Here is a 51031-nt window from a genome sequence, read left to right as displayed (position 1 = left end):
TCAACTTAGAGTAAATAAAGCGACTTGACAATGAAAAAATGTCGGTTAGAATTTTGGGGGGATTTGGATTTTATCTCGCTAAAAACCTCTCTAGCTACATCAAAAATATCCATTATTTTGTCCCCTTTTACCATAGAATCCTTGTTTTATTATAGCTTCTTCTATCAAAGAAGCGCGTAAATTAAGACTAGAATTTGTGCCTAAAAAACCAGCCTTACCCAATCAATACTTTGCAATGCCTTGCTTACTCTAGCCTTATCTTTTAAAATCACTATGCCATATCCCCTTCTATGCGGCAGAGATTCAAAATCTTTATACAGCTTCATGCTCGGCTTATTTTGAGAGTGAAAACAAGTGCTAGGCAAATACGCATTGCAAATGAGAGCATTTTTTATTCCTTGTGCTACTTGGAGTGCCACCATCGCTAAGGGAATAGACCTTAATATATTCCTTACAAGTTTTTTTTAGATTCCATATTAAATTACATAGATTCTAAAGTGATGACCAAGGGTCAAGAATAAGTTAAAAAGAGATATATCTGTGTCTGCACTTGCTTGTAGGTTGTAACCACATAAATGCAAACTACAATAGTAAGAGAGAGCCTTACTATATGTAAGGTAAGAGCGTATATTAGATAAGATTCTGTTACTTAGCTTTAATTACACCAACGATAGCAACTGATGGCTTCTCAATCACGCTAACACCAGCAATCTCTGGTAAATCACGCACAAGGATCGCATGTCCAACATCAAGACCACTCACATCAAGTGTATAATCATTTGGTAAAACCGCCGCATCGCATTTTACTGCAACTCTTTTGCGTGAGAATACAAGCACACCTTTGTTTTTCAAGCCAATAGGTGAGCCTGTAACTTTCACTGGCACTTTATATTTTGCCACACAACCCTTTGTTGCAAACATCATATCCACATGTAAAATATCACTTGTTACTGGGTCTTTTTGATACTCTTGCACAACAACATCATATACATTGCCATCGATTTTCACAGGAAAAATAAGTGTTTGCTTCGCACGCATGTATTTGATAAAATCATTGCGTTTAAACGCACAATGTATATTTTCCTTGCCTTTACCATAGATATTAGCAACTAGATAACCATCTCGCTTCAATGCTTTCGCATTTGTTTTGCCAATACTATCTCTAAGTTTGCCTTCTAACATAAATGTCCTTTTTGATAAAATAAAAGCTGACATTCTAGCATTTAATGCTAAATTTGTAAAGCATAACACCATAAAATATAGTAAAATCTTAGAATCTGTTGAGCTAATATGCAACATTACACAGCATAGATTCTTTTATGCAATACAAAATAAAAATATTTATCATTTTTATTTATTCTTGTGTTACTATGTAAAAATATTTTAAATTTTAGGAGATTTACATGAGTGTTACAAGTATTATAGAGCATATGAATAACCATCATTCAGCAGAATTGCTAGGCTTAGTAAAGCTTTATGGTGGCTTTGAGGCAAAGGTGGCAACACTAAGCGGGGTGAATGAATATGGCATGAAAATACAAGCAGATGGCAAAGAAGTCTTTGCGCCATTTCCTGCGAAAACTGAAGAGAAAGACTATAAAGATGCCATTATTAAACTTTGCATGGCAATCAGCAAAAAAGACGATCAGGTTGCAAGTGAGATAGAATCTTTTAAAGAAGAGTTTAATACGATTTTGCTTACTTCATTATCAAAGGATAATAAACCGCATATTAGCTACTCGCCGCTACTAAGATATGATGGAGAGTATTATTTATATGTGAGCGAAGTCGCAGCACATTGTCAAAATTTACGCACAAATCCTAATGCAGTCCAAGTTATGTTTATAGAAGATGAAAGCAAAACAAAAAGTATTTTAGCAAGAAAGCGTTTGACTTATGATGTAAGCGTAGAGTTTATGCCTAGAGATAGCCTATTTGATAAAGTGTATGATAGCTTTGAATCTCGTGTAGGAAAAGGTGGTGGTGTAGCCCAAGTCCGCTCGATGCAGGATTTTCATTTGGTAAAGATATGCTTCAAAGAAGGTCGCTTTGTAAAAGGCTTTGGTCAAGCATATAATATTGATTCTCATGGCAAGATAGGACATATCGGTGGTAATGGCGGTATGCCACATGCAATGCCACATAAGCATAAGTAAGGCTAACTTTTTAAACACTTGCTTTAAATGAAGTTATGTAGGATATTAGACACAATATCTTATTAACTCATATTTTCTCTCAAAAGATTCTATATGATTGTTATAGAATCTTTAAATGCTTTATTTATTCTAGAGTTTAGTATAAAGTCATATTTCACTTATTTTATCTTTATTAACACTTGTTTATAACTTTAAGTTTATATGTGATACACAAACGCAAAGAATCTTTTAACATTGTAAAAAAGTTACATTTTTAGCTATATCTCCCATATCTCTTATTTTTGCAAAAAATAGCCGTTTTTAGATAGTTTTTTGTAATATTATGTCTTAAAAAGTAACATAATTTTATGATTTAGGGCATTGCAGAATCCTTTTATTGCAAAATATAATTCCGTGTTTATTATAAAAAAAGTAATGTAGCAATTATTTTTGTATTTTTTTGCTTTTTATGTTACATTATAAATACATTTACTTACATATCTGGTTGTGAAAGTAAATATTCTGTGATATAAGGAGTTAGCATGGGTAAGGCAGTCGCTTCAAAAGAGGAAGTGAGAGCAAGATTCTATAAATTTGTGTCATTTCGCAATAAGTTTTCGCTTTATCTTTCTTTGATTATTCTTGTTTGTTATTACGCATTTATTGCTAGTGTTGGATTTTTCCCAGAAATTCTTGGATACAGGTTAGGTCCTAGTGCGATCAGTTTAGGCATTATCTTAGGTGTGTTTATCATTGTTTTATCGATTGTAAGCACAGGGATTTATACGCTATTTGCAAATAAATATTTTGATAAAGAGCAAGCTGAGGTGCTAGAAGAGATGGATCGTGTAGGTTTGGTTAAAGAAATGCAAAATGAGAAATAGTTGTGTTATGGAGTTTAGATTTTGTGCTTTAGATTCTAGATTCTCGCCTTTATGGGTGCATTTTACAAGATTTTAGATTTTAGTGATTGTTATATTGCAATGAAATCTAAAGGATTAGATTCTAATAGCTTAAGATAGCAAAATACTAAAGTTTTAGAATCTAGCCTCATTTAGATAAGCATAGAATTTAGAGTGTAAGTGAAAAATTTAGATTCTATAACATTGTCATATTGAGCGTAGCGAAATATCTAGCATAGAATCTCAACAAGATATTTCGTGCTTACGCACTCAATATGACAAGAATAGATTCTAAGTTTCAATACAGAATCTAATCGCAATAAAAGCGATGAAAGACATACAGAATCTAGCTCTATAAAGCAAAGCAGCTTTTAATAAGGAGAAAGTTATGAGTAAAAAAGGCATTTTATTTGGAATCATATTTAGCTATGGTTTATTTATGCAGTGTGTAGCAGCAGGTATTGATGTAGGTAATGTAGAAAAAGCCCCAATAAACTACATTGCTATCAGCATGTTTGTAGCATTTGTATTAGCAACGCTTGGCATTACTTATTATTCAAGTAAAAAATCACAATCAGCACAATCTTTCTATACCGCTGGTGGTAACATTACCGGTATGCAAAATGGCATCGCAATCGCTGGTGATTATATGAGTGCAGCAAGCTTTTTAGGTATTGTTGGACTTGTGTTTGTGAATGGCTTTGATGGACTGATTTATTCTATTGGATTCTTAGTTGGTTGGCCTATTGTGCTATTTCTAATCGCTGAAAAGTTTAGAAATCTTGGTAAATACACTTTCGCAGATATTATCGCCTATCGTTTAGAATCTAAAAAGGTGAGAACAATCTCAGCAATCTCTGCTTTAAGCGTTATCGTATTTTACTTAATCGCTCAAATGGTGGGGGCTGGTGGGCTTATACAAGTGCTTTTTGGTCTGCCTTATAGCACAGCTGTAATATTAGTTGGAATCTTAATGATATGCTATGTTACCTTCGGGGGAATGCACGCTACAACATGGGTGCAAATCATTAAAGCATGTTTGTTACTTGGTGGTGCAAGTTTTATGGCTATTATGGTTTTATATCTCACTGGCTTTAACTTGCAACATTATTTTGAAATGGCAATACAAAATCATGCAAAAGGTGAAGCCATAATGTCGCCCGGGACATTTCTACCTGATCCTGTATCTGCTATCTCTCTTGGTTTAGCATTAATGTTTGGGACTGCTGGATTACCACATATTCTTATGCGATTTTTCACGGTTAAAGACGCAAAAGAAGCAAGAAAGTCAGTCTTCTTTGCTACCGGACTTATAGGCTATTTTTATATACTTACCTTTATCATTGGGTTTGGAGCTATTGCTTTATTAATCGGGAATCCAGAATTTATCGTTGATGGTAAATTCAGTGTTGCTGCAAACATGGAAGCCGTCGCATTGTCTAAAGTGCTAGGTGGTAATGTGCTTTATGGTTTCATTTCAGCGGTGGCATTTGCTACAATTTTGGCAGTTGTAGCGGGACTTGCTATTTCAGGGGCAAGTGCGATTAGCCACGATTTATTTGTAAATGTTATAAAAGATGGTAAATGCGATCCAAAGCTTGAAATGCGCGTTACAAAAGCTTCGACTATTGGACTTGGCGTGTTGGCTATACTGCTTGGGATTGTGTTTCAAGGGCAAAATGTAGCCTTTACCGTTGGACTTGCATTTGCTATTGCTGCAAGTGTGAATTTTCCTATTATCTTGCTTTGCATTTATTGGAAAAATCTCACAACAAATGGTGTGCTTTATGGTGGTTTAATCGGGCTTTTATCAGTGTTATTACTCGTGCTATTTAGCCCTAGCGTATGGGTTGATGTCTTGCATTTTGAAGAGGCAATTTTCCCATATAAGCACCCTGCTATCTTTAGTATGCCTATCGCATTTTTATCAATCATTATTATCTCTAAGTTAGATTCTAGCGAGAGGTCAATCATTGATAAGCAAGGCTTTAAAGCACAAGACTTTAGAGCTCAAACAGGCATTGGTATAAGTGAAGCTGTGGCACATTAGAATCTGTTAGTCTAAATTTTACAACATAAGATTCTAAACCAAACTTACCTGTAAAGATTCTTTACTAACTAGCTATATTTCTATCTAAAGAAGAGTTGAAAAATAGCTAGTTTTTTGCTACACTTGTGCGGAATTATCTCATAATCTACTTATCATAAACTCGCCATATAAGGATTATAATGTTGCTTGATATTTCCACCTCAACACCCCTTGCAAACTATAAGATTCTAAGCAATTCTATCACACCACGACCCATTGCATGGATAAGCACAAAGAGTAATGCCGACATAATAAACCTTGCACCATTTAGCTTTTTTGCACCGCTTTGTGCTACACCCATGATATTTGGTATAAGCATTATGAATAAGAGTAATGGCGATATGAAAGATACCTTGCTGAATGCAAAACTCACAAAAAAGGCGACAATATGCACGGTGCAGCCCGACTTCTTAGAATCAATGCAGCAAACAAGCACAGAATTGCCTTATAATATAAGTGAAGCATCAACCTATAAAATTCCAACAATAGAGATTGCAAAGGATTATCCGCCATGTGTTGATGGTGTGAAAGTCGCATTTTTCTGTGATTTTAAGGATATTTTGCAGTTTAGCCAAACTTGTTCTACTTTGATTTTACAAGCACAAAAAGTTTTTATTCATGATGAATTATATAGCGAATCTCTAAACTTTTCCCTGCAAAATGTTGGTCGCTGTGGCAAGGGATTTATATAAAACTATATATTAAAATATTGCTTGTTGCAAATAAATACACCTTAAACCCTTGTGTCAAATATAGAGGTTTTCTCGCATTGTTTCTGTATCCTAGATCTTAATATAAATTTAAAATATTGCATATAAATCATTCTGTGTTAAAGATTTTCTAGGTATTGAAACAATGGAATATTGTGGTAAAAATGTCATCATACAAACTACACAATAACTAAAAATATGACTATAAACACAGCGTATCGCAATTTCAATAGTCAATGTATCGCACATATATTTCATTCTAAATTTTGCAGTTTTTATGTTTTTATTATACATAAATGAGTAAAATACCAAAATATTTTTTAATAGAAGGATAGCAATGACAATTGAAATGGGCGATCTTAAAAAAGGTTTGAAAATCGAAATCGATGGAATCCCTTATAGAATCACAGAGTATCAGCATGTAAAGCCGGGTAAAGGTCCTGCGTTTGTGCGTGTGAAAATCAAAAGTTTTTTAGATGGCAAGGTAATTGAAAAAACTTTTCATGCAGGTGATAAATGTGAAACGCCAAATATTATTGAAAAAGGTATGCAATATCTCTATCATGATGGTGAGCTGTATCAATTTATGGATAATGAAACTTATGAGCAGGTGGGTTTGAGTGAAGAGCAAGTTGGCGATAGTGCAAAATGGCTTTTAGATAGCATGAATGTGAGTGTATTGCTTTATAATGACAAGGCAATATCGGTTAATGTCCCACAAATAGTTGAGCTAAAGATAGTAGAAACTCCGCCAAATTTTAAAGGCGATACTTCAAGTGCGGGTAAAAAACCAGCGACTTTAGAGACAGGTGCGGTGGTGCAGATTCCATTCCATGTATTAGAGGGTGAGACAATAAGAGTGAATACAGAGACAGGTGAGTATATAGAAAAGGTTAAATAGGTTATGAATCTCTCACTAGATACTTTGCTTCCTTTGTTGCAACGAGATTTTTTTATGCGAGTTGTGCTTGCAAGTGTGGAGGTTATACGCCTTTTACATACGCAAGATTCAATATTGCATGAGAGTTTTGGCGTTGGTGCGGGTGGCGATCGTAGTAGTGGGGCGGATTTACTTGCAGAATCTATATTTTCTAAGTTTTTGTTGCCACATTATCATATTGATTCTGAAGAAAGCGGATTATTAAAAGGCGATAGTAATGCAAAAGGCACAATTGTGCTAGACCCGCTTGATGGCAGTAGTAACTTTAAGTCAAATATTCCATATTTTGGTGCGAGTGTAGCCTTGTGTGATGAGAATGGTAGAGTGCGTGAGGCTTGTGTGGTGAATTATATCTCATGTGAGATAGCCTATCTTAATGATGATTTATTAGCTCTTACAAAAATGCCTTGTATTTTTAGTTTGCAGACTTTTATTGCAGATTTGCAACCAGAATATATTGTATATGCAAGCACTGCAAAAAAGCCAACTTCTATGCACTCATGCTATATACCATGTAATTTTACAAGGCTTTTGCAAAATAGCAATACCGCAAAAAAAGATGTCTTTATAGCAAATGCGTGTGATGCGATTAGAGAATCTGCACAATATCTTCCAGCATTTGATACAAACTTTTTACATGCAATGTTTGCTAGTCAAATACTAATCTTTAGACCGCAAAAAGTTATCACAGAAAAGCTTGAATGTGGCATATTTGAAAAGGCTATGCAGCATGCTAAATGGGCGTCTTTTTTAGCAGAAAGCGGTTTGAAATTCCGCAGTCTTGGGGCTATTGCCCTAAGTCTTGCATTTAGCTTTCGCTATTTGTTTGTGCTTTTGCCAACGCAGGTTAGAAAATATGATGGTATGGCAGGATTCTATCTAGCTCAAAATCAAATCATTTGTGGCAATTTAGAATCTTATCATAAGGCTATACCAGCACTAAAGGAATGCAAGGAAGTGATTTCTCATATTTTAATTACAACAGATTTAGATATTGTTGATAAATTTAAAGGAAGGTAAAATGGGTTTTTCAGATTTTTTTAAAAACTTTAAACGAGAAGATTCTAGAGATAGAAAAGATGCAGCCCAACACTGGACAAAATGTCCCAGCTGCGGTGCGGTTATGTATAATAAAGAAGTGATTGAGAGTTCTTATGTATGTTCAAAATGTTCCCATCATTTTAGAATCAACGCACAAGATAGACTGAATCTTATTTGTGATTCTGATACTTTTATTGAATATGACAATGATTTAGCTCCAAACGATCCGCTTGCATTTGTGGATAAAAAAAGCTATACAAAAAGAATTGAAGAGGGCTTTGCAAAGACAAAGAGAAAAAGTGCGGTTATATCAGGGGAAGCCCTTATACATGGCAAAGAAGCACAGATTGTAATCTTTGATTTTTCATTTATGGGTGGTAGCTTAGGCAGTGTTGAGGGTGAAAAGATTGTAAGGGCAATCAATCGTGCTATTAGCAAAAAGCAAGGCTTAATCATTGTATCTACAAGTGGTGGAGCTAGAATGCAAGAATCTACCTATTCACTCATGCAAATGGCAAAAACTTCAGCGGCATTAGGCAAACTTGCTGAAGCAAAACTACCTTATATCTCTGTGCTAACTGACCCTACTTTCGGGGGTGTTTCAGCGTCATTTGCATTTTTAGGGGATATAATCATTGCAGAACCGGGTGCTATGATAGGCTTTGCAGGGGCAAGAGTTATTAAGCAAACAATTGGCACAGATTTACCAGAGGGCTTTCAAACTGCAGAGTTTTTGCTTGAACATGGATTAATAGATATGATTGTATCGCGTAAAGATTTGAAGCATACTTTAAGCGATCTTATTAAAATGCTTGTGCCTTATGAAAATACATATATATACAATTCATAAAAATGAAATGCTAGGGGATATAATGCAGTATTATAGCAAGGCTTGCAAGGGATTTGGTGCGACACTAAGCTTTTTTAATCTCTTTAACAAAAAGATTCAAGAAGCACAAAAGCAAGATTCTAATATCGCAAAGCAAAGCTATACAATGGCATTTTCTAAATACCTTGATAAGCAAAGCGTTTTACTTGATGCAGAGGGAGAAAAACTTACTTCAATAGGATTTAGTCGCATGATAGAATCTTATAGCACACAAAGTGGCATTATAAAATTTTTTATTGCAGGGGCATTTGGCTTTGAAAAAGAAGTATTAGAACAGCATAAAACAATCAGTCTAAGCACACTAACTTTTAGCCATGAAATCGCAAAAATTGTGCTTGTAGAACAGATTTATCGCTCACTGAGTATTATCAATAAACACCCATACCATAAGCTTTAGTAAGGAAAAAGAATGCGTGATGAAGATTTGTTATCATTGAGACAAACATTAGAAAAACGATTAGAATATTTAGATGGATTAAGCTTAAACTTACATAAAAGCTTACAAGAGATGAGTGCGTTAAAACTCAATGAAAATGCAGATATTATCTCTACACAATCACAACTGCGATTTGATGATTCCATGTTAGAACGCAATCAAAAAGAGATGAAAGAAATCAGTGCGTCTCTTGCGAAGTTTGATGATGGAATCTATGGCATTTGTGAAATGTGTGAAGATGAAATTGGCATTGAGAGATTGCAGGCAAAACCGCATGCAAGATTCTGTATTAATTGTCGCGAGATTTATGAAAAAAGCGAAAAGCAAAAGGAGAGAACATGAAGATTCGATATTTTTTTAGTTTTGCATTATTGTTTTTAGTGCTTGTTGGTGCTTATACATTCTATATTAGCACAGATTATTATACACTTCAAAATACGCTTTTAGTGGAGTTTAGTATAACTTTGCCTGTTGCATTATGGATATGTTTGCCTGCAGTATTTTTATTTGTGCTTGCCTTGCTTTTTATGGGCTTTGCATCACTTGTGCAAAAATTTAAAAGCATGACTTTGCATAGAGATATTGAGAAGCTTTTCACACAGATTCAAGAACAAATGTTAGGGAATCCTGTAAGAGAGAGAGTATTTTCAAACACAGAGTTAAAGACACTTTCAAAGACTTTGCAGAGATTTATTTTATTGCCCGATACAAAATCACATAGCACAAACTATGAAAAGATAGATTCTATATTTAATAGCTTTAAAGAAATAGAAGATGGCAAAAATGATCCTAAAATACGCTTAAATCCAAGCCACCCACTCTATAATCTCAATGCAAAAAATGCGATTAAAGATGATTCTCAAAAAGCATTTGATACACTGAAACAAGACTTTAATAAAGATTTTATGGGGCAGAATCTTTATACACAAAACAGCACACAAGCAATTTATGATAAGGCATGGGAAGTTTTACTGAATGGGCAACAAAAAGTCTTGCAGAAGGCATTGAATCTAGATAAAAATCATCTCACATACACTACACTTCTAGGGCTTGTGAAAACATGTGCGAAAGGTAATATTAGCATACAAAAAGATGTGATAATACAAACATGCAAAAAGGTAAGCATGAATGAGAGAGAATATCTAGGATTAGCCATTGCTATATGTGAATTATTACGACAAGATAATATTAATTTCTGGCTTAGTGTCTTTGAAACTTTAAGCAAAGAAGTAGAACAAAGCGTATTAGCCTACTTTTATATCTTGCTTGAGGTCGGCAAAACAAGCGAGGCAATGGATTTAAAACAGCAATATCCAAAAGATGACTTCCTGCCTGTGAGTGCATTTAGCACATTAAAAGAAAAAGGCTATCCATTACTTGTATTCTTTGACCCGCTTTTATATCGAGCAAGAAAGCAAGAAAAAGTGCCAACAGAAAATGTAGCTATGAAGCAAATAGATTATGTGAATCATTAGAATCTAGTCGTATGTTTTTTGTAGAGTTCAAGTGCATTTTTATTAAACAAAATTTGCTAGAATACAAGCGATAATAATTATTTGTTATCGTTTAATATTTTTTTAAGGAGACATTATGTTAGTAACAAGAAAAGCCCCAGATTTTACTGCTCCAGCTGTATTAGCAAATGGTAGCATTGTAAATGATTTTGAATTAAGTAAAAATTTAGGCAAAAATGGTGCAGTCCTATTTTTCTGGCCCAAAGACTTTACTTTTGTATGCCCTAGTGAAATCATCGCTATGGATAAGAGAGTGAAAGCTTTTAATGAACGCGGTGTGAATGTAATCGGTGTATCTATTGACTCTGATGTTGTGCATTTTGCATGGAGAAACACACCGGTAAATGAGGGTGGTATAGGACAAGTTAGCTTCCCTATGGTATCTGATATTACAAAGCAGATTTCAAGAGATTATGATGTGCTATTTGGCGGTGCGGTTGCATTACGCGGTAGCTTTATCATTGATGAGAATCAAATCGTGCGACATGCAACAATCAATGACTTGCCACTTGGTAGAAATATGGACGAATATTTGCGTTTAGTTGATGCGATTTTATTCCATAAAGAACACGGCGAAGTATGTCCTGCTGGCTGGCAAAAAGGTGATAAAGGTATGAAAGCTACAACTGAAGGTGTTAAAGAATATCTTTCACAAAATAGCGCTAAACTTTAATCTAAGCATTTTTCAAACCATTCCCATCTAAGCAGAATGGCTCAAGTCTATCACAAGATTTGAGTCTTTTGTCTTTCTCACAATACATATATTTATCCCTATCGTAAGTTTTTCTCGTCTATTTTTGATATACTTTCTCTTTAGAATCTTATATTAGGATTAGTCTATATTTAAACCATCTTAAAGGAAATACAAATGAATATTGTTATCCCTATGGCTGGGCTTGGTTCTCGCTTTGCAAAGGCTGGATTTATAAATCCAAAACCGCTCATTGATGTAATGGGTAAGCCAATGATTGTGCGTGTTTTAGAGAATCTTTATTATCCAAATGCAAACTATATTCTCATCGCACGAAATGAATATCTAGCAAAGACACAACAGGTTATACAAGAGTTACTGCCCAATATGAATGTAAAACTTATTGGTATAGATAAGCTTACAGAAGGCAGTGTTTGCACGATTTTATATGCACATAGATATGTGAATAACGATACACCACTACTCATTGCAAACACCGATCAAATCATAGAGCACAATATCGCTGATTTTATTAATGATTGTAAGCAAAGAGAGCTTTGTGGCTCTATACTCACTTTTGAGGACAAAGAGAAAAATCCAAAATGGTCATTTGCAAAAATACAAAATAATTTAGTTGTAGAAGTGAAAGAAAAAGTAACTATCTCCACACATGCTACCGTTGGGATTTATCTTTTTATGCGCGGAAAGTTGTTTGTTGATGGTGCGATTGATATGATTATAGCAAATGAACGCGTTAATAATGAGTTTTATACTTGTCCTGTTTATAATTACGCAATAAAATCTGGTGCAAAAATCGGAATCTATAATATAGAATCTAACGCCATGCATGGTATTGGCACACCCGAAGATCTAGCCTTGTATGAAGAGTATTGTAAAAATAAGATGCCTTGAGATACAATGCATATTTATATTCAATACCTTAAACTTTGCTGACAGATTCATTAGCCTAGGTATAGCGAAGTTGCCTTTCATACTGCTTGGTTTTATCATTTTTTTAAATAGATTCTATATTATGTTTATGCTATAACTTCTTTTGTTATACAATACATAATCTTAAATTATGGAGATTCTATGCAAAACACACAACAACTAAAACTTCTAGCTGTCATTGGTAATCCCATCAAGCATTCATTATCGCCACTTATGCATAATTATGCCTTGCAAAAGTTAGGGCTAAACTCATTTTATACGCGCTTTTGTCTTCCACAAGATATAGATTCTAGCCATTTGGCTGATTTTATTCTATCGAGTGATTTAGCAGGTGTGAATGTTACTCTGCCTTTTAAAGAGACATGTTTTAGGGCATTAGATAGCATTCAAGGTATTGCAAATGAGATTTGTGCAGTCAATACAATTGTGCGTAAAGATTATAAGTTAATAGGATACAACACTGATGCAGAGGGATTTTACCATGCGATAAAAAGTCATAATCCAAAGCATGTTTTATTGCTTGGTGCAGGTGGCAGTGCAAGAAGTATTGCGACCATTTTATTTAGAAATAATATCAATCTTACAATTGCTAATCGCAGCACAGAGAAACTCGCATATTTTAGCCAATTTGGCGAAACTCTAAGTTTTGCTGATTTAGGGGGCAAGACAGAGTGCTATGATATTATAGTGAATGCAACAAGTGCTAGTGTTAAGGGTGTGTTGCCCATGCAAGAAGAGATTTTAATTCCCTTATTGCAGCAAAGCAGGCTTGCCTATGATTTAATGTATCAAGCTGGCGATACGCCATTTTGTGCTTTAGCAAAGCGTTATACACAAGCCCTAGATGGTAAAGCAATGCTTGTGTATCAAGGTGCTCTAGCTCTAATGTATTTTCATGATATGGAGATACAAGACATGCAATTTATGCATATAGCAAAGATTATGGCGGAAGCCTTGAAAGTGAGTTTATAATAGAGCTTAAATGAGAATCTTTACCTTTTATATTGATAGGACTAAGAGAGATAAAATAAATATCCATGAAATATACAATATTTATATTAAAACGCTACAATGTAACACCGCTTTATTTTGAGTAAATATGCGGTTGTAATTTATGTTAATTTAAGGAGCATATTATGGGACAATATATTGAGTTAAATCAAAGTAATTTTGCAGAAGTAACACAAAATGGCATTTCTCTTGTGGATTTTTGGGCGCCTTGGTGTGGTCCATGCCGCATGTTAGCACCAGTCATTGATGAATTAGCAGCAGATTTTGCTGGTCGTGCAAATATTTGTAAAGTCAATACAGATGAAGAGGAAGCGTTGAGCGCACAATTTGGAATCCGCAGTATTCCAACCATTATATTTATGAAAAATGGTGAGATAGTAGATCAAGTCATTGGTGCTACTACAAAGGCAGTCCTTGCGGATAAACTTAACGCTTTGTTGTAATATCGTAACATACAGGAAGATTCCATGATAGATTTAGCAATCATTGGTGGCGGTCCTGCGGGACTATCTGCAGGTCTGTATGCTACACGAGGTGGTATAAAAGATGTGGTGCTATATGAAAAGGGAATGCCGGGCGGACAGATTACGGGTAGCAGTGAGATTGAAAACTATCCGGGTGTGAGAGAGATAAAGTCGGGGCTTGACTTTATGGAGCCATGGCAGGAGCAATGCTTTCGTTTCGGTTTGAAACATGCGATGTCAGAAGTCATACGCGTTGAGAAGCATGGCGATATTTTTCATATTATCCATAATCAAGGTAAAGGTGAAGAGACACAGGAAGCAAGAAGTGTGATTATCACAACAGGTGGTCGCCCCAAAAAGTCAAATATTAAAGGCGAGCAAGAGTTTTGGGGTAAGGGTGTTAGCACATGTGCTACTTGCGATGCGTTTTTTTATAAGAAACGAGAGGTTGCTGTGCTTGGTGGTGGAGATACCGCATTAGAAGAAGCGATATATCTTACAAAGTTTGCTTCAAAAGTGCATCTTATCCATAGAAGAGATGGCTTTAGAGCCGCACCGGTAACGGTTCAACACGCAAAAAGCAATGAGTTAATAAATTTCCTAACCCCCTATGTCGTTACAGAAATTTGTGGCGATGAAAATGGTGTAAGCGGTCTAACGATTAAGAATCTTAATACAAATAAGGAAGAGAAGCTAGAAGTGCCGGTCATATTTGAGTTTGTTGGCTATGAAGTCAATAATCAAATATTAAAACAGGAAGATGGCTCATTTCTTTGCGAAGTAGATTCCTATGGTTCTGTGGTAGTGGATCTAAAAATGCACACAAATGTGGCAGGTCTATTTGCCGCAGGTGATATACGCATAGATGCACCAAAGCAGGTTGTATGTGCTGCTGGAGATGGCGCACAAGCTGCACTTGAAGCTATTGCATATTTAGAGCAAAAACATTAAAAGCACAAAATATTAAAAGGCAAAAATATTAAAAAGGTAGGCTATGCTAGAAATTGGTATCTTTGGGGCAACAGGTAGAGTAGGTAAATTATTAATTGATGAGATTCTAGAATCTAAAAAAGCTAGTCTGGCAAGTGTGTATGTGCGGAATGAATTGCAATATAACATTCCATCAAATACGCTTGTTACAAGCAGTATGGCTGATTTTTTAGAATCAAGTCAAGTCATCATTGATTTCTCAAGTGCAGAGGCAACTGGGAATCTGCTAGAGTATGCAAAGACACACCCCACACCACTTGTAATCGGCACAACAGGTTTGCAACCATCACACATTGAGCTTTTAAATGAATGTAGCAAAGCTATGCCTATTCTATACGCGACAAATATGAGTGAAGGTGTGGCTATGCTAAATAAGCTTGTTGCCCTGCTGAGTGTGCAACTTCGCAACTATGATATTGAAATCACAGAGATTCATCATCGCTATAAAAAGGACGCGCCATCAGGCACAGCCCTAACTCTCGCACAAACTGCAGCAAGTGCTAGAAACCTAGATGAAAATGCCCTTAAGTTTGGCAGGGAGGGCATAGCATTGCGTAATAAAGATGAAATCGGCGTGCTAAGTCTTCGTGGTGGCGATGTTGTCGGTCGGCATGTCGTTGGATTCTATGCTGATGGTGAGTATATCGAGCTAACGCATAATGCAACTTCAAGGGCTACCTTTGCAAAAGGTGCTTTGCATGCAGCCCTTTGGCTTGTTAGACAGCAAAATGGGCTTTATAGTATGCAAGATATTTTTGAGTTTTAATACGGAGTGATTATGCAGATAAAAGATTCTCATACTATAAATGGTATCACATACTTTACCCCCCCCCCCCCATTGTATCAAACACACTAGACACAGACACTAGCGACACTTCTAAATCTAGCTTAAATGCAGAATCTAATGCAAACTTTCACTTCCCAAGTGAAGGTATGGATATGCTATATCTAGCTGAAAATAAGCATTTTTGGCATATTGCAAGACGAGAGTTTATCTATCAAGAGATAAGTCGCATTTTGGCTTCTTTGTATCCGCAAGATAATGGCAAAAGCACAAAGATTCTAGATGTAGGGGCTGGCACAGGAAGTGTTACAAGGCATTTTTTATCGCAAGGTTTTAATAATATTGCATTAGGTGAAATCCACCCGCAAGGCTTAGAATACGCTAAAACCTATGGCATAAAGGATTTATATTGTATGGACTTGCTTGATGTGCCTTTTGCAGATGAGTTTGACTGCATTTTTGCCTTTGATGTGTTAGAACACATTGATGATGATTTAGTAGCGTTAAAAAATATGAAAAGTATGCTAAAAAATAATACAAAAAGCCTTTTAGCTCTAAGTGTCCCAGCACATAAATGGCTGTGGAATGCCCACGATGTGAGCGTGCATCATAAGCGGCGATATACTAAAAATGAGCTTGTCGCTCTTATGCAGCAAAGTGGCTTTGAGATTGTATGTGCGAAGTATTTTTTCATTTCTATTACGCCATTGCTTTGGGTTAGGGCATTGCTGCATTCTGCACCATATCCAACGCAAGATTCTCATATTGCAAAATCTCAAGCAAGTCAGCAAAATAACACATTAGATTCTCATACAGAATCTAGCGAAAAATCTAGCACAAACACAGAATCTGTGGCAGAATCTCACAAAGAAGAATTACGCGATACGCCACCGCCCGCACTTATCAATAAAGCATTACTAGGAATCTGTCGGCTAGAAAATAAGATTCAGAAACTTCTCCCACAAAATCTTAGCGCCCCATTTGGTGGCTCACTGCTTGTAGTGGGGAGAAGTATAATTTAATGCGGGTTAAAATAATAATTTAATATTTTTTAACCCTAAAAGCAGGAACATTATTTATCATAAAAAGTTAAAGACACAAAAAGCAAATTTGTATGATTTTATTAATGATTTCAAAATATTTATAGAGTTAAAATTTATTTTGTAAATACATGTTGAGTATTGCTTTTGTGCTATGTGTTGTATGCAATTTTAACATAGATAAATTCTCATTTTTTCAGTATAATTCAAACTTTTTATATCACTTATTTGGTTATTATATGTTTAAGATTCAAAGTGCTATTTATGAGACTTTTATAAAAGAAGCCCCCGAGTATATACAATGCAGTTTGCAAGATTTAATCGCTTGTGATATTTTGCAAACACAAATCAAATCAGCTATAAGCACAAATCACACAAACAAAGATAATAGCTATATCCAATTGCTACTTAATCTTTCAAAAGATTCTAATATTTGTCATACTGAGTCTTTAGGCGAAGTATCCAAAAATCTAGAATCTACAAAAGATTCTAAAAAAGATTTTTCGACTTTGTCTCAATATGACAAGATTCTAGATTCTAAAATAACGCACCCTAAACCCTGCACCCACCCAGATTTGGTAGAGAATCTAGAATCTAGTAAGTCTCCAAAACATTTAACAGAAATCCTAACTCATGTAAAGATTTCATCTCTCAATCAAACTCTCACAAATCACACGAAAAATAAAAATACACCACAAATTTTAATCTGCTCTAGCGAAGAGATTCTATTAGCAAAAGAAGCCCTATGTGCTACCTTAAATCTAATTTCCATGCAGAAAACAAAAAAGGAAGTAAAAGAAAGCACACTTCCAATTGTCCTGCCAGATATTAGACTTAGCCCATTTGATAGCACGCAAAGTTTTTATGAAGAGTTTCATGAGCTTTTTGCAAAGCTTGCCCTATGGTATGAGAATGATTGCAAACAGATTCTAATAAGCCCACCACATACACTCATGGCATTCATGCCAAGCAAAGAGTTATTACACAGCTTTTGTGTGCGAAAGAGTGAAAATATCGTTGTGAAAGATTTTATAGCAAAACTCATTCATTATGGCTACGAGCATGTAGAGATTGTTGAGATGCAGGGCGAGTTTTCACATCGCGGAGACATAATTGATATTTTTATCCCTAGCTTTGAGTTTCCTGTGAGAATAAGCCTATTTGACACAGAGATTGAAGAGATTAATTTTTTCAATCATGAGACACAATTAAGTCAAAATGAAATGATAGAGAATTTAAAGATATACCCCGCTATCTTTAGTCTCGATGAATCCCAGCACACACTCTTAGAATCTCGTATAAAAGAGTTAGATAATACGCTAGAGTGTAGTATAAACTCACTTGGTTTTTGGTTTTTAAAGGACATTGGCGGACTTGATTTTCTAAAAACTTATAGCCATGTTTTCACACCAAAGGCATTAAGCGAGTATCTTTTAAACCTTGAGTTTGTCATGCCAGAAGTATTGCCAGAAACTAATACAGAGTTTTATATCTTACAAGATTCTATAAATTTTAGAGACCTTGAGCCGCTAAAGCTATCACAAATACATAATACACTAAAGCTAAATAGCAATAAAGATATAACAATATTTAGCCCTACAAATGCCATGCTAAAAAGCTATAATCTAGAATCTTTATCGATAAAAACAAAGCAAATAATCACCCCCTTTTATCTTAATATTACTTCTAATGAAAAGCTATTTTTAAGCCTGCAAAAACCACAAATAATGCGTAAAAGAAAGGTAAAGCTAGAGCTAGACGCGCTAAAAGTTGGCGCTTATGTCGTGCATAGTGAATATGGCATTGGAATCTTTGAAGCTATAAAGCAAGTAAGCATTATGGGCGGTTTGAAAGACTTTATAAGCATTATTTATGCAAATGATGATAGACTGCTTTTGCCTGTTGAAAATCTCAATATGATAGAGCAATATAGTGCGTATGATTCAGTTGTAAGGATAGATAAACTTGGGAAATCAAGCTTTTTGAAACTAAAAGATTCTATAAAAGAAAAGCTATTTGCCATCGCTAATGAAATTATTAGATTACAAGCTCAAAGAACTCTAGCTAAAGGCGTAAAAATAGAGCTTGAGACACCAGACCAAATCACCGCATTTAATACCTTTGAATCTAGCAGGGGCTTTACACTCACACAAGACCAAACCCATGCGATACAAGAAAGCCTTAAAGACTTAAAAAGTGGCATGATTATGGATAGATTGTTAAATGGCGATGTAGGCTTTGGTAAAACAGAGGTTGCTATGAGTCTTTGCTTTGCTAGTGCATTGAATGATTTTAATAGCATTGTGCTAGTGCCTACAACCCTGCTTTGCAATCAGCATTTTGAAAGCTTTAAAGAAAGACTGCATAATACAAAATTGCCTAATGGTAAGATTCTCTATATTGCAAAAATAGATAGATTCACAACCGCAACACAAAAAAGGGCTATACAAGAAAACTTTAAAGATAATATACAGATTATAGTCGGCACGCATTCACTCTTTAACCTTGAGATAGAGAATCTTGGGCTAATGGTGATTGATGAAGAACATAAATTTGGCGTGAAACAAAAAGAGCTTTTAAAGCAAAAAAGCCTTACAACACATATTCTATCCATGTCTGCAACGCCAATCCCTCGCACACTTAACATGGCTTATTCTAAACTAAAATCAATCAGTGAGCTAAAAACACCACCATTTTTTAAACAAGAGAGTAAAACTTTTGTAAAAGTAAAGCAAGATTCTCTCATAAAAGAAGTGATTTTGCGAGAGTTAAGAAGAGGTGGGCAAGTCTTTTATATCTTTAACAACATAGCAAAGATTACCACAATACAAAGCTATTTGCATGATTTATTACCACAGCTTAGAATCTTAATATTACATTCTCAAATAAATCCAAAAGACACAGAAAAAGGCATGCTTGCATTCTTAAAAAAAGAGTATGATTTACTGCTTTGCACCTCCATTGTAGAATCTGGCATTCATCTCCCAAATGCAAATACGATTATAATCGATGATGCACATAATTTTGGCATAGCAGACTTGCACCAGCTAAGAGGCAGAGTGGGCAGGGGCAAACATGTCGGCTTTTGCTATCTTTTAACAAATGAAAATATCACGCAAGATGCAGCAAAAAGACTACTTTCTTTAGAGAAAAACTCATATCTTGGAAGTGGTGCAGCCCTTGCATATCATGACTTAGAGATTAGAGGCGGTGGAAATCTGCTTGGCGAGGCACAAAGCGGACATATCAAGCAAGTAGGCTTTGGCATGTATGTGCGTATGTTAGAAGATACCTTGCAAAGCCTTTTGCAAAACGAGCAGCAAGAACAAAAGGTAGATATTAAGCTATCAGTTTCAGCATTTTTAAATGAGAGTTTAGTCTCAAGTGAGCGTATGCGACTTGATTTATATCGCCGTTTATCACAGGTTAAGAGTGAGTTTGAAGTGCGTGAGATTGAGGGCGAGATAGAGCAGAGATTTGGCAGGCTTGATATATATAGTTTGCAGTTTTTAGAGATTATTATTATTAAAACACTAGCTTTGCAGCTTGGCATTAAAGCGATCAGCAACGCAGGATATAATATAAGCCTTATAGGACATGATGACACTAGAATCACACTTCAATCCCCAACAAAAGATGATGATGATATTTTAAATACGATTAAAACAAAACTAAAAGAACTTTTAGGAATGTTGAAGAAATAGAGTGATTGTAATATATAATGAATTGCAAAATTATCCCCAATGCTTTAGAGATTCTAAATAGCTTTCAGTTAGAGTTGGTAAGTAAAATATAGAATCTGATCTAGCAAACATTGTAAAGCAAATAGTTGCAAAATTCATTTACCACAAGACTAAAACACACATTTTAAAATAAATACTCTAAGATTCAAACCCTTATGTATCAAGCAAGACTATACGCTATTTACTTCTTCGCTAGACATTCTTGCTGTAAGATTCCATACTTTTTTACAATAAACTTTTAATTTTGACCTTACATTAACTCTTACTAGAGCGAGTCATAACGCTATCAATTAAGCCATATTTTTGTGCTTCATCTGCACTCATGTAGAAATCTCTTTCACAATCTTGTGTGATTTTTTTCACACTTTGACCTGTGTTTGCAGCTAGAATATCATTAATGATAGTTTTTAGTCTTAGAATCTCTTTTGCCTGTATCTCAATATCTGTTGCCTGTCCCCTAGCCCCACCTAAAGGCTGGTGTATCATAATCCTTGCGTGTGGCAGGGCGTAGCGTTTGCCTTTTGTGCCACAGCTTAATAGAAATGCACCCATAGATGCTGCCTGTCCAACGCATATAGTGCAAATATCTGGCTTAATATAATTCATCGTATCATAAATGCTAAACCCACTTGTAACGCTACCACCGGGTGAGTTAATATACAAAAACACATCTTTTTGCGGATCTTCTGCTTCTAAAAAAAGTAGCTGGGCTACAATCGAGCTTGATACAGAATCATCAATCTCACCGCTTAACATGATGATTCTATCCTTTAGCAGCCTAGAATAAATATCATAGCTTCTCTCCCCCCTACCTGTCTTTTCAATAACATAAGGAATGTAATTCATATCTTTACCTCTCTTTAGATTCTAAATAAAGTCGTTATTATAGCTAAAAACACACTAAATCAAACAATTAAGCTTTTAGCTCTTTAAAACTCTCATTGGCTTTTTCAATAACTTCATCAATGATTACTTCATTAAAAGGCTTACACATAAAGCTTGTCTCAAATTGAGATGGTGCGAAATTCACACCTTTTTCAAGCATTTTTGCATGGAATCTTGCGTAAAATTCTGTATTAGACTTTGCCGCACTATCCCAATCTCTCACTTCATTTTCTGCGAAAAAGAAGCCCATCATACTGCCTCTAACACAAGTTTGCAAGGCAATATCATATTTTTTTGCAGCAGATTCTAAGCCTTTTGCTAATCTATTTGCTAGAGATTCTAATCTCTCATAAAGCCCTTTATCCTGCTTAATGATAGCTAGTGTAGCAAGTCCAGCACTAACAGCGATTGGATTCCCACTTAGTGTGCCTGCTTGATACACACCACCAATGGGTGAGAGCATATCCATAATATCAGCCCTACCGCCAAATGCAGCAAGCGGCATACCACCACCTATAACCTTACCATAAGTGCTTAAATCCCCCTTTACGCCATAAAACGCATAAGACCCTTGCAAACTCGCCCTAAATCCACTCATCACTTCATCAATGATTAGCACAATATTCTCTTTATCACAAAGCTTTCGCAAACCTTGTAAAAATTCCTTCGTCGAGGGCACAAGTCCCATATTACCAGCAATAGGCTCTATGATAATACAGCCTACATTGCCACTTAACTTTATACACTCTTTTACAGAATCTAAATCATTATATTTTGCTACAAGCGTATGTTTTGCAATATCTTGTATAACGCCTTTTGAGCTAGTCTCGCCAAAGGTTGCAAGCCCACTCCCACTTTTTACCAACAGACTATCACTATGCCCATGATAGCAGCCCTCAAACTTGATAATATCATCTCTCCCGCTAAATGCCCTAGCAAGTCGCAAGGCACTCATAGTCGCTTCTGTCCCACTATTTACAAAGCGAATCTTTTCTACACCCTCACATACACCAATGATCTCTTTAGCAAGATTTGTCTCTAACTCCGTTGGTGCGCCATAGCTTAAGCCCTTTGCTACCGCTTCTTGCACAGCTTTTACCACGAAACTATCACTATGTCCTAAGATAAGTGGTCCATAGCTTTGCACAAAGTCAATGTAGCTGTTATTATCCTCATCAATGATATATGCCCCTTTTCCTTCTTTAATAAATCGCGGTGTGCCACCCACACTGCCAAACGCACGCACAGGGGAATTCACCCCACCGGGTATTACTTGCTTTGCCTCATTAAACGCATTGATACTATGTAAAATCGTTTGCATATCTTTATCCTTATATTATCTTACCACTTGTGTGAATCTTGTTTATTAGAACGCCCATCTTAAATCAGCCTTTAATCCAAACACATCACACATATAAAAGTGTGATTATAACAAAAATCTAATATTTTATAGAATCTTTCAAGCTATTTAGAGATCCTAACTTTTAACGCATTAAAGCTTAGATTCTAAATTTTGTGCCTGATTGGATTGTTTGAATGCAGTCAATAATTTTTGAAAGCTTTCATTGATTTTCGTATGCGATAAGAGCATTTCTTTTAAAACCTCGTTGTTTTGTGTTTCTTCAAAGATGCTGAGCGAAAACTCTTTATAAATATTGTTGAGTTTTGCATTTTCTTTGGCGATAGCTTTTTTGATAGAAGCGGCGTATTTTTCTTTTAAACTTTTAATGTATGGTGTTTCCATTTTCAATCTTTCATTTGATGTTTTATCAAAAATATATCAAATAATATCATATAAATAACAATATATAACATAAAATACTTGACTGATTTGGTATTTTTTGTGATAATTCGGTTTTTAAGAGAATGCAGGATAGGAAAAAAGGTGCAAAATGTATTACATTTCACAACCTTTTTTCCGCAAATTTAACAATTTGTCCTGCGTCTAGCGAGGCTCTTCAGTTTCAATTTCGCTTTGCGAGAATTGAAAAAGTCCTAGCAAATTTATGCAAGGATTCTATTAGAAAGTCGCCCAATCTCTTTTGGAGTAATCCAAGATGGGCGAGGAGTTTTGTTGCTGAACGCTTTTGGTGTTTATCAACAAAAAAATTAGACACACCAAAGGAAAAAAATCAAAGGAAGTAAGCAATGGCAGATAAAAATACAATGATGTCCTTTAGGCTTTCAGCACAGAATGCAGATACGCTTACCAACCTTGCCAAAGAATTGCATATCTCCAAATCAAGTATAGTCAATGATTTACTTGATAATCATTTACAAAATACAAAACACCAAAAGAAGCTCAAGTTTCTCTTAGATGATAATGTTCATTCATATAAAACAATTAAAGTTACACTTACCAAGAATCAATATGACACACTCAAATTCACAGCGCGAAATTCTATTACTAACTCTGTGCCAAAGCTTATTAAGCTCCACGCACTTAATATGATTTATGATTCTAAAATTCTAAATAGCAAAGAATTAGAAGCTCTAGCACTCACTCGCACAGAACTTAATAAGATTGGTGTCAATATCAATCAAATTGCGAGAACTCTTAATACTCAACAAGAAGCAAAAATAGATACAAGATTGCTTAAGATTTTGGAAAATCTCCAAGAGGCACTTACGCTCCTTAGAAACGATATTAAAATTATTTGCCATACCTCACAAGGATTATTGAAATGAGTAGCACTTCACATTTTTATAAACATTTTGATGATGATGGGTTGGAGTGGAAAGCTAAAAAAATCAAAAATGTGCGTATTGAACACGCAAGAATTAACCAAATCAACAAGGCAAGAGCCAAATCAACACCGCTCATCTCTCATAAGCAAATTGCTGGTAACAATCCAGCAAAAGCAAAACTTCTAAGAAAAGAAAAATTGGCAAATAATGGCTATGAAGTGATATTTAAAATCACTTCAAGTGCAAAAAAACACTAAGCAGTTATCTGCACATCTTAATTATATTTCAAGGCAGGGGATTTTAGAGTTATTAGATTCTGATTTAAATTTATATACCGATCATTCTCAATTAGCAGACTGCCTTGAAAATTATCAAAATGGATATGTGATTCCAAATGAAAATGAAAACAAAAAAGAGCGAAGAGAAACTTATAATATGGTCTTTTCAATGCGTGATTATGATGATTGCGATGCAGTTTCTCTTAAAAATGCCGCTTTTGAAACAATTAAAATCTCTACCCCAATGCTCACTTTGTTCTTGCTTTTCATAATGATACGGACAATCCACATTGCCATATTTGTCTTAAGGCTACAAATAATGATGGAGGTCGCATTGATATTAAAAAAGCTGACTGCACCACAATCCGCAAAACCTTTGCAGAGAATCTTAATAAACGAGGAGTCTATGCACTTGCCACCAGAAAACAAGATAGCATTCGTGGGAGACAACTTGCCAACAATATCACAGAATCTTTAGAGCCAAAAACATTGCACGAATATAATGCTAAACCACATTATTACAAGATATTAGATTTTGGTGAAGCTCCATACAATGATGATAATCTCAATGATATGAACTATTTTGTGCGTTATTATACACGCAAGGGCAATGTAACAATTTGGGGACAGAATCTACGCCAAATAGTAGAAGAATCCAAATTGCAAAAGGGTGAGTATGCAAGAATTTCTAAAGTTGGTTATGAGTTGCGTCCTTATCAATTTGACAAAACAATTAAGGGAAAAATTTATACCATTAGCACAGCTCGTAAAGTTGCCAAATGGGATATTTCTATAATGAATCGTGCAGAAAAAGCCTTTACTAAGCTCCCAAAAGTAAAGATAACAACAACTATGAAGCCAAAAGAAGTAGATTCTATAAGTAGCACAAAACGCTACACCAAACAAGAATGGGCTGCTTACTATGCAAACAAGAAAGCAAAATCAACACAAAGGAACATCAATGAACCAAGAATATATACAAGAGAGCAGTGGGCAAGATACAACGCAGGGCGTGGAGACCCTAAAGCAAAACTCCACCCAACAAGAAATGCCACTATACACATCTCCAACGCTCCTGCTCTTAGAAATCCACCCAAATCCTATGCCGATATGTGCGGAATGTCCCAAGGCAATGTGGCACTTAGCCAAGAATATGGAAGAAAGGACAATAAGGTGCTTTTGCCAAGTAATGCACAGCATAGTTTATCAAGCTCCACAAATACAAGGACAGAATCCAAAGAGCGAAACGATAATAGAGAATTGCGATGGACAATTGGCAGCGATACAGGAATTAGTAGAGAGTGATCAAACTTAATCATTATATATTCGTTGAATAGTTTCTGCTGTGGCTGCGCCTTGGGCTTTTATTGTGTTTGGGCAACTTAATTTTATGCTTGATAATTTCCACGATAGCTTCAAAAAGCCTGCGTAATCCCTTGGCAGTAGGGAATGTCAAGAGTGCTACAAATATAATTCCTAGAGCATAAAAAAGTTTTTTATAAATCAAATGAACAAGTGAAATAACTTGACTATATTCATCATCAGTCGCCACGAATAGAAACAATAGCAACAAAACCCAAAGATAAAACCACAAACCACCAAAAAACAAACCCATTAGTTGCGAATAAATTTTGTTTAATCTCTTTGTATTTTTCAAAGAGTGTTCCGCATCATCACATTCCTCTTTAAGCTTGGCAGTAGAAAGATTCTCTTCTGCTGATGAAAATTCTTTTTCTTTTCCCTCACTTGCATCATAAGTAGGCATACTATCTTGAGCTGCATTCTTGCGAAGACTTTTCTCAAGACTTTCCGCTTTGTCCTCTTGTTCCATCAATCATATCCCAAGAAATCAAATCTATGCGCCATAGCCGCATAAGATACTTGAAAGAAATCTGCTATTTCATACAGAGAAAATCCTTGTTCATAAAGCTCCTTTACTCTATCTTGTGGCATTAAGAGATTGGCGGCAAAAAAATTAGCCTCTATCTCTTTAATACTAAAACCCAGAGATGATAAATTATTTCTATATGAGATATGTTTCTTTTCCTCTTTTTCTGCAAATATATTCCCCTTGTAGTGCAACACATAATGTCCAATCTCGTGTGCAATAGAGAATCTTTGCCTCCTTATCCCATCGCTTTCAGCTATATAAATCTTTGCTTCTTGAGCCTTAAGCATACCTGATACATCATCTCTGCTGAAAGTCGTTTTAAATACTTGCAAACCGAGATTGTGAGCAATACTGAGCACTTTTACAGGATACTGCTTGTTACTATAAAATTCTAACACATCCGCCGCAAGATTAGATATTTGCTCCTTAGTGTATCGTGCCTCTGACATCACTCCCTGTCCTTAATTGAAGTTGCTTATAGCTTAGCTATTATGGACTATAACGACAATCCTACCATAAAAACTGCAAAAATTGCCCTATATATATACTTTAAAAGTATTTAAAATTAAAATATTGTAAATTTCTTGATTATTTGAAAGACAAGACAGAATCTTAACGCTCCAAATATTTGTCTTTTTTCTTGGCCCTCTCGTTTAGTTTGAGATTCAATAGTCCTGTTTGCTTTTTTGGCGGTTATTTCTAGTGCTTTAATACTTTCTAAATACTCTTTTTCCACAGGACTTGGTGTTTTAGCTTGAAAATTTCTATATTCAATCTCCGCCTTTTCTCTAGCACGCTGTGTAGAGATGACCCCAGCATTCTCTAGCACCTCTCTCCCAGCACCACGAAGTATGCTGTCTAAATGCTCTATGTGGTCTTTCATAGTCTTTTTTCATTAGATTCTGCCTTTAATTCTGCTAAATCAAAATATACACTGGCAAGATTATTTAGTGTCTTTAATTCTTTACTATCTAGATAGTTTTTAGCAATTGTAGTGTCTGTCAAAGTAGGAAAATCACCCTTAAAGGTTTGCAACCCCATAAAATCTTTTTCGCTATCTGCCCTGTCGTATATGATTTCTGCGGCAGTATGTCCTTGAGCAGCAAAGTGAAGTTTGTTTTGCACGACTTTAAAAAACTGCATAGAAGTCTCGCTCTTAGGGTCATAATCTATGCTTGTAGCATATAAATCAAGCACTTGCCTATATAGAACTTTTTCACTTGAGCGAATATCTTTAATGCGTTCTAGTAGCTCTTTGAAGTAGCTTTTGTGAGGGTTACCGCTATTTTAAGTCGTTCATCATCAAGCACAAAGCCTTTAACAATGTATTCCCTAAGGTTTTTTGTAGCCCATTGACGAAATGCTGTGGCAAGTTTAGAATTGACACGACGGCCAACAGCTATGATGGCGTCTAGGTTATATGTCTGTGTTAGATAATTTTTGCCATCATTGGCAGTTACCGAGAATTTCTCGGTAACTGAATCCTTATCTAACTCTCCACTCTCAAAAATATTCTTTAAATGCAAAGATATGTTATCGGTAGAGCAGTCAAAAGTTCTGCCATTTGCCTTTGTGTAAGCCAAATGGTCTCATCTTGCAGAGTTACTTTTACACTCGGTTTATCTCCATTGTTATAGACAATGATCTGCCCTTATTTTCGTTTTCATTCATTTTTCAAACCCTTTTGCATCTAGCCACGCATTGAGTGCTTGAGTGAAAATATAATTCTGTGTCTCAATTCTTTTGGCATTTTCACTATTTTGATAGCGTTTCAATCGCTCTATCAACTCTATTGGCAATAAAACACTAAAGACTTTATTATCTTTATTTTTGGATTCTGCTTTGCGTTTTAATTTTGGAGTAGAATCTATCTTTGTAGCTCTGCCACCATTCTCAAATTCACTCTCACTTATTGTGTTTTACCCAGCAGCGGCTGTGTTGCTTGTTTTTTAAATCCACCCATTGTTAATCCTTATTTAAAAATCAAAATATTGTAAGTATTTTACAATAAAATTATTTACAATATTTTAAAAGTATTTATAATGTTTTCCCAAACGCGACAATTTCCGCACACAAGGCATTAAATTCATCTCTTGCTTTTGTGTCATCAAATTCATCTAGACTTTTGCCATCAATTACCGCTCTCTTGTATGCTCTACGCTCATAAATGAGAGTTTCTAGCACAGCCACATCTTCTAGCTCTTTTTCCTTGATAGCAGATTCTACAAATTCTTTTAGCTCTGCTATTTCTTTGCTTAAAAAAGGATTGGGGCTAATTTTATTAAGTAGAATCAAGCAATGCAACTTCGGGTTATTTTCCTTTGCTAGATTAAAAACCTCCAACATTCTATCTAGCACGACTACATCATATTGGCTAGGAATCGTGGGGATAATAAGCAGATCTGCCTTATTCATTGCAATACACATTTCCTTGCTATTAGCCCCAGCAGTATCAATAAACACACAATCATTCTTGTTTTCTTGCAAAGTGATTTCATCTTTAAGTGAGCTACCAATCTTACTTACATTTGAAAAGAGTGGCTTTAATTCGCTATCGCTCCTATGTTGCTGAAAATCTCACTGCTTCGCTGTGGATCTGCATCAATCAGTGTTACTCTATCGCCCTCTTTGGCAAGATAGCAAGCAAGATTTACTGCTATTGTCATTTTTCCACTACCTGTTTCACCGCAGATGATGACATTCTTACCATAGCTTACAGCTCTGCTAATAAAGCTTTCATACTCGTGATTTTCATAAATTCAGTAGCTCATTGTCTTTTTGACCAAGTGTGTATGTGATTGGCTCTATCTCACTAAAAAGCCCCTGTTTAGAAAAATCACTCATCACAAATATTGTGCGGCTAGGCTTTCTAATAGTGATTGAAATATGATCGTTTTCTTTGTTTTTTCGCATTCTAAGTTTTTCTTGCTTACTGATACTAATGCCAAACTCTGCCTCTAGTTGTTTTGGACTTAGCACATTTGGGTTGCTTGGCTCTATTTTACGCATTGCGTGTTACCCTTTGTCTTTCTACCCATTCTACAATTTCGCTTCGCTTGTATCTAATACCTGCACCAGCGATTTTATAATAAGGCAAAGGATTTGATTCTTGGACTTTTTTGTAACCTACATGTCTTCTTATACGCTCTTGCTGAACTACGCTAAGACCAATCCACTCTTCTAGCTGTTTTGGTGAGATAAACTCAGACATTTGTGTATTCATTTTGTATCCTTTTGTGTTTTATTGTTATTAACAATAATTAACATATTATAGTAAGAGAGTAAATGAGAGTTTTAAATTTGTTCTATTTTGTTACAATTTGCCTATCAATACGCACTAAAAAGGTTTTTTATGAAATCAGAGCATAAAAAAAATGAAAAATTACGGAATCTGCGACTCTCTTTAGGTCTCTCTCAAAAGAAATTTGCCGAAAAATTAGGGCTTACAAGATCTCTGATTGCTGCTTATGAGACTGAGAAAAATCCCATTTCAAATAATGTGTTATTGCGAGTGAGTGAAATTTTTGGTATTAAAAATGAATATTTTGAATCTGAAATGACACCACAAGAAGCATTTGAAAAATATAGTATTAACCCTGCTGACATACTCAAGATAAATCCATTTGATGATATGGTTTGTTGCGTATATGAGAGTTTAGAAGATTATGCAGGCAGGAATCCTTTAGTTAAGGCAAATTTAAAAATTCAATTTCTTTCCTTATTGTTTGCGGCAAATACAGATGGAAATTATCACTTTATAAAGCTTAATAACTCCACAAATGAGCCTTTTGCAAAAAACGGAGATATTCTTATTGTAGAAAGGCAGGGTAGAGCGGTTAATGGAGATTTTATTGTTGCAAAATTCCAAGAAAGTTATATCATTTTTCAATATTTTGTTGTTGGGATTGATGAAGCACTTTTTAAGGGGAGCAATAATATAGAAATCAAATTGAAAGGCAATGAAAGAGAACAGATAGAGATATTGGGCATTATTAAGCAAAAAATTTCTACTTCAATATAAAAAGTGCAAGAATCCATACATACAGCAATCTTGTATTTTTTTTATTGCTTTTAGATATAAAAAAATAATCCATAAGGCTTAAGCATTAAAAAGTGCTAAAATATCACAAAATAGGTGCTTGGAAAAGAAAAAAGCGAGATTTACACTTTATATTGTGCTTAAAAAATCCATTAAATTTCAGCATTTTAACACACTTGAAATGCGTTGCACAGGTGCTTTAAGATATAAATTTGCTCTCTACACATACATTTTGAGTAAAAAGTGTGCTGATTGATGTTTGGCAAATATCATTATATGTGCAAGTTTTACAACTTTTGATTTTGATAAAATATTGCTTCAAATGGCGTATTTTAGGCATAAAGAATTTAAAAAAAGAAACTAGATTTTAAAATCACACAAATTATTCAAATAATCCCCATACCACTGCATTAAAACTTCTTGCTGTTTGAGTGTGCTTTTCTCTCGCTCATAGGCATATTGTATAGCGTTGTTTGTTTTATGGGCAAGGGCAGATTCAATGGCATTATTTCCAACACCAAGCTTCAACAACTCCACTTCATTGATAGAACATATTGTCCTGAATGTCGCCCTAAATCCGTGTGTAGTTACTTTGCCATTCCATTTGCCTTTATTTAACCGCCTTAGAGCTTTGCTTAATGTATCCCTATGAATATGTCCATCTTTACTGATAGTGGGGAATACAAAAGGGCTTTCTAATATACCAAAGTCTGCTTTTTGCAATTCTAAGATTCTTAAAGCATAAGAGCTAAGAGCAATATTAAATGGCTCTCGCATTTTCATTTCTTTTGCAGGAATACACCAAAGCCTAGATTCTAATTTTATATGCTCCCATTTGGCACTTGCAGTATTTGCGGGGCGATTTACGCAGAGAATTTGCAAATATAAAGCTCTTTTGACTTGTATGTCCATATCTGCCACGCTTAAATCTTGTAAAAATTCCCTTATGTCGCTTTCTTTAGTGAGTGCTGCAAGGCGTGTGTCTATGTCGTGTTCTATATTAAAGCGTTTGAGATTAGGAAATTCTTTTTCTAGCCCTATGGTTGGGTCATATTCTATATACCTATCTTTTAAGGCAGGAGCTAGGATAGCACGGAGAGCATTTTTTGCTCGTCTTATGGTTTCTAGTCTTGGGGTTTGTGGATTAGATTCATCAAAGGTGGTATTAAATGCGGATAGAATCACTGAATATTTAATCTCTTTAGCGTCTAAGTTTGCAAAATGTGGCAATAGATGATTTTTACAAATAGATTCTGTGGCTTTAATCGTGCTTTCTGCCTGCCCCTTTTTACGCTTTTGAGCAATAAAAGCTTCATAAAGATTCTTAAAGAGATACTTTTGTGTATTAAGCTCCCCACCACTTTCAACAATCTTTAACTTCTCACACGCTTCTTTTCTAGCTTCAGCCACGCTATAAATACCTTGTCTAAAGCGATTTAATGGTATATGCTTTTCTCTACCATTGTTGCAAATCCTAAGTGCAAAGCCTTTAACACTGCTTGGATTCACAAACAAGATAAGCTCACTAGGATTGCCTACCACAACACGATACCTTTTGTTTTTCGGCTCCAACCCTCTTATGTCTTTGTCAAATAGAATCTTTCTAGCTATGCGACTCATTATTTAGCCTTTATTGTAAGATTTTATGAAAGTATAACAAGTCCCCCTTAAAAGTTCCCAAACTAAACAAAAACAAATGATAGTCAACTGAAAAGATAAGAGCCTTAAATAGCGGTATTTGGCAGTTATTTGAAAACAAATGAAAATGAAAGAAAAGTAATCGTGGCAGAGGGGAAGGGATTCGAACCCTCGAAAGCTTGCACTTTACACGCGTTCCAGGCGTGCTCCTTCAACCACTCGGACACCCCTCTATAAATAAAAAGATTGTGTGCAAGACATGCAATTATAGCAAAAAATTACTCTTTTGCACACTACGCTAACACTTTAATGTGAGATATTAATACCTGATAATAAATCTAGTGCCCTAGGGCTTACTTCCGTATTATAGATATTTGTAACACCCTCTATCCTTGAAAGCAAGGTATTTTTCATTGCTACATTTGAGCTAAATGCCCCACCTATATGAAGCGTTGTAATACGCACTCCACCTAGTCTAATATCCTCTTGTTTATTATTAATAACAGGTCTAACGCCCCATGCACTATGGGCTACAATAGCCCTTTGTGAGCCTTTGATATTGACATGTCCTAGATAAAGCATAATATGCCCCTTTAGCCAAATGATACTTGCAAAGGGCTTTGCATTTGCGATAATATACTCTTCTTTTTCACTCTCTGTCATTTTAGATAGATTCACAAATTGCCCTTTAAATTGTGCTTGTGCGGCGGAATTGCGTGGTAAAAAGATTCCAAATGACGCAAAGCTATCACGCGTAAAAGCACTGCAATCCCTATTGCCAAGCAAGCCGCCCCAACCATACTTCTGCCCTAGCATAGTATGAATGAGTGATGACATTTTTTCTTCACTAAAAGGCATGGGAAAATCTGAAAATAGATTAGGATCAAACTCCACTTCACGAATTTGTGCGTAATTATCTATATCCTTGTAAAAGGTTATGAGTGTGTCATGTCGTTTATTGTAGGGGAAAATCTGTCCTACACGCGCATCAAGCACCCATTGATTCTGATAAGATAAGGGGATAAAATCCTTATTTGGAATCTTATAGGATTCAAAGCTAAGGATTCTTTTACGCATACTATCACTCACTAGTCCAACACTACGCGTATCAATCCAGCCATATACAAAAGGTCCTTGTATATGCGCATATCGCCCATCACTACTAAAGTGAGAAATCATTACAGGTGTGCCTTCAAATATAAAGCTATTTTGCCATCTATCAAATGGAAAATCATCTTTGTTTTTATAACGCGGCTTATGCGTTGGCACGGCTCTCACAGAAGTAGCCTGCACGATTATTCCAGCTTGTGGTTTGCGTAAAAATTCGCCTAGATTCATATTGCTTAGAATCTCTTCAAACTCATCAAGTGTATTAGGCAGAAGATTCTCACCAACGCCAAGCAATGTTTTTATCCTTTGCTCGAGTGAAGCCATCTTTGCTTTATATTCTTTCTCTAGCTTCGCGTAATTTTTCGCATTTTTCTTTGGCGGCTTTTTCTTTAGCTCTTCTAGCTCTTTATGATAATTTAGAGCATTTTGCAGTGATGGCACGATATAAAATACAGAATCTTTATTGCTACTGATTTTATTTATATCCCACACAGCATAAAACTTTGCTAGATATTCTTCTTTGTTTGCTACATTAAGATTTTGTATTTGAAATGGCATAGATTCTGTTGGATTAAATTTTTGCGAATTATCTGTGCCAGAAAGTATATTAACATTAATGCCTTCTTGTGCTTTAAGATTTAGCAAACATACATATATTACAATAAGAATCTTGACAAAAGTTTTCATAGCAACTCTTCTAAATGTTGTAATCCAATAGTAACTTTTTGTATCACACCATTTTCATAACTCACAATAAGCGGTCGCTTTATCACGCTTAGATTCTGCAACACAACTTCAGGCGTTATATCCTTTATGCCTTGTTCTTTTAGCTTTTTGTAGGTCGTGCCTTTAGTGTTTATGAGATTCTCTAAGCTTATACATTCAAGTATAGCCTTTAAAGATTCTAAGTCCAACCTCTCTTTTTTAAAATCATGAAATCTGTATGCTATATCATTTTCATCTAAAAAGGCAAATGCTTTTTTCATGCTATTGCAATTTTTAATGCCATATACTATTAACTCCATTGTATCCCTTGTATGCGAAATTAATCATATAAAGCAAAAAGCTTACCACTTATTCATATTAATTCTATGCAAAAGTATAAAAAGCATTTTTATTTTCCATCATCGCTGTGTTTATTTCTGTTTGTATCAATAAACTACAATATAAAACACAAATGATACTTTTTTATACATGCTTATAATTTTGAGTAAAAAAGTATTTCATTTTTACAGAAAAAATGCTTTTTTATATATTATATAGCTAACTCGTGTCTTTAGCAACTTAATTTAGAAAATGTCGAAATAGATGAAATTCATAGTTCTAAATAGTTTAGCTAAGACAGGATATTTTACATTAAAGGTATTTTAATGAATGGTATGAGTAAGATTCTATGGATAGCCATAGCAGTCATTGGGGCATGCTGTTTTGGTGTGCTAGCATTGCATAATGGCGAAAAGATTTCTGCACTTTATCTTGTTGTCGCTGCAATTTGTATCTATTCTATTGCTTATCGCTTTTATAGTGCTTTTATAGCAAATAAAGTATTAGGACTTGATAGCACAAGGGCTACACCCGCAGTCTTAAACAATGATGGGCAAAACTTTGTTCCCACACATAAAGTCGTTTTATTTGGACATCATTTTGCCGCCATTGCTGGGGCTGGACCACTTGTAGGACCTATCCTTGCTGCACAAATGGGCTATTTGCCATCTATGATATGGATTTTAGTAGGCGGTTGTTTGGCTGGGGCAGTGCATGATTTTGTCGTGCTGTTTATCTCATCTCGTCGCAATGGTAGATCACTAGGTGAAATGATAAAAGAAGAAATGGGTAATACTATTGGTAGCTTTGCTATGCTTGCTATTTTTGGAATCATGCTTATTATCATCGCTATTCTTGCAATGGTTGTGGTAAAAGCCTTAGCAGATTCTCCATGGGGGACTTTTACCATTGCTATGACTATACCTATTGCTATGTTTATGGGTATATATATGAGATTCTTGCGTCCGGGTTGTGTAGGTGAGGCTAGTATCATAGGCTTTGTATTGCTTATGTTTGCGCTTTATTATGGACAAATTGTCGCACAAGATCCTGTTTTATCAAGCTATTTTCATTTTAAAGAAACAACTCTTGCTTTAATCATTATGGGATATGGCTTTGTCGCTGCGGTTTTACCTGTATGGCTACTTCTTGCACCACGGGATTATTTAAGCACATTTTTAAAGATTGGGGTTATCGTAATTATGGCGGTAGCTATCCTTATTGTTGCCCCTGATTTGCAAATGCCAAAATTCACACAATACACTGATGGCACTGGTCCTGTGTTTGCTGGTAAGCTTTTCCCATTCCTATTCATTACTATTGCATGTGGTGCTATAAGTGGATTCCATGCTTTAATCAGCTCTGGGACTACGCCAAAAATGCTTGAGAATGAAACACATGCTAGAATGGTAGGCTATGGCTCTATGCTTATGGAATCTGCTGTTGCGATTATGGCTTTAATTGCTGCGTGTATCTTACAGCCGGGCTTATATTTTGCTATCAATTCCCCTGCTATTGCCATTGGGACAGATGTTGTGAGTGTAGCGCAGACTATATCTAGCTGGGGCTTTGTAGTAAATCCACAAGACATTACAGATCTTGCAAAAAATATCGGTGAAAATACTATATTAAGCCGCACAGGTGGTGCGCCAACCTTTGCAATAGGACTTGCTACTATCATTTCTCAAGTGCCACTTTTTTCAGCGGCTTCCATGTCGTTTTGGTATCACTTTGCCATTTTGTTTGAAGCACTCTTTATTCTTACCGCTGTTGATGCGGGGACACGCACATGTCGCTTTATGGTGCAAGATATTTTAGGTAATATATATAAGCCTTTAGGGAATCTAGATTCTATTCCTGCTGGTTTAATTGCTACTGGACTTTGTGTAGCCGGTTGGGGATACTTTCTCTATCAAGGGGCTATTGATCCAAAAGGTGGCATTTATACGCTATGGCCACTCTTTGGTGTAAGTAATCAAATGTTAGCTGCTATGGCATTACTACTTGTAATGGCAATCCTTTTCAAAATGGGAAGAGGCAGATATGCTTGGGTTGTAGCTATGCCTGTAACATTTGTGCTTATTGCCACGCTTTATGCTGGGGTGCAAAAGGTGCTTCCTGCAAATGGTGAAAAGATACATGATGCAGTAAGCCATGTAGCCTTCGTACAGAATACAAACGCAAAAATAGCCGCCCTAGAGCAAACAAATAAAGACTTAAAAGATGGAAAGGCTAACCCTACGCTTAACATGGAAGGCAAAAGTTTGCAAGAATTGCGTGAAATGGAAATAGCAAAGAATGAGCAAGATATAGCAGGTATGAAACAAGGGGTAATCAATAACTCTATTAATGCGGTATTGTGTATATTCTTTATGTGTGTAACCCTGCTTGTGCTTATCCAAGCCTTAAGGATTGCAAGGCAGTCTAGTAGCGGACAGCTTAGCTATCCATTACGAGAAGAACCTTATGTAGCGATGAAGTAGATATTCTTATAACTTAATTGTTGCGGTATTAGAATCTAAGTAGATTCTAATACGCAAGATATGGTTTGTGCTATTTCTTGCGTATTTTCATGTGGAAAGGTATATGGTATTTTTGCCATAAAGTTTCCAAAAAAAAAATGGTAGATCCCATAATGCAGCCATTAATGCAACAAACATAAAAACTCTTGAATTCCACAACCAATATTCATAATTAAATATTTTTGCAAATCCCAATATTATCCACAACTAAATTAAAGTTTTAAAACACCAAGTCTATACAAATACGACTATATGTGGGCAGCACATAAATAATTTGTAAGTCTAATATTTTTTGCATGATATAAATTAAAACTATTTGTCCGAAAGATAAAGTGATTGACAAGATTATAGATCTTAAAGGCAGTCTATTAAACAAGTTTTAGAAGTTGGGTGATTTTATTCTGCAATGTTTTTCTTTTTTAGCTATGTTATAAAGATTACAGCAAACCACTATAGAATCTAAACAGGATTCTATAGGAATTCAAGCCAATAATAAGGTATTGTTACCCATAAAAAACGCCTTAGAATTTTTTCGTATTTACATCTTTTAATATATCGTTTGCGATTTCATTGACATTTACACTGATTGTTTCGGCTTGTTGGGCTATGCTTACATTATTGTGCGTTGTTGCTTCAAGTTGTGAAAGTGTTGTGTTGATTTGTGCGATACCTGAAGTTTGCTCCCTTATAGATTCCACCATGTCATTGATTGACTGCACTAAGATATTTGTATTTGCTTCAATTTCACCTAAAGACTTTTGGGTTCTCTCTGCTAACTTTCTTACCTCATCGGCAACGACTGCAAAGCCCCTGCCATGCTCCCCAGCTCTTGCGGCTTCAATAGCGGCATTCAACGCTAAAAGATTGATTTGGTCTGCGATGTCGCGGATAATTTCTGCCACATTTTTAATATCTTCACTTTGAGATATGACTTCACCTGTTTTGCCACTTACATTTTGCATAGATGATGTGATCTCTTCTACTGCAGTGGCAGTTTGCTCAAGGCTTGTTGCTTGTAAATTAGAAGATTCTGTAAGTTTTAATACAGAATCTTCAAGGGTTTTACACTCATTTGTAAGATTTCTTGCAAATCCAGCAGAAGTTGCAAGCATTTCCTTAATCTCTGCTCCAAGCGTATTTGCCGCTTTTTCCACCGTGCCACTTGCATTTGCTATTTCAGTAGTAAAGTCTAAATTAGTATAAGAATCAAAGACTCTCTGAATCTCATTCATATCCTTTCCTATCTTTTCTTCTAGGACAGAAAGCATTTGATTTAGCACATTTTTAAGCTCTTGTAATTGTGGATTATGAGAATCTTCAGTGATTCTAGCGGTAAAATGCCCCTGCTCTATTTCTTTAGCAGTTTGCACTGCTTCTCTTACAAGCAGTGAATCTTTATCCAACCCCAATTGCGTTCGCTTCACATTTTCTGTAAAGACTTTTGCCATGCTACCAATCTCATCATGTGCCTTTACAACAAGCGCTCGTGGCTGTTTGCCCTCGTGATTAATATATTTAAAAAAGTCTTCAAGGTATTCATTTAGACTACGCAATCTATCAACAATTTGAAATTTTGCAAAAAGACTTAGCACAACTAAGAGAATGACTTGCACAACGACTGAAAAGATAATAGTTTGTGTCCGCAATGCGTAATAATCTGCTAAGACATCACTGCGAGGTGTGAGTGTAACGATATGCCAATGCACATCTTTGAATAATGACACATCGACATCAGCATGTGCTGCAAAAGTCTCTTGTCCGCTTGTATCAATCATTGCTGCTGTAATCTCTTCGTTTTGCATTACACGCGTTACAAGTGGTGCTAAATGCGGTTGCATTTTAGCTAAATCCTGCAATTTTGCCCCAACAATCTTTGTGTTATTTGCGGCAATGATTGTGCCATCGTGTATAGCAAGCACTTTTGCTTCGTTTGGATATACGCTATTTTTTGTTGCCAATAAATCCGCTGAAATTAGGTTAATATCAATCATGCCTCCAAGCACACCTACAAGATCCCCCTCATAATTTAACACGGGAAATACAAAGATTGTAGTCCTTACTTCCTTATTATCAACAGAGATTGTCCTTAGTGTGCTAAATCGGCTTGTCTTTGTATTCAATGCCTCTTGTATCGCCGGTAAATCAAGGATAGCCTTATTTGCCTGCAATGCCTTGCCATTGCTATCTGCTATTACCATCATATCTTTACCAACACGAAATTGTGCGGGCAGTGCCGAATAATCTTTATCTTTTAGGTATAAAAAACCATACATTGTATTTTTATTTTCTTGTGTTAAATCGACAATTTGTTTTACTATCGTTTGATATGAAGAGAGTCGGTTATTTGCAAGATTGTGCGTTAATGTGCTGCCATATATGCTGAATGAATGTAAGTTTGAATTAAGCTCACTTAGAATCTTGCCCGAGTTGTATTTTGCGGAAAGCAACATGCCATTTTGAGCATTCTCAATTTCTCTATGTTTCATTTGAATCAAAACTGCATAGCATAAAGCAGTTATCGTAATGATTGTGGTTGTTGCGATAACATATCGCAATTTTGAGCTAAGAGACATACCTTTACGCATATTTTTAGAACTCCTTTACCATTTATTAAAAAAGGCTAATATTATACAAAAATTCTGTGTTGTTTTTAACTTTATTGTTATTTTTATATGTGTATGACTTAAATGTGTAATGTTTTGAAAAGGGAGTTATATAGAAATGAAAGAAAAAATTATGACAAGTGGCTTTATTAGCGTTATTGGTCGCACAAATGCTGGTAAATCAACGCTGCTCAATAATCTTGTAAAAAGCCCCATTGCCCTAGTATCAAAAAAGATAAATGCTACTCGCAAACGAATGGATATTATTGTGCCTTTTGAAGATAGCGATTATAACTCACAATTAATCTTTATTGATACCCCCGGCTTACATGAGAGTAAAAAGCTACTGAATGAATACATGCTGCAAGAAGCAAAAAAGGCAGTTGGAGATTCTGATTTAAGTGTGTTTGTCGCTGTTGCTAGTCCTAAAAAAAGCGAGATTTTACATTACAAAAACTTTTTAGACCAACATGATAAAAAGCATATTGTTTTACTCAATAAAATAGATACTTTAAATAAAAATGAACTCTTAGAATGTCTAGAATCTTACAAGCAATATCAAAACAAAAATCTAGGCATTATCCCCATAAAGGCAAAGGAGCTTAACTCTCAAACAATACATTCAATCTTATCGCTACTAGCAAAAAATTTGCCCATTCACCCACATTTTTATGATAATGACATGATAAGCACAACTATCATGCGTGATATTTACAAGGAAGCGATAAGAGAAGCTGTATTTGAGAGATTTAGCGATGAGATTCCCTATGAAAGTGATGTAAAGATTCTAAAAATTACCCAAAAGCCTACAATCTTATACATAAAAGCACAAATTATTGTCGCAAAAGATTCTCAAAAAGCAATGATTATAGGTAAAAATGGCGAAACCATTAAGTCATTAGGTAGTATCGCAAGAAAAAAATGCGAATACCTTGCCGAACAAAAAATATTTTTAGAACTCATTGTAAAAACTATAAAAGGCTGGAATACAAGCAAAGACACACTTAAACAAATAGGTTATGATTTTATGGAATAGAATCTAGATTTATAGAGTCCTGTTTGCATAAATTTATGCTACACTTAAGGCAAAGTTTCTAAAGATAAAGGGGTTAGAATGCGTATAATAGTGTTTTCATGTATAATGTTTTCATGTTTTATTATGGGTTGTGCTAAGAAAGAAGTAATAAAAGCACCACCACCTGAAGCAAAGGATACAAAGAGAATAGAATCCTACAATAAGCTTGATAATCTAAAAGAGGGTGTATGGCGTGTAGATGAGTGGAAAGAAACAGCAAAAAAGATATGCCAAGATTCAAAAGAGAGAGACTGCTCTGTCTTAGCTGAAATTTATCATGATAGATTCTATGGTTATGGTTCTAGGGGAGATAGACAAAAAGCTATACAAATGCTTGTAAAAAGTTGTTCTCTTAATGATAGCAAAAGTTGCTTAAAGCTGTCATCTCTTGCAGATCAGTCAGATTATCCAGTAGGAGAGAGTGAGACATTTTTCAAAAAGGCACACGATCTTGGGCTGAAAGGCTGTAATGCAAATTATGCGCTAGATTGCCATGTTTTAGCCTTGCTTTATTTTGAGGGGCATGGCGAATTTGAGAGAGATAGGGCAAAGTCAAAGGAATACGCACATAAAGCATGTGATATGAAACATGCTGGCTCTTGCATTTTCATCGGTATTAATGGCGATACACACGAGGAAGTGCTCGAAGCACACAAGAGGGCTTGTGCCTTAGGTATTAAAGCAATGTGTAAGTAGATTTTTGGAATCTTTTTGCAATTTCGCCTTGTTGTTGCTTTAGATTTTGTTATATGTTTTGTTTTTTTATTGTGTGTATAGTGAAAGTTCTAAACTTAATATAAATTTAAATGGTTATTTTCGCTGCATACAATGAACTAAAAGTTGCATGAAGATCTAAGCTTTATTCCATATCTCAAACTTTCCTGCTATCAAAAATATAGAATCTATGTTTTAAAATATGCAAATTTACAAAACAAGCTATAATGTATCTCATGATTAATAGCAAAAAAAGGGGAGTAAATGCGATTTAAAGTTATGCTTTTTAGATATATATTTTGCGTGATACTCTCTTTTAATATAGCTTTTGCGTATAAATGCTATGAGAGTTATTGTGCTCATTTTGGTATAGGCTCTGGGGTGGCTTATGCAAATTTCAAAGCCGGTGGTATGCCTGATTTTAATAATATTGGTGGCTATCTATCTGCTTTTACAAACTACTATTCAAAGCGTTTAGCATTTAATTATGACTTGCAAGTTGGCTTATTTAATGTAGCACAAAGCGGCTATATACAAGGCTTAAATAATATAAATTCGCAAGATCGCATGGGTGGCTTTGTGCTTATGGACCTTAATGCGGGGCTTAATCTCGGCTCTTTAGAAAAGCCCATTTTACTCACACTATCCCTGCCTGTAAATATGTATAATCTCGGCTGGAATGTAGCCCAAAGGCTATCAAGTGAAGCTATTTTTCTAGGCTTTAATCTCTATTCTAACACAAAGCTTACAGAACGCTTTATGCTTTCCTATCAGCTAGGATATAGCTATTGTGTAAGTGGTCGCTATCGCATAGATTCTTATGCAAATATTGCTACACTAAAGGGCGGACATCGCTTACTTTTTAACCTTAATCTACTCTATAAAAGAGAGAATGCAGAATCTAGCTTTACCAACAAAGACAAAGCAGACTTTTATGCGTCTTTGAAAGGCATTTATTACATGCTAGAGCCATCAAATACAATACATATAAATAATACTCCATTGCATTATAATGCGAGTAATAATTTCATGCTTACTTTAGAGTTTGGTGTGAGTTTTGGCATACCACCTATGGAGTAGCAAGGACTTTACGCGTAAATCGCCCTATTAATAAACTTTGCTATAATTTCGCCTTAGATACTTAAAGATTCACACAAAGCATAACACATAGGATAAAAAATGGCAGAAGAAGAGAAAACCCACGCCCCCTCCCAACGCAAAATACAAAAGGCAAGAGAAGAGGGCAGTGTCGCAAAAAGCCCTGATTTAGTCGGGCTTGTAGGTTTAGTCGTAGGATTAATGCTGCTTTTTATCATATTTCCATTTTGGGTGAAAATCTTTAAAGGCTTGTATGTCGAATGCACGAAGCTTTTTTTAGTGGATTTTAATATGCACACAATTTTTGCCATCACGCTTACTATACTAAAAGTCGCCGCATTATGTGCTATGCCCTTTTTCTTTGCTCTCATGGTCGCTGGTATCATCGGCAATGTCGCACAATTTGGCTTTTTACTAAGCTTTAAAATCATAAAACCAAAGGTTGATAAAATAAACCCCATAAAAGGTGCAAAGAATCTATTCTCACTCAAAAAATTGCTTGATGGATTCATTATTACATTAAAAGTATTTATCGCATTTGCAGTGGGATTTTTCATATTTGTAGGCTTCTTAGATGAAGTGGCAAATATCTCTATGAGTCCGCTAAAAGAGCAGCTAACATGGTTTTATCAAAAGGCTCTCATTCTCATTGGTGCATTGCTATTTTTATTCTTAGTTATGGGGATACTAGACTTTTTAATCAAGCGGTATCAATACATCAAAAGTTTGCGTATGAGTAAGCAGGAGCTAAAAGATGAGTTTAAACAACAAGAAGGGAATCAAGAAGTAAAAGCAAAAATCCGTCAAATCATGATGAAAAATGCTATGAATAAAATGATGAGTGCAATCCCTAGTGCCAATGTGGTGGTAACAAACCCCACGCATTACGCAGTGGCTTTGCGTTTCAATAGTGAGACAGAATCTGCCCCTGTTGTCGTGGCAAAAGGCATAGATCATCTTGCAGTAAGGATTAAGGGCATTGCAAGGGAACATGAGATTCTAATCATTGAAAATCCACCTTTAGCAAGGGAGCTTTACAGACTTGTCGATGTGGATAGAATGATCCCCGGAGAAATGTTTGAAGCGGTTGTGGAGCTATTCCAGCAAGTAGCTAAACTTGAGGCAGAAAGAGGCAGAGTCCCAGACTTTATGAAACGCGCAGAAGATAAAAAGCAAAAAGTGATACAGCATAAAGAGTAAGAGTATAGAAGCAATAAAATGTGGCGTTTATAAGAGAGTTTTAGAATCTAGGCTTTTACTTTTGTATAGATTCTATATTTCTCATAAGTGTTTTTATAAATGCCATTCATAGTAGAACGGAAAGTTTTATAGATAACTTTTTAATTGAATTTGCTAGAGTTGTTGTAAAAAGACTAAGGGCTTTATAAATTTAGAGAACTTGCAATGTAAGAATGGATTAAAAAACATAATAAGAGTTTGTAGGCATATACATTCCATAAAGGCTTTTATATTAAGTATAAAGTGTTTGTTTGTCAATATGAATCCTTTTTGTATTTTAAGTCTATGCAATATCTACAATATAGAATCTTAATGGCATTTAAACTAAAGAGACATAAAAGCAAATATAAGCAAAAAAACAGAATAAAAGAAGATTAAAGCAAGAATAAATTTATAAGCTAACAAGGCTTGATATTTTACACAAGCAAGGAAAGATGACCTTGCTTTGCTTACCCCTTATCTCTAATGCTTTGTTTTTAAAGCAGCAGAGATTCAAAGGGGATTATCATAAAAGATAGATTAGAAAATATAGCTATAACCTACTGAAGTTGTAAATAATTTTACATTGAGTGCGTCAAAAGCATTGTCAGGAACTTTTACGCCATTAACTTCTGTAATATCCATACTTAAAGTTGGGATTTTAAAGCCAAGCTCAAATCTATGGTGATTGTTTGCTGTAAGGCTTAAGCCAACATTAATAGGCAAAAGGAAACCACCTGCTTTGAGATTTGTCGTTGTTGTTCCGGGATTAGTTGTTGTTACATTACTGGCCATACCATAGCCAAGACCAATACCCACAAATGCACCAAAGCTGATAGAATCTGTTTGTATAAGATTCACAAGCAAGTCGGCATTCAGTGTGATTACATGTGCAGAACTAAAAATATTCCTTGTATCATTCACATTGTCTGTAACACTACTTGCACTCATAGGGTTAAAAACAAAAGTATATCCAGTATCAAGACCCACAAATAATCCACTACCATTCCCACTATCACCACCAATTCCATCATCAGCAAAAGCTACCATAGGCATAAGAGATAATGCCGCTACACATGCTATTTTTTTAAAATGTTTGTTCATAAAGAACTCCTTACAATTATTAAAAATTCCCTAAAAATTCAAGTTAGGTTCTTGCAAGTCTAGTGACTTTTCAAAAAAAAGGATTTTTACAAAAAAATATGCAAAAATTTGATATTTTTGTATTTTATTGTTACTTTTTGTTAATTTTTAGTGATTTTTTAATATAAACTTAAGCATATTAACGATAAATTTTTGATTTCTACTTCAAATGTGAAGCTATAAAATTATGAAAAATACTTAAAGATATTGCAACTAATCTTGAAAATATATGAAAATTTAGCTGCTAACTATTTGACTTTTATTTTAAGATATAAAAGTATAAAATCCCATTTTTTTTGACTAAGGATATGTGCTTAATGTATGAGCATAAAACGCCTAGCAAAGATTCCAAAACTTCTCTCTTTTATGATTCTTGCTTATTTTGTAGAAAATTTTTATTATTTTTGTATTTTTTATTGCTACAATCAAAGGGCTTTTTAGCCTTTGCAGCATTTTTACAAGGAGTTTTTATGAATCACAAGAAATACAAACGCGGCTACTTTATGCCCCCAGATTCTAACAAAGATTCTAAATCGTATTTAGAATGGAGCAAAAAAGAGTATATAGAGTCCGCACCTTTATGGTGTAGCGTGGATTTACGCGATGGGAATCAAGCCCTAATCACCCCTATGAGCTTGGAAGAAAAAATCACATTTTTTAAACTCCTGCTGCAAATTGGCTTTAAAGATATTGAGGTTGGATTCCCCGCAGCGAGTGAGACTGAATATCGCTTTTTACGCACTTTAATAGAGCAGAATCTAATCCCAAAAGATGTGCGTTTGCAGGTGCTTACCCAAGCAAGAGAGCATATCATCAGGCGGACTTTTGAAGCATTACAAGGCTGTCCTAATGCGATAGTGCATTTTTATAACTCAACTTCTTACGCACAAAGGGAGCAGGTCTTTAGAAAGTCAAAAGAAGATGTGAAAAAAATCGCTATTGATGGGGCGTTGTGCGTGAAGCAAATCGCACAAGAGACAGAGGGCAACTTCTCTTTTGAATACTCGCCAGAAAGTTTTAGTGGCACAGAGATTGACTACGCCCTTGAAGTCAGCAATGCGGTGATTGATATTTTTAAGCCCACAAAAGAGCAAAAGTTTATTTTGAATCTCCCTGCCACCGTTGAGACGAGCCTGCCTCATATCTACGCACAACAAGTGGAATTTATGAGTAAGAATCTTTTGCATAGGGAGAATGTGCTTATATCCTTGCACCCGCATAATGATAGGGGCTGTGCGGTAGCGAGTGCGGAGCTTGGAATCTTAGCAGGGGCGGATAGGATTGAAGGCACACTTTTTGGCAATGGCGAACGCACAGGCAATGTAGATATTATCACCCTAGCGTTAAATCTCACTACACACGGCGTAGATTCTAAACTTGATTTTAGCAATCTCCCCAAAATTTGTGATGTGTATGAATCTGTAACCAAAATGCAAGTGTATGAGCGGCAACCCTATGCCGGAAAGCTTGTCTTTGCTGCCTTTTCTGGCTCTCATCAAGACGCTATTGCTAAGGGTATGGCGTATCACAAAGAGAAAAATCTTAGCACTTGGAGTGTGCCTTATCTCCCGCTTGATCCGCAAGATGTGGGGCGAGTGTATGAAAGCGATGTGATACGCATAAACTCACAGAGTGGCAAGGGCGGTATTGCCTACATTTTGCACGAGCATTATGGGGCGAACTTACCGCCACTTTTTAGAGAGGAGTTTTCCTACTATATTAAGGATATTTCGGACAAAGCACATAAGGAGCTTAGCCCAAGTGAGATATGTGCGATTTTTGAAAAGGATTTTGTAAATGTTGCGGAGTTTTTAGAGATAGGCGAGTTTGCTTTTGAGACAAAAGAAAATGAATGTGAAGTGCGTATAGAGCTAGTAAAACCGCAAAAAATGAGCATAGATTCTAAAGGGAATGGGCGACTTGATAGCATAGCAAATGCGTTGAGAGAGCATTTAAATCTAAGCTTTGATATACTAGATTACAGCGAACACGCTTTGAAAAATGGCTCAAATGCTAAGGCTATCGCTTATGTGCAGATTGAATCTAATGGCAAGAAGTATTTTGGCGCTGGGATTGATAATGATATTATCAAGGCTTCAGTGTATGCGTTAGTGAGTGCGTTAAATCGTGCGTATGCGAAAGGTATAACTAGATTCTAAAAAAGTTTTCTAATATTTTTCATGAAGCACTAGAAAATTATTAAATATTCATATTGCAGGGTGCGCCATGACTATAAAGATAAAAAAGAGTCAGCATTTATCCTAATGATTATTATTGCATTAAATTTATGCTTGAAAAAGAAAAGATAAGTAGGTATAGATTGTTTTTTACAAAATAGATAAACCTTGTGTATAAGTGTTGATAAAATTACGCACACCAGTAATGAAATCTTTTATTTTTGTAAAAAGAATATGATGAAGATTTGGCATTCTATATAGTGTAAAAAAGAAAATTGAAAACACACAAACAAGCCGAAATCTTAAAAAAACAAAGTAATCTTATCCTATTTTGTAATTACGGCAAAGCTTAAGTTTGCAATCTCTGCATGTGTGCGGATAAATTCATTCAGAGTCTCTAAATCAAGCGAGGCGACTTTCTGTAAAAATTCTTCTCTATAATCTAGGGGCAAACCATTATAATAATTCATAAATTTTGCGTTTAGTCTCTGCCCTAGCGTTTCTTCCTGCAATGGTTTATTGCCGAGTATAAACTGCTTTGCAGAATCTAGCTCTTTTTGGGTAACCCCTTTTGCGACAAAATCTTTTAGGATTTGCTGTGTTAGAGCAATCGCTTCATCTTGTTTATCAAGTGCTGTTTGCATATAACCTGCAAAATAAGTGCTAGTTCGCGTAATGTTTGGACGCATGTAAGCAGAGTATGCAAGTCCTCTTTTTACCCTGATTTCTTCCATTAAACGACTGCCAAAGCCAGAGCTACCGAGTATAAAACCAGCGACTTGTGCCTTATAACCATCATCTTTTATACTTTGGATATTTAGAGGGCTTGCAAAGTAGATATAGGCTTGTTGTGTGTCTTTTTTGGCGGTTTTCATAGCGATAGTTTTAATTTTATATTGCGGTATGCTAACCTTTTTTCCTTGCGGTAAATGTGAGAACACTTTTTGAAGTTTTGCAAGGCTATTTTTTATGTCTAAATCGCCACCGATAACAATCACCATATTTTCAAGTGTGAGCGTTTTATCAAGGTAGTTTCTAATATCGCTTAGACTTACAGAATCTATTTCTTGTGTTGTGTTGCCAAGGGCTGGATAGGCTAAAGGCGTCTTTGCAAAAATACCTTTTTGAAGCAACAAAGTAGCCTGATAGTCAAAATCACTACTTTTACTCATAAGGGCTGCATGAAGCTTTTTTTGCACATCTTGCAATGTGCTTTTTGTTAAGTTTGGATCTTTTATAAGATTTTCTAATTGTGTATAGGCAAAGTCTTCATATTCCTTTAAAAAATCAAGCGTAAAAGTCAAAGTTGCTTGACCTACACCAATGTCTAAATCAAGAGCCTTGCTTTCAAGCAGTTCTGCAAATTTCACATTGCCAAGCGTTTTTGTGCCACGATTTAACACAGCACTTGCTACTCTTGCTAAAGGCTTTTTAGGTGGATTAAACATATTTCCACCACCGATGAAAATCACTTCTACATGCCCAGTCGGTATAACGCTTGATTGTTCGCTAATCACTGGAATCTTGATATTATTGATTGTGAGATGAGAAAGTATATTTGCCTGCATTATTTGTGCTCCTAGACTAAGAAAAAATAACATTACAATGTTTTTTATCATGCTAAAACCTTGCATACTGAATCTTGTTTTAAAAATGCTAGAGATTATACACAAACTTTGTCAAATCGCAATATCATAAAAACATATATTAAAATGCATGCTAGAGATTCTAAATTCCGAAAGACATCGCAGAGTTTCATCAACACTTCACAAATGCAAAGTAGAATATTCACTCTTAAATCTAACAAAACAGGGAGCAATAATGAGGTATGTTGCAGCAGTGATTTTGGGTGTATTTTTGGCACAAAGACGTAAAGCACACATTGAAACATTGCAGTATAGAAAATATTTAGGCATTTTTGTTGGCGGTGGCACACTAAGCTTTGTAGATTCTATTGCGTTAAGAAGCAATATGAAAAGTTATCTTAAAAGTCTTATTTTTGCTATAATTATCGACATTTTTGTTTATTTTATGGAAATAGGGAAAAGTAAAAGGTATGATTAAGCCATTTTTTGTAGAACAAAGAGACAACGCAAAAGCAAGGAGTAAAAAATGAGAAAACAAATCGCAGTAATACAGGGCGATGGTATCGGCAGAGAAGTCATCACACAAGCCCTAAAGGTGTTAGATTCTATATCAAAAGTGTATAAGCACGAGTTTGTGTATAAGGAAGTCTTAGCGGGTGGTTGTGCGATTGATGCTTGTGGGGAGTGTTTGCCACAGGAGAGTTTAGAAGTTTGTAAAAATAGTGATAGCGTTTTACTAGGGGCGGTTGGCGGTCCAAAATGGGATAAAGAGCCAAGCCATAACCGCCCAGAATCCGCCCTTTTACGACTTAGAAAAGAGCTAGGTGTATTTGCTAATATCCGCCCAGCCACACTTTTAGCTGAGCTAAAAAATGCTAGTCCGCTAAAGAGTGAGATTTTACAAAAGGGCATTGATTTTGTTATCGTGCGTGAGCTTGTGGGTGGAGCGTATTTTGGTAGGCATTTGTGTGAGGAGAGAAATGGCGAAAAAGTTGCTACCGATGAGATGAGCTATACACAATCTCAAATTGAATCTATCGCAAGAGTAGGCTTTGCAATCGCACAAAAACGCAAGAAAAACCTTGTGTCCGTGGATAAGGCAAATGTGTTAAGCTCATCGCGTTTATGGCGTGAAGTGGTGGAAAATGTGGCAAAAGACTATCCCGATGTAAGTCTAGAGCATATGTATGTGGATAATGCAGCAATGCAGATTTGTAGAATGCCGAGTGCGTTTGATGTGATTTTAACGGAGAATATGTTTGGGGATATTTTGAGCGATGAAGCAAGTGTCATCACAGGCACCATTGGCGTAATCCCTTCAGCTTCACTCTCTCAAGGCACTTTAGGGCTATATGAGCCAATCCACGGCAGCGCACCGGATATTGCCGGACAGGATAAGGCGAATCCTATTGGCACGATTTTATCCGTGGCGATGATGTTAGAGCTTTCATTTGGGCTAAAGCAAGAGGCACAAGCGGTGCGAAATGCGGTGAATCTTGCCTTGAAAGAAGGCTATCGCACAGGCGATATGATGGATAAAGATTCAAAGATTATAGGCTGTGAGAAAATGGGGGATATTATCAGTGGGTTTGTAAGCTAAATGAAACTTGATAGAGAATCTTAAATGCAAGAATCTTCCTTTTTGGGATTTAAGATTCTGCAAGTTTAATACACCTGCTATGGTAGAGATTGTCGAGGTATTGCAAGAGTTAATAGGCCTAAGGGCTTCAAGGTAAAGGGACTTTATCTCTTTAGGCTTAATCTTTACGGTATCAAGTATGTTATCATTCTAATTTTAAAATGAAAGGAACACTATGAGTAAGAAAATCTACAAACCACAAACCAAAGAAGAGCTAAAAAAGCTTGCCAATGATGAGAGTATCCACTTGGGTGATATTGATGTAAGTGCTATTACAGATATGAGTGAATTGTTTGAACGCTCTAAACGCACAGATTTTAGCGGGATAGAATCGTGGGATGTAAGCCAAGTAACTGATATGTCATCGATGTTTTCTTGGGTGGAATTTTTTAACACAGACATTAGCAAATGGAATGTCAGCAATGTGAAAAATATGAGTCGTATGTTTTATGGGGCAAGGAGCTTTAATCAACCGCTAGAGTCGTGGAATGTGGGCAGTGTGGAAGATATGAGTCGTATGTTTGCAGGTGCAACGAGATTCAATCAGCCGCTAAACTCTTGGGATGTGAGTCAAGTAATTGATATGAATGGTATGTTTGAGTTTGTATCTTATTTTAATCAGCCACTAGAGTCGTGGGATGTAAGCCGAGTAGATGATATGAGTTGTATGTTTGAACATGCAGAGATTTTCAACCAGCCTTTAGGCTCTTGGGATGTGAGTTTTGTAAATAATATGAGCAGTATGTTTGCAAGTGCAACGAGCTTCAACCAGCCGCTAGAGTCGTGGAATGTGGGTGGTGTAGATGATATGGAGTGTATGTTTTGTTGCGCGGAGAGTTTTAATCAACCACTAGATTCTTGGGATGTAAGCCGAGTAACTAATATGGGCTTTATGTTTTATGGGGCAAAGAGTTTTGATCAGCCTTTAGACTCTTGGGATGTCAGCAATGTAGTTGATATGGGCTTTATGTTTTATGAAGCAAAAAGCTTCAACCAGCCGCTAGAATCGTGGGATATTAGCAAGGTGGAGGATATGGATTCTATGTTTTATGGAGCAAAGAGTTTTAGCCAGTCGCTAGATTCTTGGAATGTCGGTAATGTAAAAAATATGTCTTATATGTTTCTTGGGGCAAGTAGCTTTAATCAACCACTAGAATCTTGGAATGTAAGAAATGTAGTGAGTATGAGTGGTATGTTTGAAGGTGCTAGGAAGTTTAATCAACCGCTAGACTTTTGGAATGTCAGGAATGTAAAAGATATGTCTTATATGTTTTGTGGGGCAAGTAGCTTTAATCAACCACTAGATTCGTGGAATGTCAGAAATGCAACTAAGATGCAGTATATGTTTAAAGG

At 35.7% G+C, this 51031-nt stretch carries 52 protein-coding genes, 1 tRNA gene and 1 pseudogene; 32 read left to right on the top strand and 22 right to left on the bottom strand.

Annotated elements, in window-relative coordinates; genetic code table 11:
• Window positions 1–200: 200 nt before the first annotated feature.
• A complete protein-coding gene (locus tag C6H17_RS12510) occupies window positions 201–422 on the bottom strand; it encodes a hypothetical protein (RefSeq protein WP_005218286.1) in 222 nt (73 codons plus the stop codon).
• Between the two features lie 223 nt (window positions 423–645).
• Window positions 646–1182 carry a 50S ribosomal protein L25/general stress protein Ctc gene (locus C6H17_RS07445; RefSeq protein ID WP_005218284.1) on the bottom strand — a complete coding sequence of 179 codons (537 nt, stop codon included), beginning with the start codon at window positions 1180–1182 and terminating at the stop codon, window positions 646–648.
• Between the two features lie 221 nt (window positions 1183–1403).
• Between C6H17_RS07445 and C6H17_RS07440 the strand changes: the two genes are divergently transcribed.
• The 18 genes from C6H17_RS07440 (at window position 1404) to C6H17_RS07355 (ending at window position 20291) form a co-directional block, all read left to right on the top strand.
• A complete protein-coding gene (locus C6H17_RS07440; RefSeq protein WP_005218283.1) occupies window positions 1404–2156 on the top strand; it encodes a HugZ family heme oxygenase in 753 nt (250 codons plus the stop codon).
• Window positions 2157–2677: 521 nt separating this feature from the next.
• Complete coding sequence (locus C6H17_RS07435; protein ID WP_005218282.1) at window positions 2678–3019, top strand: DUF485 domain-containing protein; 342 nt, start codon at window positions 2678–2680, stop codon at window positions 3017–3019.
• A 457-nt stretch (window positions 3020–3476) separates the two neighbouring features.
• On the top strand, window positions 3477–5087 hold the full coding sequence (locus tag C6H17_RS07430; protein ID WP_051355160.1) for a cation acetate symporter: 1611 nt from the start codon (window positions 3477–3479) through the stop codon (window positions 5085–5087).
• A 179-nt stretch (window positions 5088–5266) separates the two neighbouring features.
• Window positions 5267–5818 (top strand): flavin reductase family protein, encoded by a 552-nt coding sequence (locus C6H17_RS07425; RefSeq protein WP_005218280.1) that lies wholly within the window; start codon window positions 5267–5269, stop codon window positions 5816–5818.
• Between the two features lie 355 nt (window positions 5819–6173).
• On the top strand, window positions 6174–6737 hold the full coding sequence (gene efp, locus C6H17_RS07420) for an elongation factor P (protein ID WP_004088911.1): 564 nt from the start codon (window positions 6174–6176) through the stop codon (window positions 6735–6737).
• Window positions 6738–6740: 3 nt separating this feature from the next.
• On the top strand, window positions 6741–7796 hold the full coding sequence (locus C6H17_RS07415) for an inositol monophosphatase family protein (RefSeq protein ID WP_005218279.1): 1056 nt from the start codon (window positions 6741–6743) through the stop codon (window positions 7794–7796).
• 1 nt (window position 7797) lies between these two features.
• On the top strand, window positions 7798–8667 hold the full coding sequence (gene accD / locus C6H17_RS07410) for an acetyl-CoA carboxylase, carboxyltransferase subunit beta (protein ID WP_004088908.1): 870 nt from the start codon (window positions 7798–7800) through the stop codon (window positions 8665–8667).
• Between the two features lie 22 nt (window positions 8668–8689).
• The gene (locus tag C6H17_RS07405; protein WP_020995885.1) at window positions 8690–9103 is read left to right on the top strand and encodes a 23S rRNA (pseudouridine(1915)-N(3))-methyltransferase RlmH; all 414 of its coding nucleotides are present in this window, start codon (window positions 8690–8692) and stop codon (window positions 9101–9103) included.
• Between the two features lie 12 nt (window positions 9104–9115).
• On the top strand, window positions 9116–9484 hold the full coding sequence (locus tag C6H17_RS07400; RefSeq protein ID WP_005218277.1) for a TraR/DksA C4-type zinc finger protein: 369 nt from the start codon (window positions 9116–9118) through the stop codon (window positions 9482–9484).
• Window positions 9481–10617: a LapA family protein gene (locus tag C6H17_RS07395; RefSeq protein ID WP_005218276.1), complete on the top strand. Its 1137-nt coding sequence runs from the start codon at window positions 9481–9483 to the stop codon at window positions 10615–10617. Before C6H17_RS07400 ends, C6H17_RS07395 begins: the two co-directional genes overlap by 4 nt.
• A gap of 115 nt (window positions 10618–10732) precedes the next feature.
• Window positions 10733–11329 (top strand): peroxiredoxin, encoded by a 597-nt coding sequence (locus tag C6H17_RS07390; protein WP_005218275.1) that lies wholly within the window; start codon window positions 10733–10735, stop codon window positions 11327–11329.
• A 195-nt stretch (window positions 11330–11524) separates the two neighbouring features.
• Window positions 11525–12259 carry a glycosyltransferase family 2 protein gene (locus C6H17_RS07385; RefSeq protein WP_005218274.1) on the top strand — a complete coding sequence of 245 codons (735 nt, stop codon included), beginning with the start codon at window positions 11525–11527 and terminating at the stop codon, window positions 12257–12259.
• A gap of 180 nt (window positions 12260–12439) precedes the next feature.
• A complete protein-coding gene (locus C6H17_RS07380; protein ID WP_005218273.1) occupies window positions 12440–13270 on the top strand; it encodes a shikimate dehydrogenase in 831 nt (276 codons plus the stop codon).
• A gap of 164 nt (window positions 13271–13434) precedes the next feature.
• Complete coding sequence (gene trxA, locus C6H17_RS07375) at window positions 13435–13752, top strand: thioredoxin (RefSeq protein WP_004088886.1); 318 nt, start codon at window positions 13435–13437, stop codon at window positions 13750–13752.
• A 24-nt stretch (window positions 13753–13776) separates the two neighbouring features.
• Window positions 13777–14724, top strand: coding sequence for a thioredoxin-disulfide reductase (gene trxB / locus C6H17_RS07370; protein WP_005218271.1), 948 nt, complete (start codon window positions 13777–13779; stop codon window positions 14722–14724).
• 43 nt (window positions 14725–14767) lie between these two features.
• A complete protein-coding gene (dapB, locus tag C6H17_RS07365; protein WP_005218269.1) occupies window positions 14768–15529 on the top strand; it encodes a 4-hydroxy-tetrahydrodipicolinate reductase in 762 nt (253 codons plus the stop codon).
• Between the two features lie 173 nt (window positions 15530–15702).
• A complete protein-coding gene (locus C6H17_RS07360) occupies window positions 15703–16569 on the top strand; it encodes a class I SAM-dependent methyltransferase (RefSeq protein WP_020995886.1) in 867 nt (288 codons plus the stop codon).
• Between the two features lie 257 nt (window positions 16570–16826).
• A complete protein-coding gene (locus tag C6H17_RS07355) occupies window positions 16827–20291 on the top strand; it encodes a DEAD/DEAH box helicase (protein ID WP_040463237.1) in 3465 nt (1154 codons plus the stop codon).
• Between the two features lie 294 nt (window positions 20292–20585).
• Here C6H17_RS07355 and clpP read toward each other — a convergent pair whose 3' ends face one another.
• The 3 genes from clpP to C6H17_RS07340 form a co-directional block, all read right to left on the bottom strand.
• The gene (gene clpP, locus C6H17_RS07350) at window positions 20586–21176 is read right to left on the bottom strand and encodes an ATP-dependent Clp endopeptidase proteolytic subunit ClpP (RefSeq protein ID WP_004088873.1); all 591 of its coding nucleotides are present in this window, start codon (window positions 21174–21176) and stop codon (window positions 20586–20588) included.
• Window positions 21177–21243: 67 nt separating this feature from the next.
• A complete protein-coding gene (gene hemL, locus C6H17_RS07345; RefSeq protein ID WP_005218261.1) occupies window positions 21244–22536 on the bottom strand; it encodes a glutamate-1-semialdehyde 2,1-aminomutase in 1293 nt (430 codons plus the stop codon).
• A 171-nt stretch (window positions 22537–22707) separates the two neighbouring features.
• Window positions 22708–22959, bottom strand: a complete 252-nt coding sequence (locus tag C6H17_RS07340) for a hypothetical protein (protein ID WP_005218258.1) — start codon at window positions 22957–22959, stop codon at window positions 22708–22710.
• Window positions 22960–23363: 404 nt separating this feature from the next.
• Between C6H17_RS07340 and mobC the strand changes: the two genes are divergently transcribed.
• The 4 genes and pseudogenes from mobC (at window position 23364) to C6H17_RS07315 (ending at window position 25486) form a co-directional block, all read left to right on the top strand.
• A complete protein-coding gene (gene mobC / locus C6H17_RS07330) occupies window positions 23364–23903 on the top strand; it encodes a plasmid mobilization relaxosome protein MobC (protein WP_005218255.1) in 540 nt (179 codons plus the stop codon).
• Complete coding sequence (locus C6H17_RS07325) at window positions 23900–24160, top strand: hypothetical protein (RefSeq protein WP_051355130.1); 261 nt, start codon at window positions 23900–23902, stop codon at window positions 24158–24160. The genes mobC and C6H17_RS07325 overlap by 4 nt, the downstream gene beginning before the upstream one ends.
• A 318-nt stretch (window positions 24161–24478) precedes the next feature.
• A pseudogene (locus C6H17_RS13550) lies at window positions 24479–24523 on the top strand (hypothetical protein); the annotation flags it as partial.
• A gap of 147 nt (window positions 24524–24670) precedes the next feature.
• Window positions 24671–25486, top strand: coding sequence for a hypothetical protein (locus tag C6H17_RS07315; RefSeq protein WP_051355132.1), 816 nt, complete (start codon window positions 24671–24673; stop codon window positions 25484–25486).
• Window positions 25487–25499: 13 nt separating this feature from the next.
• Here the strand turns inward: C6H17_RS07315 and C6H17_RS07310 are convergent, their stop codons facing one another.
• The 10 genes from C6H17_RS07310 to C6H17_RS07280 all read right to left on the bottom strand — a co-directional run bounded on the left by C6H17_RS07310 (window position 25500) and on the right by C6H17_RS07280 (window position 29295).
• Window positions 25500–26012: a hypothetical protein gene (locus C6H17_RS07310; protein ID WP_005218252.1), complete on the bottom strand. Its 513-nt coding sequence runs from the start codon at window positions 26010–26012 to the stop codon at window positions 25500–25502.
• On the bottom strand, window positions 26012–26521 hold the full coding sequence (locus C6H17_RS07305) for an ImmA/IrrE family metallo-endopeptidase (protein WP_005218250.1): 510 nt from the start codon (window positions 26519–26521) through the stop codon (window positions 26012–26014). Before C6H17_RS07305 ends, C6H17_RS07310 begins: the two co-directional genes overlap by 1 nt.
• Before the next feature lie 116 nt (window positions 26522–26637).
• On the bottom strand, window positions 26638–26955 hold the full coding sequence (locus tag C6H17_RS12505; RefSeq protein ID WP_040463239.1) for a virulence RhuM family protein: 318 nt from the start codon (window positions 26953–26955) through the stop codon (window positions 26638–26640).
• On the bottom strand, window positions 26952–27302 hold the full coding sequence (locus C6H17_RS13305) for a virulence RhuM family protein (protein ID WP_263363189.1): 351 nt from the start codon (window positions 27300–27302) through the stop codon (window positions 26952–26954). Before C6H17_RS13305 ends, C6H17_RS12505 begins: the two co-directional genes overlap by 4 nt.
• A 14-nt stretch (window positions 27303–27316) precedes the next feature.
• Window positions 27317–27655, bottom strand: a complete 339-nt coding sequence (gene rhuM, locus C6H17_RS13300; protein WP_005218248.1) for a RhuM family protein — start codon at window positions 27653–27655, stop codon at window positions 27317–27319.
• Window positions 27656–27739: 84 nt separating this feature from the next.
• Window positions 27740–27871: a hypothetical protein gene (locus C6H17_RS13295; RefSeq protein WP_263363177.1), complete on the bottom strand. Its 132-nt coding sequence runs from the start codon at window positions 27869–27871 to the stop codon at window positions 27740–27742.
• Between the two features lie 238 nt (window positions 27872–28109).
• Window positions 28110–28559, bottom strand: a complete 450-nt coding sequence (locus tag C6H17_RS12955) for a ParA family protein (protein ID WP_005218246.1) — start codon at window positions 28557–28559, stop codon at window positions 28110–28112.
• 56 nt (window positions 28560–28615) lie between these two features.
• Entirely contained in the window at window positions 28616–28738 is a 123-nt protein-coding gene (locus C6H17_RS12950) for an AAA family ATPase (protein WP_230475016.1), read from the bottom strand.
• Window positions 28739–28823: 85 nt separating this feature from the next.
• Complete coding sequence (locus tag C6H17_RS07285; protein WP_005218244.1) at window positions 28824–29081, bottom strand: hypothetical protein; 258 nt, start codon at window positions 29079–29081, stop codon at window positions 28824–28826.
• Window positions 29074–29295 carry a helix-turn-helix transcriptional regulator gene (locus C6H17_RS07280; RefSeq protein ID WP_005218242.1) on the bottom strand — a complete coding sequence of 74 codons (222 nt, stop codon included), beginning with the start codon at window positions 29293–29295 and terminating at the stop codon, window positions 29074–29076. Before C6H17_RS07280 ends, C6H17_RS07285 begins: the two co-directional genes overlap by 8 nt.
• 129 nt (window positions 29296–29424) lie before the next feature.
• On the opposite strand from C6H17_RS07280, the gene C6H17_RS07275 reads away from it, so the two are divergent.
• Window positions 29425–30093 carry a helix-turn-helix domain-containing protein gene (locus C6H17_RS07275; RefSeq protein WP_005218239.1) on the top strand — a complete coding sequence of 223 codons (669 nt, stop codon included), beginning with the start codon at window positions 29425–29427 and terminating at the stop codon, window positions 30091–30093.
• Between the two features lie 378 nt (window positions 30094–30471).
• Here C6H17_RS07275 and C6H17_RS07270 read toward each other — a convergent pair whose 3' ends face one another.
• The 4 genes from C6H17_RS07270 to C6H17_RS07255 all read right to left on the bottom strand — a co-directional run bounded on the left by C6H17_RS07270 (window position 30472) and on the right by C6H17_RS07255 (window position 33884).
• Complete coding sequence (locus C6H17_RS07270; RefSeq protein WP_005218237.1) at window positions 30472–31731, bottom strand: tyrosine-type recombinase/integrase; 1260 nt, start codon at window positions 31729–31731, stop codon at window positions 30472–30474.
• 163 nt (window positions 31732–31894) lie between these two features.
• Window positions 31895–31982: transfer RNA gene (locus C6H17_RS07265), tRNA-Ser, on the bottom strand.
• Window positions 31983–32055: 73 nt separating this feature from the next.
• Window positions 32056–33546, bottom strand: a complete 1491-nt coding sequence (locus tag C6H17_RS07260) for an SH3 domain-containing protein (protein WP_005218236.1) — start codon at window positions 33544–33546, stop codon at window positions 32056–32058.
• On the bottom strand, window positions 33543–33884 hold the full coding sequence (locus tag C6H17_RS07255) for a Spx/MgsR family RNA polymerase-binding regulatory protein (RefSeq protein WP_005218234.1): 342 nt from the start codon (window positions 33882–33884) through the stop codon (window positions 33543–33545). Before C6H17_RS07255 ends, C6H17_RS07260 begins: the two co-directional genes overlap by 4 nt.
• A 345-nt stretch (window positions 33885–34229) precedes the next feature.
• Here C6H17_RS07255 and C6H17_RS07250 point away from each other — a divergent pair, with 345 nt between their 5' ends.
• Window positions 34230–36386 (top strand): carbon starvation CstA family protein, encoded by a 2157-nt coding sequence (locus C6H17_RS07250; protein ID WP_020995888.1) that lies wholly within the window; start codon window positions 34230–34232, stop codon window positions 36384–36386.
• A 560-nt stretch (window positions 36387–36946) separates the two neighbouring features.
• Here the strand turns inward: C6H17_RS07250 and C6H17_RS13435 are convergent.
• The gene (locus C6H17_RS13435) at window positions 36947–39010 is read right to left on the bottom strand and encodes a methyl-accepting chemotaxis protein (protein WP_005218230.1); all 2064 of its coding nucleotides are present in this window, start codon (window positions 39008–39010) and stop codon (window positions 36947–36949) included.
• Between the two features lie 136 nt (window positions 39011–39146).
• Between C6H17_RS13435 and era the strand changes: the two genes are divergently transcribed.
• The 4 genes from era (at window position 39147) to flhB (ending at window position 43115) form a co-directional block, all read left to right on the top strand.
• Entirely contained in the window at window positions 39147–40064 is a 918-nt protein-coding gene (era, locus tag C6H17_RS07240) for a GTPase Era (RefSeq protein WP_020995889.1), read from the top strand.
• A 78-nt stretch (window positions 40065–40142) separates the two neighbouring features.
• The gene (locus C6H17_RS07235) at window positions 40143–40799 is read left to right on the top strand and encodes a tetratricopeptide repeat protein (RefSeq protein WP_005218225.1); all 657 of its coding nucleotides are present in this window, start codon (window positions 40143–40145) and stop codon (window positions 40797–40799) included.
• Window positions 40800–41081: 282 nt separating this feature from the next.
• Window positions 41082–41897 carry a hypothetical protein gene (locus C6H17_RS07230; protein WP_020995890.1) on the top strand — a complete coding sequence of 272 codons (816 nt, stop codon included), beginning with the start codon at window positions 41082–41084 and terminating at the stop codon, window positions 41895–41897.
• Between the two features lie 99 nt (window positions 41898–41996).
• Window positions 41997–43115 carry a flagellar biosynthesis protein FlhB gene (gene flhB, locus C6H17_RS07225; RefSeq protein ID WP_005218222.1) on the top strand — a complete coding sequence of 373 codons (1119 nt, stop codon included), beginning with the start codon at window positions 41997–41999 and terminating at the stop codon, window positions 43113–43115.
• A 558-nt stretch (window positions 43116–43673) separates the two neighbouring features.
• Here flhB and C6H17_RS07220 read toward each other — a convergent pair.
• Window positions 43674–44237, bottom strand: coding sequence for an outer membrane beta-barrel protein (locus C6H17_RS07220; RefSeq protein WP_005218220.1), 564 nt, complete (start codon window positions 44235–44237; stop codon window positions 43674–43676).
• Between the two features lie 509 nt (window positions 44238–44746).
• Here C6H17_RS07220 and C6H17_RS07215 point away from each other — a divergent pair.
• Entirely contained in the window at window positions 44747–46435 is a 1689-nt protein-coding gene (locus C6H17_RS07215; protein ID WP_040463451.1) for a 2-isopropylmalate synthase, read from the top strand.
• A gap of 344 nt (window positions 46436–46779) precedes the next feature.
• Here the strand turns inward: C6H17_RS07215 and C6H17_RS07210 are convergent, their stop codons facing one another.
• On the bottom strand, window positions 46780–48021 hold the full coding sequence (locus C6H17_RS07210; protein ID WP_020995891.1) for a M16 family metallopeptidase: 1242 nt from the start codon (window positions 48019–48021) through the stop codon (window positions 46780–46782).
• A 253-nt stretch (window positions 48022–48274) separates the two neighbouring features.
• Here C6H17_RS07210 and C6H17_RS07205 point away from each other — a divergent pair, with 253 nt between their 5' ends.
• The 3 genes from C6H17_RS07205 to C6H17_RS07195 form a co-directional block, all read left to right on the top strand.
• Window positions 48275–48517 carry a hypothetical protein gene (locus tag C6H17_RS07205; protein WP_005218215.1) on the top strand — a complete coding sequence of 81 codons (243 nt, stop codon included), beginning with the start codon at window positions 48275–48277 and terminating at the stop codon, window positions 48515–48517.
• A 48-nt stretch (window positions 48518–48565) separates the two neighbouring features.
• Window positions 48566–49639, top strand: coding sequence for a 3-isopropylmalate dehydrogenase (gene leuB, locus C6H17_RS07200; RefSeq protein WP_005218213.1), 1074 nt, complete (start codon window positions 48566–48568; stop codon window positions 49637–49639).
• 214 nt (window positions 49640–49853) lie between these two features.
• A partial coding sequence (locus C6H17_RS07195) for a BspA family leucine-rich repeat surface protein (protein WP_104731389.1) occupies window positions 49854–51031 on the top strand: 1178 nt, incomplete at its 3' end.

It is taken from the genome of Helicobacter rappini, assembly GCF_900198625.1.
In the GTDB taxonomy this organism is placed as follows: domain Bacteria; phylum Campylobacterota; class Campylobacteria; order Campylobacterales; family Helicobacteraceae; genus Helicobacter_A; species Helicobacter_A rappini.
This window is presented reverse-complemented; position numbering and strand designations above follow the sequence as displayed.

Bases quoted from the DNA above. Each gene is read 5' to 3' on its own strand.
- C6H17_RS07415 (WP_005218279.1), top strand. From the start codon at position 6,741: ATGAATCTCTCACTAGATACTTTGCTTCCTTTGTTGCAACGAGATTTT.
- C6H17_RS07380 (WP_005218273.1), top strand. From the start codon at position 12,440: ATGCAAAACACACAACAACTAAAACTTCTAGCTGTCATTGGTAATCCC.
- C6H17_RS07400 (WP_005218277.1), top strand. From the start codon at position 9,116: ATGCGTGATGAAGATTTGTTATCATTGAGACAAACATTAGAAAAACGA.
- C6H17_RS07275 (WP_005218239.1), top strand. From the start codon at position 29,425: ATGAAATCAGAGCATAAAAAAAATGAAAAATTACGGAATCTGCGACTC.
- C6H17_RS07425 (WP_005218280.1), top strand. From the start codon at position 5,267: ATGTTGCTTGATATTTCCACCTCAACACCCCTTGCAAACTATAAGATT.
- C6H17_RS07255 (WP_005218234.1), bottom strand. From the start codon at position 33,884: ATGGAGTTAATAGTATATGGCATTAAAAATTGCAATAGCATGAAAAAA.
- clpP (WP_004088873.1), bottom strand. From the start codon at position 21,176: ATGAATTACATTCCTTATGTTATTGAAAAGACAGGTAGGGGGGAGAGA.
- efp (WP_004088911.1), top strand. From the start codon at position 6,174: ATGACAATTGAAATGGGCGATCTTAAAAAAGGTTTGAAAATCGAAATC.
- C6H17_RS12510 (WP_005218286.1), bottom strand. From the start codon at position 422: ATGGTGGCACTCCAAGTAGCACAAGGAATAAAAAATGCTCTCATTTGC.
- dapB (WP_005218269.1), top strand. From the start codon at position 14,768: ATGCTAGAAATTGGTATCTTTGGGGCAACAGGTAGAGTAGGTAAATTA.
- C6H17_RS07215 (WP_040463451.1), top strand. From the start codon at position 44,747: ATGAATCACAAGAAATACAAACGCGGCTACTTTATGCCCCCAGATTCT.
- C6H17_RS07435 (WP_005218282.1), top strand. From the start codon at position 2,678: ATGGGTAAGGCAGTCGCTTCAAAAGAGGAAGTGAGAGCAAGATTCTAT.
- C6H17_RS07310 (WP_005218252.1), bottom strand. From the start codon at position 26,012: ATGGAACAAGAGGACAAAGCGGAAAGTCTTGAGAAAAGTCTTCGCAAG.
- C6H17_RS07325 (WP_051355130.1), top strand. From the start codon at position 23,900: ATGAGTAGCACTTCACATTTTTATAAACATTTTGATGATGATGGGTTG.
- C6H17_RS07280 (WP_005218242.1), bottom strand. From the start codon at position 29,295: ATGAATACACAAATGTCTGAGTTTATCTCACCAAAACAGCTAGAAGAG.
- C6H17_RS07270 (WP_005218237.1), bottom strand. From the start codon at position 31,731: ATGAGTCGCATAGCTAGAAAGATTCTATTTGACAAAGACATAAGAGGG.
- C6H17_RS07260 (WP_005218236.1), bottom strand. From the start codon at position 33,546: ATGAAAACTTTTGTCAAGATTCTTATTGTAATATATGTATGTTTGCTA.
- C6H17_RS07430 (WP_051355160.1), top strand. From the start codon at position 3,477: ATGCAGTGTGTAGCAGCAGGTATTGATGTAGGTAATGTAGAAAAAGCC.
- C6H17_RS12950 (WP_230475016.1), bottom strand. From the start codon at position 28,738: ATGACAATAGCAGTAAATCTTGCTTGCTATCTTGCCAAAGAGGGCGAT.
- C6H17_RS07305 (WP_005218250.1), bottom strand. From the start codon at position 26,521: ATGTCAGAGGCACGATACACTAAGGAGCAAATATCTAATCTTGCGGCG.
- C6H17_RS07250 (WP_020995888.1), top strand. From the start codon at position 34,230: ATGAATGGTATGAGTAAGATTCTATGGATAGCCATAGCAGTCATTGGG.
- C6H17_RS07205 (WP_005218215.1), top strand. From the start codon at position 48,275: ATGAGGTATGTTGCAGCAGTGATTTTGGGTGTATTTTTGGCACAAAGA.
- C6H17_RS12505 (WP_040463239.1), bottom strand. From the start codon at position 26,955: ATGAAAGACCACATAGAGCATTTAGACAGCATACTTCGTGGTGCTGGG.
- C6H17_RS07210 (WP_020995891.1), bottom strand. From the start codon at position 48,021: ATGCAGGCAAATATACTTTCTCATCTCACAATCAATAATATCAAGATT.
- era (WP_020995889.1), top strand. From the start codon at position 39,147: ATGAAAGAAAAAATTATGACAAGTGGCTTTATTAGCGTTATTGGTCGC.
- C6H17_RS07440 (WP_005218283.1), top strand. From the start codon at position 1,404: ATGAGTGTTACAAGTATTATAGAGCATATGAATAACCATCATTCAGCA.
- mobC (WP_005218255.1), top strand. From the start codon at position 23,364: ATGGCAGATAAAAATACAATGATGTCCTTTAGGCTTTCAGCACAGAAT.
- C6H17_RS07390 (WP_005218275.1), top strand. From the start codon at position 10,733: ATGTTAGTAACAAGAAAAGCCCCAGATTTTACTGCTCCAGCTGTATTA.
- C6H17_RS07285 (WP_005218244.1), bottom strand. From the start codon at position 29,081: ATGCGTAAAATAGAGCCAAGCAACCCAAATGTGCTAAGTCCAAAACAA.
- C6H17_RS13435 (WP_005218230.1), bottom strand. From the start codon at position 39,010: ATGCGTAAAGGTATGTCTCTTAGCTCAAAATTGCGATATGTTATCGCA.
- C6H17_RS07385 (WP_005218274.1), top strand. From the start codon at position 11,525: ATGAATATTGTTATCCCTATGGCTGGGCTTGGTTCTCGCTTTGCAAAG.
- hemL (WP_005218261.1), bottom strand. From the start codon at position 22,536: ATGCAAACGATTTTACATAGTATCAATGCGTTTAATGAGGCAAAGCAA.
- C6H17_RS07395 (WP_005218276.1), top strand. From the start codon at position 9,481: ATGAAGATTCGATATTTTTTTAGTTTTGCATTATTGTTTTTAGTGCTT.
- C6H17_RS07355 (WP_040463237.1), top strand. From the start codon at position 16,827: ATGTTTAAGATTCAAAGTGCTATTTATGAGACTTTTATAAAAGAAGCC.
- leuB (WP_005218213.1), top strand. From the start codon at position 48,566: ATGAGAAAACAAATCGCAGTAATACAGGGCGATGGTATCGGCAGAGAA.
- flhB (WP_005218222.1), top strand. From the start codon at position 41,997: ATGGCAGAAGAAGAGAAAACCCACGCCCCCTCCCAACGCAAAATACAA.
- C6H17_RS07340 (WP_005218258.1), bottom strand. From the start codon at position 22,959: ATGGAAACACCATACATTAAAAGTTTAAAAGAAAAATACGCCGCTTCT.
- accD (WP_004088908.1), top strand. From the start codon at position 7,798: ATGGGTTTTTCAGATTTTTTTAAAAACTTTAAACGAGAAGATTCTAGA.
- trxA (WP_004088886.1), top strand. From the start codon at position 13,435: ATGGGACAATATATTGAGTTAAATCAAAGTAATTTTGCAGAAGTAACA.
- C6H17_RS07445 (WP_005218284.1), bottom strand. From the start codon at position 1,182: ATGTTAGAAGGCAAACTTAGAGATAGTATTGGCAAAACAAATGCGAAA.
- C6H17_RS07235 (WP_005218225.1), top strand. From the start codon at position 40,143: ATGCGTATAATAGTGTTTTCATGTATAATGTTTTCATGTTTTATTATG.
- C6H17_RS07230 (WP_020995890.1), top strand. From the start codon at position 41,082: ATGCGATTTAAAGTTATGCTTTTTAGATATATATTTTGCGTGATACTC.
- C6H17_RS07360 (WP_020995886.1), top strand. From the start codon at position 15,703: ATGCTATATCTAGCTGAAAATAAGCATTTTTGGCATATTGCAAGACGA.
- trxB (WP_005218271.1), top strand. From the start codon at position 13,777: ATGATAGATTTAGCAATCATTGGTGGCGGTCCTGCGGGACTATCTGCA.
- C6H17_RS07220 (WP_005218220.1), bottom strand. From the start codon at position 44,237: ATGAACAAACATTTTAAAAAAATAGCATGTGTAGCGGCATTATCTCTT.
- C6H17_RS07405 (WP_020995885.1), top strand. From the start codon at position 8,690: ATGCAGTATTATAGCAAGGCTTGCAAGGGATTTGGTGCGACACTAAGC.